Consider the following 57,049-nt stretch of genomic DNA (forward strand, 5'->3'; position numbering starts at 1 on the left):
GACCGAGAACGAGCCAGGGGCGGGCGGAACTACTCCGCGACCGTCCCACGCCATGATCCACAGGAATCGCCTAGCGCAGTTCCGCGTCCAGTGACCTGGCCCGAGCCAGCAGCGCCGGCCGCTGAGCCGCCGGCGCTGCCGCGGCCAGGGCCCGCCACGCGGGGAGGTCGTCCTCGCCCCATGGACTCGACGCCCAGTCCGCCAGCAGCCCCGGATCGCCGCGCGCGATCAGCGCGGCCCGCAGCGAATCGTCGAGCCGGCGTCGTAGCCGCACGACCGACGGGGCCTGCGAACCCGGCAGCAGCGGACCCGCGTAGGCGCTCATGGCCGAGGCGACCGCGCCCGAGGCCAGCCGACGTGCGACCGTGTCGAAGTCGGCGTCGACGCGGGAGGCGAGACGGTAGGGACGGGAGAGCAGCAGGTCGGGGCCGAGCAAGCGGCGCAACCGGGAGAGTTCGGCCCGCAGTGTCACCGGGGTGACCGACTCGTCCTCGTAGAGCTCGATGAGGAGTTCCTCGCCGCCGATGCCTTCGGGGCGCCTGGCCAGCGCCACCAGGATCTCGCTGTGCCGCGGGCTGAGGCGGAGCGCCCGGCCGGCCACGGTCAGCAACGCCTCGCTCCTGCCGAGCGCGCTGAGCCGTACGGTGCCGGCGGCCGGGGGCGGTGCGAGCAGGGCCAGTTGGGATTCTGCGGCGCGGGCGACCGCCTGCACGAACGCCAGGCTGTGCGGATGCGCGAGACCGTTCCCGCCGGTGATGTCGACCGCGCCCAGGACCCGTCCGGTGTGCGGGTCGTGCAGTGGCGCGGCCGCGCACGTCCACTGCTGCACCGGACGCAGGAAGTGCTCGGCCGCGAACACCTGGACCGGGCGGTCCACGGCGATGGCCGTCCCCGGCGCGTTGGTGCCGGCGACGGACTCCGCCCAGCGGGCGCCCTCCACGAAGTTCATCCGACCGGCCCGCCGTCGGGTCACCGGGTGACCCTCGACCCACAGCAGCCTGCCGTGCGCGTCGCACACCGCCAGCAGGTGCTCCCCGTCCGTCGCGTAGGCGCTCATCAGCTCCCGGATCACCGGCATGGCACGGGCGAGCGGATGGGACTCCCGGTACGGGCCGACGTCGTCGGCGTCCAGATCGACCAGCGCGGCGCCGTCCGGGCAGACGCGGGCCCGCGCCGAGCGGCGCCAGGATTCGCCCACCACCGGGCGGACCGGTCGCTCCAGGCGGCCGGCCGCGGTGAACACCTCGTGCGCGTGGCGCAGTTCGCCGAGCCGTTCACCGGGGTCCGCGTCGGCTGCCAGGGCCAACCAGGGGTCCGTCAACTCACCCTCCCGTCCAGGGGCGCCTTACACCTCCCATCGTCGTCGCAGCGGACGCCCGCGACAACCGTGGTGCGCAGAGCATTCGGGCAGGGCCTGACCCGGGACCGCTCGGCCGTCGGTCAGCCCGTTCCGAGGAGGTTGACGAGGCGGATGTACCGGACCCAGTCCCAGTTCGGACCCGGATCGGTGTGGTCGGTGCCCGGGACCTGCACATGGCCGAGAATGTGCGCACGGTCCTTGGGGATGCCGTAACGGTCGCAGACCGAGGCGGTCAGCAGCGCCGACTTCTCGTACATGGCGTCGGTGAAGTATTCGGGCTGGTCCACATAGCCCTCGTGCTCGATGCCGATGCTGCGGGTGTTGTAGTCCCAGTTGCCCGCGTGCCAGGCGATGTTCTGCTCCCTGACGCACTGGTCGATGTAGCCGTCCACCGAGCGGACCACATAGTGCGCGGACACCTGCTTCGCCGGGTTCTTGAAGATCGCGACCGCGTCCGAGAACGTCTCCTGGGTGACATGGATGATCACGTACTGCACGGGATACGCCGAAGGGCGCGTCGAGACCGTGTAGTTGGACGTCGAAGCGGGCACCCAGTGGGCCGACGGATAGTCCGTGTTGCCGGCCGCTGCCGCCGCGGTGGCCCGTGCGGAGGCGGGGAGCAGCGTGGCCGCGGCCGTGGCCGCCGCGCCCTGAAGGATCCTTCTCCGGTGCATGTGTACTCCAGCTGTGGGTGGGGGAGCGGGGGAGGCGAGAGGTGGGCCGGTCCGGCGGCGGGTCCAGAGAGAGGGTCCGGGGTGTCCGAGTGGCAGGAGACCCCGTGTTCGGCGCGGCGGACCACCGTGGGGGAGGCTGCCTTCGCCGGGCCCCCGGGCATCCGGTCGGGGACGGCATCTTCTGTCCGATGGCCGGAACGCGTTGTCCGATGTACGGCCGAGCGGCTCGCGGGCCCCAGAGTACGGGGGCCGCGCGAGCGGCGGAAGACGGCATGAGGGCGAACTCACGCTCGGTCAGGTGACGGGCCGGAGGATTGTCGCGGCGGCAGCGGCCGGGGGCGATACGCCCGCCCACGGTCGCCAGTGAGGTCCCGTCAGATCCCGCCCGGGCCCGCGTCGCCCCGGCCCGCTTCGTCCTGACCCGCGTCGCTCTGCCCCGCACCGGCCAGGGCCGCCGCCGGATCGTCGTCGGCGGGACCGGCCGGGGTCCACCGACCGCTCTCCTTGCGGTACGGATACCAGCGCCCGTCCCGTCCGTAGCGGAGCTGGAGCGCGCCGTCCACCGACGTCCAGCGGTTGTGCTCTGCCCGCAGCCGCGGCGCCTCGTCCCCGTCCCAGGCGGCGGCGAGCTGCGTCCTGGCGTGGGCCAGTGACGCCGCGTCCGGTGTCCACTGCTCGTCGAGGACGGAGAGCGCCGCGGCGCCGCCGTACCGCCAGGCATGGACCGCGATCCGCAGCCCGGCCGGTCCGCGCCCCGACCCGGTCGCCAGCCGGGTCGCGATCCACGGTTCGGGACGCGCGGTGGCGGCCAGCCGTACCGCGTCCTGTTCCGGGGTCAGCGCGGCCGCAACAGGCTGCAGCCCGTGGCCGGGTGCCAGCGCGTCCGCCAGCATCCGGTGAGCGCGTGCGGCGCTGTCCGTCGCCAGCATCTCCAGCGCCGTCGGGTCCACGCCGGGCTCCGGGTCGGTCTCCGTGTCCAGCGAGGGAGACACGCCGGCCTCGGCGGGAAGCGCCGGGGGAGGGGGCAGCGGCGGGAGGATGCCGCCCGCCGCGTGCGCCTCCGCCGCCGGGACCCCGCGCACCCCCCGGTTCGCGGGCCCGGCCGCCGGTGCGCCGACGGGCCCGGACGGCTCGTGTCCCGCGGCGCGGGCGGTGATCCGCACCTGGAGTTCGTCGAGCAGCCGGCGCTCGCCCCGTCCGCGCATCAGCAGCAGGACGAACGGGTCCTGGTCCAGCAGCCGCGCGACCTGGTAGCAGAGTGCGGCGGTGTGCGGGCAGTGGTCCCAGGCCTCGCAGGTGCACTCCGGATCGAGGTCACCGATGGCCGGAAGCAGTTCCACGCCCGCCGCGGACGCGTCCTCGACCAGATGCGGTGGCATCTCGCGGTCGAGCAACGCCGCGATGTGCCCGGCCCGGTCGACCGCCATGTCCAGGAACCTGTCCCACTCCTCCTCGCTCAGCTCCTGGAGCAGCACGTCACTGCGGTGGGCGCTCGTATCCCGGTCCTGCACCACAGCCGTGATCCGGCCGGGCCGCACCGACACCACACCGACCCCGCCCTCACGGGCGAGCCGGCGTCCCTTCTTGAGCTGCTGGCCGTCCAGCGCGGTGTCCTCCAGCGCCTTCAGCCAGGCCCGGCCCCACCAGGACTCCGCGAAAGCGCGCCCGCTCGCAGGCGGCAGTGCGGCGAAGGTGCGCTCCTGCGAAGGGGGCGGGGGAGCCGTTCCGTCCTGCCCGCCGCCCTCGTAGGTGTCGCTGTCGTCGTAGGGGCCCGAGTATCCGTCGGAGTCGTATCCGTCGGATTCGTAGCCGTCCGGTTCATATCTGTCCGGCTCGTATGCGCCGGGCTCGTATCCGTCGCTCATCGTGCGCCCCCTCGCAGCTCGACCAGGTCGGCCAGTTCCGCGTCGCTGAGTTCGGTCAGGGCGCTCTCGCCGGAACCGAGGACCGAGTCCGCGAGCCCCTGCTTACGGGCCAGCATCCCGGCGATCCGGTCCTCGATGGTGCCCTCGGCGATCAGCCGGTGGACCTGCACCGGCTGGGTCTGCCCGATGCGGTACGCACGGTCGGTGGCCTGGGCCTCCACCGCGGGGTTCCACCAGCGGTCGAAGTGCACCACGTGGCCCGCCCGGGTGAGGTTGAGCCCCGTCCCGGCCGCCTTGAGCGACAGCAGGAAGACCGGGGCCTCGCCCGCCTGGAAACGGTTGACCATCGCTTCCCGCGCGGCGACCGGAGTGCCGCCGTGCAGGAACTGGGTACGGACCCCGCGCGCCGCCAGGTGCTGTTCGAGGAGCCGGGCCATCTGCACGTACTGGGTGAACACCAGGACGGCCGCACCCTCCGCGAGGATGGTGTCCAGGAGCTCGTCGAGCAGCTCCAGCTTTCCCGAACGCCCGGCGATCTGCGGCTCCTCCTCCTTGAGGTACTGCGCGGGATGGTTGCAGATCTGTTTGAGCGCGGTCAGCAGCTTCACCACTAGGCCCCGCCGGGCGATGCCGTCGGCGGCGGAGATCGCCGCCAGCGTCTCGCGTACCACCGCCTCGTACAGGCCCGCCTGCTCGGCCGTCAGGGAGACCGCACGGTCCGTCTCGGTCTTCGGCGGCAGCTCCGGTGCGATGCCCGGGTCGGACTTGCGCCGGCGCAGCAGGAACGGACGCACCAGCGCGCCGAGCCGCTCGGCCGCCGCGGGGTCGCTGCCGTCCTCCACCGCTCGCGCGTACCTGGTACGGAACGTGCCGAGCCGGCCGAGCAGACCTGGGGTCGTCCAGTCGAGGATCGCCCACAGTTCGGAGAGGTTGTTCTCCACCGGAGTGCCGGTCAGGGCGACCCGGGCCCGCGCGCCGATCGTGCGCAGCTGCTTGGCCGTCGCCGAGTACGGGTTCTTCACGTGCTGCGCCTCGTCGGCGACGACCATGCCCCACCGGGTGGCCGCGAGCCTAGGAGTGTCCAGCCGCATCGTCCCGTACGTGGTGAGGACGAACTCGCCGTCGGTGAGGTCCTCCAGGCTCCGTGCGCCGCCGTGGAAGCGGCGCACCGGGGTGCCAGGGGCGAACTTCTCGATCTCCCGCTGCCAGTTGCCCATCAGGGAGGTCGGGCAGACGACCAGGGTGGGGCCCGCGGCCGATTCGATGGTCTGCCGGTGCAGGTGCAGCGCGATCAGAGTGATGGTCTTGCCGAGCCCCATGTCATCCGCGAGGCAGCCGCCGAGCCCGAGCGAGGTCATCGTGTGCAGCCAGTTCAGGCCACGGAGCTGGTAGTCGCGCAAGGTCGCGGTGAGCGCCGCGGGCTGACCGAGCGCGGGCTCGCCGTCCTGTCCCCGGGACTCCGGATCGGCGACCCGCTGTCGCAGTGTCTCCAGCCAGCCGGTGGCCCGGACCTCGACCCGGCGGCCGCCGACCTCGGCGGAGCCGGTCAGTACTGCCCCGAGCGCGTCGATGGGGGTGACCTTGCGGTCCTGGGTCTCCCGGGCGCGGCGCGCCTCCTCGGGATCGATCAGCACCCACTGGTCGCGCAGCCGGACCAGCGGCCGGCCCGCCTCGGCCAGCCGGTCCAGCTCGGCGCGGCTGAGGCTCCGGTCCCCGAGCGCGAACCGCCAGTCGAACGCGAGCAGGGAGTCCGCCGACAGGAGTGGCGCGGTGTCAGAGCCGGTACGGGCAGCTGGCCGGAAACCGTCCGGTCCGGTGCCGTCGTCCTCGTCTTCGGGCGGGCCGATCACGGCACGCGCCGTGAGCTTTCGGGCCAGCTCCCTGGGCCAGTGCACCTGCACGCCCGTCGCGGCGAGCGCCCGTGAGGCGGGGCCGAGCAGTTCCCCGATCTCCTCGTCGGCCGGTTCCACGGCGTCCGGCACGGCGGCCGACAGCAGCGGGGTCAGGGGCGGCCAGGCGCGGGCGGCCCGGCGCAGCATCAGCAGGGCGTCCATCCGGGCCTTCGGCCCGAGGGCGGCGGCGGCCGGTCCGTTGCCCGTCCAGATCATGGCGGCATCGGTGACCAGCGTGGGGTCGCTGACACTGTGGATCTGCGGGACCACCCGGAAGGACGGGCCGGACAGCAGGCCGCCGTGCCCCTCGTCGGTCCGGTCGAGCCCGGAAACCTCCACGCGAAGGGAGAGCCGGACACCCGCGTCGTGACCGGCCGCGACATCCGCGGCCCAGGCGCGGTGGTCCGGGAGCCGCTGCGGAGTGTCCGCGGTGAAGGCCGGGCCACCGTTGGCCAGGGCCGCGGCGGGCGTGCGCGGCAGGCCGTCGGCCACCGCGTCGAGGAACGCCCGTACCAGCCACTCCGGTTCGGGCAGCAGTAGTGGCTCGGCAGCCTCATCCAGCGGAACCGCGTGGGCACTTGGCGGCATGGAGGCGGCCAGGGCGCGGATCCGGTCCTGATCGTCCGCGGTGAGCGGTCCGGCCCGCCACGCGTCCTGGTCCGTGCCGCTCAGCCCCGGCAACAGCAGCCCACGCGCGGTGAACTGAAGGGCCACCAGCCCGACCGCGCCCCAGAAGGAAGCCGACACCGAGGCGTGCTCGGAGACCCGTGCGCGGGTCAGTACCGGCAGTGCGTCCCGCACGGGGAGCAGTCGCGCCGGTACTTCGTACGGCTCGGCGTCGGCATCGGTCACGGTCAGGGCCTCGACGGTCCCCGGGGCATCGGGCGGACTGCTACCGTCTGGGCACCAGAAGGCGACGCGTCCGGTCCGGGAGGGATCCGCGGGCAGGAACACCACGGAACAGCCGATGAGTGCGGAGATCTCGGAGAGCGTTGCTGCGGGGAGGCTGTGCACAGCGATGTCAGATTCCTCAAATTTGACTAGTTGGCTGAGGTCGCCGAGGGTACTCCATCGCATCCGGCGACGGGGCTAGTCGCCGCATGTTTTAGATCACACGCCTGTGTCCGGTATGTCGGTCAGGTGTAGCCAGCCCCCTCCGGAATGAGGGGGCTGGCACCAGGAAACCTCGGGTGGTGGCTCCATGGCTGCCGTATATCTGCGACCCGTACGTTTCATCAGGTCAGCGCATCCCTTAAGACCGGAGACATCATGCCTCAGGCCGCAACCACCGTCGCGGAACGAACCCGTGACGGTGCCGGAAGTGCCGGAAGTGTCGGAAGTACAGGAAGCGACTTCGCGCCACTGCTGCGGGCCGTCAAGGGGCAAGGGCTCCTCGAACGCCGCACAGGTTGGTACGCGGCCGGCATCGCCGCCAATCTGCTCGCGCTGGGCGCCGTGCTCACGGGCATGGTCCTCCTCGGCGACACCTGGTGGACCCTGCTGCTGGCGCTGCCCCTCGCCATCTTCTGGTCCCGCACCGCGTTCGTCGGGCACGACGCCGGCCACGCCCAGATATCCGGTGACCGCAGGGCGAGCCGGGCCATCGGCCTGGTGCACGCCAACCTGCTCCTCGGCATGAACGAAGCCTGGTGGAACGACAAGCACGTACGCCACCACGCCAACCCCAACCACGTGGACAAGGACCCCGACGTCGGCGTCGGCGCCCTCGTCTGGACCCAGAAGCAGGCCGCGCAGCGCGAGGGCTTCGCCCGCTGGCTCACCCGCAACCAGGCCCGGCTGTTCTTCCCGATGCTGCTCCTGGAGGGCATCGCGCTGAAGATCTCCGGCTTCCAGTACCTGCGACACCAGCCCGCCCGTGAGCGCGCCCTTTCCGCCCTGCTGCTCGTCGCCCACCTCGGCCTCTACGCCGCGCTGCTGCTCACCGTCATGTCACCGGGCAAGGCCGTCGTCTTCGCTCTCGTGCACCACGCGCTCTTCGGCCTCCACCTGGGCATGGCCTTCGCCCCGAACCACAAGGGCATGGAGATGCCCGACCCGGACGGAGACCGCTGGGGACACCTGCAGCGCCAGGTCCTCACCTCGCGCAACGTACGGGGTGCCGTCCTCACCGACTGGTTCCTCGGCGGGCTCAACTACCAGATCGAGCACCACCTCTTCCCGAGCATGCCCCGCCCGCATCTGCGACTGGCGCAGCCCCTGGTCAGGGCCCACTGCGAGGCGCTCGGCATGCCGTACGCGGAAACCGGACTCATCGAGTCCTACCGCCAGGCTCTCGAGCACATGCATGAGGTCGGCGCACCGCTCAGGTGACCGTTTCCGACGGGTTCGGGGCAGGCTGGAACCGATGGGCACGCACAGGCGTTCTCACAGCAGGAGCGGCCACTGGCCGCGAAGGAGGCGTGGACGATGTCGAACAGAGCAAAGATCGCCATCGGGGGAGTCGTCGTCGCAGTCGTCCTGATGCCGTTCATCGGGTTCTGGCTGTCACTGCTGGTGCTCATCGGAGTTCCCGCGATCGCCTACCTGGCACTGGATCCCAGTCAGCGGCGCAGGCTCCGCAGGATCAGCCGTAAGGAGATCGGCCGCTGAGCGGCGCCGGGCCCCTGAGCGCAGGGGCCGCACGGCAGGAGGTTCCGCGTCCGGGGCGTCTCAGGAGGGCCGTGCGGCCAGTGAGTCCAGAGCCTTGAGCAGACCGGGCAATCGCTCACCGCGCCGGACCGGCAGTATCTCGCCCGGCATCTCGTCCAGCAGCAGAAACGCCATGTCGTCGGTCCTGCCCACCATGGACCAGCCGGGGCCGTCGGCCCGGATCGTCCGGGCGTCCCCCGGGGCGAACGAGGACCGGATCCGGCCGGGCGGCGGCGGGGCGTCGAGGTAGGCACGGGCTTCGGCCAGAGCCCGCCGGACACCGGGATGCGTGCCGGAGGGAGCGCTGTGCGCGCTGTGCGGCACGGTGCCCTCACGGCCTGTGGAATCGGTGTCCGGGGCCACGCTCCTACCGTCTGTGGTCTCGGCCTCCAGGTCCCTACCGTCAGTGCTGTCGGCGCCCGCGTCCGCGCCGTCAGGGAAGCTCGCGTTCTCACCGTCTGCACCGTCCGGACCGGGCGCTTCGTCGCCCTCGGTGGTCTCCTCCGCGCTCCCGTCGTCCGCCGCCGCCGGCGCGGTCTCGTCGCTGATCTGTTCGCGCCAGTCCGCCCACTGCGATGCGACCGCGTCCGCGCCGAGCCGGCGCTGGGCCGGGCCCCACGCATCTGGGTCCGGCGGAGCCAGCGGCGGGAGCTCTTCGTCATCCGCCTCGGGATCAGGGGCGGGGTCGTGCGGAGCGGCCACGCCCGGCGCGGCGACCGCCACGGCGAGCGGCCAGCCGGGGAGAGCGCGGACCACCGAGCGTTCGTCGGGAGACAGGTCGTACTCCATGCCGCAGTCCCAGGACGCTATCGCCACGGCCACCAGGGACACGTCATCGATGGCGACGGTCCACCTGGCCCCCTCACCGTCCTGGCCCATGACCAGCCCGTACCCCGTGGCGCAGGGGTCGAGACCGAGTGCCGCGCAGGCCGCCGGATAGTCGTCGCCGAGCACGCTCGGGAACTGTGCTGGGGTCAGCAGGACCGCAGTCAGTACGTACAGTGCGTCATCGGCGACTGCGTTGTCCGTCCCGGTCACCGCACCCTCCCCATCCGTTGTGGTTGTCCGTCGGCGCACCTTAACCAGTGGGTAACCCACTCGTCGAGGCCCTGACAAGGCGGAGCGACCGGTAGCCCGGTGCCGGTGTGCCGAGGACGGAACCCCTATTGGCGGGCCAGTCCGAGGAGATCGCGGGCCACCGCTTCGGGGGATTCACCGCGCTCGCGGGCGAGGGCGATGACCGCCCGGCAGGCCAGTTCTCCGACGCCGAAGGAGAGCGCTTCCGGCGAGACCCAGCCGCTCGCCTCGTCCATCCGTTCCTGGTCGTCCTCCGCCGAAGCCGCGACGAACGTGGCTGCCGCGTCGAACAGATTGTGCTGCCGGCGCTCCGGCGCCTTGGTGGCACCGCCGGGCCGGCCGTCCTTGCGGCCCGGGTTCACAGCTCTGCGGAGTATGCCGAACATGTCGGTCATGGGGACCGCCCTTCCTGGATATGTATGTGCCTGACAGGGATCGTGCGCACGCGGGAGGAGGTGCCGCGCGTGCACGGCGTTCGCTGTCCTGTGCGTACTCACGGTCCTGCCCGCGCACGTAGGGTTGGACACGTGGTCCGGACGAAGAGGGGGATGCTGCGGTGAAGCGCTACGACCGGCTGAAGGATATTCAACGTCTTGATCCGGAGCGGGACTTCCTGGAGATCTACCGGATCACGGCCACGTACGAGTTCCCCTGGGACATCACCCGAGCCCTCGAACTCGCCCTGTACCGGACGTATGCCGTCCCCGGCATCGGCCGACTGCTCGCCGAGACAGCTGAGCTGACGAGGCGTTCGCAGAAGCGCTACGACGACACCGCGCTCCTTCTGGACGCCGTGGTCGAGCACGGATTCGACAGCGTCCCCGGGCGTACGGCCATCCGCCGGATCAACCAGATGCACCGCAGCTACGACATCAGCAACGACGACATGCGCTATGTGCTGTGCACCTTCGTCGTCACCCCGAAGCGGTGGCTCGACACCTACGGCTGGCGGCGGCTGTCCGGGCACGAGAAGGCGGCGTGCGCCGCCTACTACCGGACCCTGGGCGCGCACATGGGCATCCAGGACCTGCCGCACACGTACGAGGACTTCGAGCGCACCCTCGACGCCTACGAGAAGGAGCACTTCGGCTGGGACGAGGGGGCGCGCGAGGTGTCGGACGCCACGCTGGCGCTGATGGCCTCCTGGTACCCGCGCCCCCTTGCGCGGGTGGTGCGCGGCGCGAGCCTCGCGCTCCTCGACGACTCGCTGCTACGGGCCTTCCGCTACGAGCGCCCGGGACCGGTGGCACGCGGGCTCACCCGGGGCGCCCTGCGGCTGAGGGCCCGCGCGGTGCGGCTGCTGCCGCCTCGCACCACCCCGCACCACGCCCGCCAGAATCCCGAGATCAAGGGATATCGGGGCGGCTACGAGGTGTCCGGACTCGGGACGTACCCCACGCCCGGCACGGGCGGGTGCCCGGTCCGGCACCTGAGCCGCCCGGAGACTCCGGCCGAGTGAGCCGCCCGGAAGCCCCGGCCGAGTGAGCCGGTCGTCGCGGTGTGCGGGGATCAGCTCTCCCGTTCGGCCAGGACGAGGAAGCGGGCCTCTTCGTCGAGGTACGTGGTCATCCGCCAGCCCGAACGGGCCAGCATGGGGTCGAGGTTGGGCTCCGCCCGCAGATCGTCGTCGGTGAGCGTGCGGTGGTGCCGTGCGGCCAGCGCCGCACGGCCGATGGGATGGAACAGCGCCAGCAGCCCGCCGGGCCGCACCACCCGGGCGAGTTCCGCCAGGTTCCGTTCCGGCTGCGGCAGATGCGCGATCAGCCCGGCGGCGAACACCGCGTCGAGCGCCTGGGTCCGCACCGGCAGCCGGGCGGCGTCGGCCTGGATCAGCAGCCCACTGCGGTCTCGGCCCGCGCGTGCCGCGGCCCCCAGCATGGCCGCGGTGAGGTCGGCGCCCAGCACGGTGCCCCGGGGGCCGACCGCGGCCCGCAGGGCGGGCAGCGCCCGTCCCGTACCGCAGCCCGCGTCGAGCACGGCGTCGCCCGCGCGCAGGCCCAGGGCGGAGACCGCCGCGGCGTAGGCCGGTCCGTCGTCGGGAAAGCGGGCGTCCCAGTCCGCGGCGCGGGCGCTGAAGAAGTCCTGGACGTGCGTGTGGTCATCGGCCATACGGACATGATCGCGTAACGGCTGCGCAGCAGTGCCCCGGATCGCCCGTAGCCAACGGGAACGGGCCCCGGCCCGCACTCCGCAGGCGGGAGCGCGGGCCAGGACCCGTACGTATTCGGTCACCGCGCCGGCGAGGCCGGTCGCCGTGCGGAGGTCAGACGTTGACGCCGTAGTCGGAGGCGATGCCCGCCAGGCCGGAGGCGTACCCCTGGCCGACCGCGCGGAACTTCCACTCCGCCCCGTGCCGGTACAGCTCACCGAAGACCATGGCCGTCTCCGTCGACGCGTCCTCGCTGAGGTCGTATCGGGCGAGCTCCACCCCGTTGGCCTGGTTCACCACGCGGATGAACGCGTTGCGCACCTGGCCGAAACTCTGCCCCCGGCTCTGCGCGTCATGGATGGAGACGGGGAAGACGATCTTCGCGACATCCGCCGGGACACCCGCCAGATCCACGTTGATGGACTCGTCGTCGCCCTCACCCTCACCCGTCAGGTTGTCACCGGTGTGCTGGACCGAACCGTCGGGGCTGTTGAGGTTGTTGTAGAAGACGAAGTGAAGGTCGGAGAGGACCTTGCCGGTCTCCGAGCACAGCAGCGCGCTGGCGTCGAGGTCGTGATCGGCGCCCGTCGTCGTCCGTACGTCCCAGCCCAGGCCGACCGTCACCGCGGTCAGGCCGGGTGCCTCCTTCGACAAGGAGACATTGCCGCCCTTGGCCAGGGTCACACCCATGAACTTCCTCCAATGATCCAGTGATCCGTTGATCAGTACTGCTTCGGCCGTCACCGAGTTGAACGACGGCCCGTCCTCTGCGGTTCCCTGATTGCGCAAGCCGTGAAGTGGGGAGGCGACGCAGAGTCTGTGGCCACACCGCTCACTGAGGCGATTCCTCCTTCATGGCCTTCGCCTCACTCTTCAGGATCCGCATGGATTTGCCCAGGGCGCGCGCGGTGTCCGGCAGCTTCTTCGCGCCGAACAGCATGACCACGACCAGCGCGATGATCAGCAGGTGCCAGGGTTCGAGGCCGTTGCGCAGCATGCGCTTCACGCCCTTTCTTCGGGTGTCTTCCGGTCAATGATTTCGGCAGGTGTTCGCGGACACCGGATGGAGCCGACCATGGACAGGTCCGGTGATCCATTCGGACGCAAACACTTGCTACATTGCGCAACTGTACAACCATGAGTGGGCGGTGCGAGTCCGACTTCATGGAAGGCCGGACGAACTGGGGTGGGACATGGCGGGCAGTCACAAAGGGGCGGGGACAGGGGGGCGCAGGCGCCTGCGGCGGACGGGCCTGTTCGGGCTCTCGTTCCTCGTACTGCTGGTGGCCGGGGTCGGCTGGGGGTACCTGAAGCTGAACGGAAGCATCGACACGTTCAGTGCCGACGGCGTCTCCGGTGACCGCCCGCCCGACACGTCCGAGGGGCAGAACGTCCTGGTGATCGGATCGGACTCACGATCGGGCGCCAACAGCGGGCTCGGCGGTGGGACGGGCGACGTCGGGCGCTCCGACACCGCGTTCCTGCTCCATGTCTACGCCGACCACAAACACGCCGTCGCGGTGTCCATCCCCCGCGACACCCTCGTCGACATCCCGGCCTGCAAGAAGCCCGACGGCAGCTGGACGGCTCCGCAGCGGAACACCATGTTCAACGCGGCGTTCTCGGTGGGGGAGACGGCCGAGGGCAACCCCGCCTGCACCCAGAACACCGTCGAACACCTCACCGGACTGCGCGTCGACCACACCATCGTGGTCGACTTCGCCGGATTCTCCTCGCTGACCTCGGCCGTCGGGGGGATACCCGTCTGCCTGCCGCAGGACATCTACCAGCGCGACCTGAATCCCAAGCGGGCCACCCAGGGGTCCCTGATCTTCGCCAAGGGCCCGCAGTCGGTCTCCGGACAGCGGGCTCTCGACTACGTACGGATCCGGCACGGCATCGGCGACGGATCCGACATAGGGCGCATCAAACGGCAGCAGGCCTTCGTCGGCTCCCTCGTGAAGAAGGTCAAGTCCCGCGGACTGAATCCGACCACCCTGCTGCCGCTCGCCAACGCGGCCACCGACGCGATGACCGTGGACCCTGGGCTCGGTTCGGCCGACCGGCTACTGTCGTTCGCCATGTCGATGAAGAACGTCGACCTGCACAACACGAAGTTCGTCACCATCCCCTGGCGCTACCAGGGCGCCCGCGTCGCGATCGTGGAACCGGACGCCGACGCACTGTGGGCGTCACTCAAGGCCGACCGCACACTCGACGGGCAGAACGCCGCCGGCAAGAAGGGAAGCGGCGACTCGGCGGCGTCCGGCGGGGAGTCGCCCTCTCCCACCGCTCCGGTCTCCGGCGAGGGCACCGACGTGGCCGTCTACAACGGCACCACGGTGACCGGGCTCGCGGCCAAGGCGGCGGAGCTGCTGCGCTCGCACGGCTTCACCGTCACCGGCACGGCTACAGCCGACTCCCAGGACCGGACCCGGACCCTGGTCACCTACGGCCCAGGCCTCCGGGACAAGGCCGAGAACACGGCCCGGCTCTTCAGTGGAGCGCGCACCACGGAGTCGGCGGACGCCGGAATCCAGGTCATCGTCGGCGGCGACTACGCCCAGAACCCCACCGCCGCCCCGGCGGCACCGAAGCCCGACGCCGTACCGTCCGCCGTCGCCGGCGAAGCCCGCTCGGCCGACGACGACCTGTGCAGCGACCTCTCGTACGGCTGACCCGCCCGATGACGGCTCAGGCCGAAGGCCCGGCGGTCCGCAGCTGCAACGAGGGGTTCGGAGGCGGCGCGAATCCGAACGACTCGTAGAGTCCGGCGCCGTCCCCGGTGGCATTGAGGCTGACCACGGCCACGCGCGTCTCCTGCTCGAACCAGGTGAGCAGTGCGTCGAGGCAGGCGCGGGCATGGCCGAGCCTGCGCCGCCGAGGATCGGTACTGACGTTGGACACGTGTCCGTGCAGCCCGCTCGGGTTGGCCGGACTCGGCGCGTGCGAGTCGCACGCGCCGACCGCGCACGCCACCACGCCGAGCTCGGGATCCTCGACCAGGAACGCGGCGAACTCGTCCGACAGCGGCATCCGGCCGGCGAACCACCGCGCCGAGGCGGCGCGCCACGAAGCGCGCTCGTCGCCGGTGTCGAGCCCCATGTCGGACAGCATCAGCGCGCGCATCCGGACCAGCGCCGGAATGTCGTCGGCCGTGGCGCGCCGTACCCGCGCCGTGCGGGAGTGAGCGCTTCCCGCGGCGGTCTCCGGCAGTTCCGCGCCGGGTCCCGCCACAGCTCGCGCACCGGAACCCGTGCGGTCGGTGCCCGACGCGGTCATGAGAGCCCCCGTTTCCGTTCGTAGCGGTTGCGCGCCGCCGCGAGGCCGTACGCGTACAGCGCGAGGACGCTGGCGAGCAGCAGGTAGTAGAGCGGCGGCAGCGCGCTCATCCCCAGTGGCGGGCCGAGCGGCGTGAGCGGCAGCAGGACGCCGACGACCGCCAGACCGGCCGCGGCCGCCCGCAGCGGCCCGCCGGTGCGCCCCTCCGCGGCCCGTCGGCCGGTGCGCAGCAGCAGCATCACCAGGGCCTGGGTGAGGAGGTTCTCGGTGAACCATCCGGAGTGGAACGCCGCCTGGTCGTCCGCCCGGAAATCATGCAGGGCAAGGGCCAGCACGGCGAAGGTCGCGAGGTCGGCGGCGGCGTTCAGCAGCCCGAACCGGGTGATGAACCGGAGGAAGTCCCGCGGGCGCAGTACCGTCGGCCTCCGCAGTACGGAGGACGCGGGACGGTCGAAGGCGAAAGCGAGCTGCGCCGCGTCGAAACACAGGTTCTGCACCAGGACCTGCGCCGGAAGCATCGGCAGGAAGGGCAGCAGCAGACCCGCGGCCAGCATCGCGATCACGTTTCCGAGGTTCGAGGAGAGCGTGATGCGCAGATAGGTGGCGATGTTGCCGCTGCTGCGCCGGCCCGCAGTGATCGCGTGGTCGATGGCGCCGAGATCCTTCTCCGCGAGGACCACATCGGCGGTCTCCCGGGCCACGTCGACCGCGTTGCGCGGGCAGATGCCCACGTCGGCGGCGTGCAGGGCGGGCAGGTCGTTGACGCCGTCACCGAGGAACCCCGTGGTGTGCCCGGAGGTACGCAGCGCGGCGACGATCCGGGCCTTGTGCCCGGGTGTGCAGCGAGCGAACACGGTCGCGCGGTCGGCCGTGCGGGCGAGCTCGGCCTCGGTCAGCGCGTCGATCTCCTCCGCGGCGACGACCTGTCCCGGATCGAGCCCCAGGTCCCGGCAGGCGCGGGCCGCGGTGCCCGGGTGGTCCCCGGTGAGCACCTTCACGGTGACGCCCCGGCGTGCCAGTACGTCCAGCGCGTCGGCGGCGCTCGGCGTGAGCGCGTCCCGCAGCGCCACGAAGCCGAGAAAGGCGAGCCCGTGCTCGTCCGCCGGGGTGTACGTTCCGAGCCGTGCGGGCCGCTCGGTACGGGCGACGGCGAGCAGCCGTAGTCCTTCGGCGGCCTCCCGCGCCGCCACGCCGGCCAGCCGCTCCCGTTCCGCCGGTTCCAGTTCGCACCGCTCCAGGACGGCCTCCACGGCGCCCTTGGTGACCAGCACATGGGTGCCGAGTCCGCCGGGGAGCCGGACGACCGCGGTGGACAGGCGCCGCACCGGATCGAAGGGCAGGGCGGCCACCGCGTCGTACGAGCCGACAGCGGTACGCGGGCTCCCGCCGCCGGAACCGGACTCCTCCTGCTGCTCCGAGGCGTCCAGCACCGCCTCGTCGAGGGCGTCGGGCGCCGGCAGGTCGGCGAGCTGGAGCGTCCACAGCGCGTTGACCGCCGCCCAGTGCAGCACCTGAGGATCCGGGCTCCCCGTCCGGTCCAGCGAGCGGTCGACGACGGGCCGGTCCTGGGTGAGGGTTCCCGTCTTGTCCAGGCAGAGCACATCGATCGCGCCCAGGTCGTGCAGCGCGGGCAGCCGCTTGACGATCACCCCGCTGTTCCGGGCGAGCTGCGAAGCTCCCCGCGCCAGTGCGGTGGTGACGATGACCGGCAGCATCTCCGGCGTCAGCCCCACCGCCACCGCCACGGCGAAGGGCAGCGTCTCCAGCCCCCGGCCGCGCAGCGCGGCATTGGCCATCAGGACCAACGGCGGGGTGAGCAGCATGAAGCGGATCAAGGTCCAGGAGATCCCCTGCACCGACCGGTCGAACGCGCTGGCGCCGCGGAGGTGTGCCGAGCGGTCGTACGCGGCAGCGAACCGGGTGTCCCCACCGGTCGCGACCACCACCGCCGTGCCACTCCCGGACGCCACACTGCTGCCCTGGAAACACAGCTGGCGCTGGGCGAACACACCCCCCGCTCCCTCGGGCACGCTGTGCAGCGTGGGCGGGGCCTGCTGCCGTTGTACGTCGTCCGCGGGGCGCTTCCCGACGGGCGCGGACTCCCCGGTGAGGGCGGACTGGTGCACGGTGAGGCCGCTCGCGCGCAACAGCTGCACGTCGGCCGGTACGAGGTCGCCGGGGCCGAGCCTGATCACATCGCCCGGAACGAGCTCACCGACCGGCACGTCGCGGGCCTGCGGAGCCGCCTGCGGCCCGCTGCGGCGCAGCACTGTCGCTGTCGTCGCGACCAGCTCGCGCAGCGCGGCGGTCGCCCGGTCGGCCCGGTGCTCCTCCGCCGAGCGCAGCAGGCAGCTGACCAGCACCAGCACGAGCGTCACGGACGCCGTACCCCAGGCGTTCACCGCTGCCGAGACCAGCCCGAGGCAGAACAGGACGGAAGTGAAGGGATCCCGCAAGGTGCGCAGGAAGCGCAGTGGCCAGGGGACCGGGCGCCATGCGGGGAGGATGTTCTCGCCGAACCGGGCCAGCCGTTCCTCCGCCTCGGCCTCGACCAGCCCCCGAGGCCCGCTGTCCAGCGCACGCAGGACCTGGAGCGAGGTGGGCGCCGTAGTCGGTCGCGGGGTGGCCGAGGCGCCGGTGGTGGTGCCGGGCATCGGCACGACGACCCCGGGCCCGTCGCCCGTCCCCGCCGCGGCAGCGTTCTCAGGCACCGAGCTCATGGAGCCGTACCGGTTGCGACGCCGGGTACCCGGCCCGCTCCGCGAGCTGGCCGACCATGAGCCGTACGACCGTCACCACTTCGGGATCATCGACCAGGTACACCTGCCGGCGGCCCTCGCGCCGGGAGCGGACGAGACCGGCCAGCTTCAGCTTCGTCAGATGCTGGCTCACGGACGGCAGCGTGCCGCCCACCCGCTCCGCCAGGCCCGTCACATCACTCTCGCCCTGGGCCAGCGCCCACACGATGTGCAGTCGGGCGGGTGTCGCCAGCAGACCGAACGCGGCAGCCGCCTGGGCCAGCACCTCTGCGGGCGGATCCTGGAAACCGCCGCCGGCACCTGTCGACACTCTTTTGCTCCCGTCCGCGTGGGCCGACTCCTCGCACCCGAGGGGACCCAGTGTAGGCGCCGGACGACGACCGCCCGGGCATGTGGCCGAGTACGGGGGCCGGATGCGCGGGGGCCCGGCTCCTCGGTTCAGCGGGCTCAGCAGACTTGGCCCGATTTCGCCCTGTCCGATCCGCGGAGGGGTGCTTGCCCGGACGTGACCCGTGCGCAAGGCTTACACGTAAGTGGGGCACGGGGAACGTATGAACGGGGAGGAACGGAATGGCACTGGACAGGGGACTCGACTGGCTCCTTGACGATCTCACCAGCCGGGTGGAACACATACGGCACGCCCTGGTGCTGTCGAACGACGGTCTGGTGACCGGAGCGAGTACCGGTCTGGCACGCGAGGACGCGGAACATCTGGCGGCGGTCTCGTCCGGCCTGCACAGCCTCGCCCGCGGGTCGGGACGGCACTTCCGCGCCGGAAGGGCCCGGCAGACCATGGTGGAGTTCGACGAGGCGTTGCTCTTCGTGACGGCCGCAGGGGACGGCAGCTGCCTGTGTGTGCTGAGCGAGGCCGAGGCCGATGTGGGGCAGGTCGCGTACGAGATGACGCTGCTGGTCAACAAGGTCGGGGAGCACCTCGGCGTGGCGGCGCGGCAGGACGGGATCGGCGGGTTCGATCAGCTCTGAGGCCCCGTCCTCGACGTTGTTGCCCGGCCCGGTAGTTATCCACAGGCCGGGCGGCCGTCACTCCCTCTGAGCTACCTTTGGTCACAGAGAGTATTCGAATCTCACGGGGGAGAATCGTGATGCCGGTGACGGATGCGGTAGGTACGAATGGCGTCCACATGGTCGCCGCGAGCCGGGCTGCTGCGGACCTTGTCCTGAAGCGATCGGAGTTCGAGCTTGCGGTGCACCTGGGCATCGTCCGGGTGGAGGCGCGGCGGAGCGGTGGGCGGCCCAGGGTCCGCCAGGAGGAGATCGACCGGCTCTGGTCGGAGAAGGGCTTCCCGGGGGCCCTGCGGGAGCGGGTGCGAACGGTGGGGACGGCGGAAGGGGCGCGGCTGCTCGGAATCAGCCCGGTCCGCTTCGCCCGGCTGGCCCGCGCGGGATGTGTCACCCCGGTCGCGTTCTACCTCAATCGCTACCGGGCGGTGGTGTGGCTCTATCTCGCCCAGGAACTGGGCGGACTCGCCGCCCGCTCGCCCGAACTGCTGGTGGGCAGGAGCCCGGCCTGGATGCGCGACCGGCTGGACTCCGGCAGTGACTGCCGCCCGCGCAACTGGCGCTCGCGGCGGATCGAACGGCTGCTGAGCCTCACCGAGGATCCTTGGGCGCGCGCGGCGGTCGTGGCCCAGACGCTCGACCCGGCTCAGCTGGCGGAAGTGGTGGACGATCCCTACGAGCGCGCCTACTTCGCCCGGGTCCGGCCCGAACCGGTCTTCGGGCAACGGGGATCATCGGCCACGCAGGACACGATGGGGCGCCTGATGCTGGCCGACGAGCCCGACGAGATCCTCTGGCGGCGGGTCAACCTCATCATGGAGCTGGACGGTGCCCGCGAGGTCCGTCAGGCGCCGCGGCCCGGCGACGAACGGCGTGCGGACGTGGAGGCGTTCGACCGGCCTCCGACGGCAGCCGTGCCGTTCGATCGGTCTGACTGGGCCGAACCGGTGGACCCGGCCGAGCGAGTGGAGCCGGCGCACCCGGCGGGCTCAGCGGAACCAGCCGAAGCGGTGGGGCCGGTGGGACCGGGCGGACCCACTGAGCCTCTGCAACATGCCGAACTGGACGGTGGCGATCCGGTCAGGCCCGCCCAACCAGCCGCGAGCGCAGGCCCCCTTGGCCTGCTGGCCCGGCTCCGGCTCCGCCGGGTTCGTGGAGGGCGGCGTCGTCAGGAGCGTGCTTCACGCCCGGCCGCCCACCCTGCCGGGCGCCGTCCGCGCGGCGGGCACGGTTCGCACGGCTGGAAGCGTCCGCCGGCCGGTCCGCAGATGGGCCCGCGAAGGGAGGGCGCCGCGGCCAGGGATCAGGAAGTCGCGCAAGGGGGCCGGGGCTGGCAGTCTTTGCCCAATGTTGATCAGGGAAGCAACCATCGATGATTGGCCCGCTATTTGGCCGTTCTTTCACGAAATCGTCTCCGCGGGCGAGACCTTCACCTACCCCCTCGACCTGGGGGAGGTGGACGCCAGTGAGTGGTGGCTCGTCAAGTCGCCCAGCCGTGCGGTCGTCGCCGTCGCCGACGACGGGACGGTTCTGGGTACGGCGAAGATGAACAGGAACCACATGGGTAACGGTTCGCACATCGCGAGCGCCAGCTACATGGTCGACCCCCGGCACGCCGGACGCGGCGTGGGGCGGGCCCTGTGCGAATACACGATCGACTGGGCCCGCACGGCGGGGTTCCGGGCCATGCAGTTCAACGCCGTGGTGGAGACGAACGCCGCCGCTGTCAGGCTCTACCGCTCGCTCGGCTTCGAAGTCCTGGGCACACTGCCTGAGGGATTCAACCACCCGAAGCACGGGTTCGTGGGCGTGCACATCATGCACCGGCCGCTCTGACGCCACCCCGAACGATACGTTCCGGTGTCATGCGCTCACTTCACGCCACCGCCGGACCGGCCGTTGCCCGGACCGGGGTGTCCGTCATGTCCCAACCAGCGACGAGTTGCTGTCAGTTGTGACGTCGAATGGTGTGTGGGGCGGGTGCACATACGGGAGACAGGGGCAGTACTGTGCGCCCCACCGCCATTCGGGCGATGAAACATATGCGGAGGAACAATCCATGACCATACCCAGGAGATCGCTGCGCGCTGCGGGAACCCTCGCCGCCGCTGCGGTTGTCGGTCTGACCGGCGTGGTTCTCACCGCCGGTCCGGCCGCAGCTCACACCCCCACCTGGGACGTGACCTGTACCGAGGTGAGCCTTCACCTCAGCGCGTACAACGACAAGGTCACCAACCAGGTGACCGTGACCGTTGACGGTAAGGAGCTGCTGCCGACGGAGAGCTTCGGCAAGGGGCTCGACAAGACGATCGACCTGCCTGAGCACGACAAGGCTCTGACGGTGCACCTGTCCGTCAAGGCCGGTGACGGCGACCAGTACTCGAAGGAAGACGAGAAGACGGCGCCGGTGTGCGAGGGTCAGACCTCGACGCCCACGCCCACGCCTTCCGAGACGAAGCCGTCCGAGCCGTCCACGCCGTCTCAGTCGCCCACGACCTCGGCGCCCACCCCGGCCGACACCCCCAGCGAGACCGCTTCGTCGTCTGCGCCCGCCGCAGCCGCGCCGAGCCCCTCCTCGCCGGACCTGGCCGAGACCGGTTCGTCGTCCGCCACTCCCATCATCGGTGGTGCGGCTGCCGCCGTGCTGCTGGCCGGTGGCGGCATCATGTGGTCCGTGCGCAAGCGTCGCACCGCTCAGCACTGACGTAGTCCGGCGGTCCGGGCGCTCGGCGCCCGGTAGTCCGGTCGAGGGGCGTGCCGCAACGCGTTCGGCGTGGCGGCACGCCCCTCAACGCTGTCCACCCACGGTGCCGACGGGACTGACACCGTGTCGACGGGACTGACACCGCGTTCAGGCAACTGACACCGCCTCCGGCGGCCACCACTGGGCGCGGCGGTAACTACCGGGTGTCCGTGTCCCGGTGGACCGGCGGGGACGTGGGCGGCGCCGCAGGGCCGATCTCGCACCAGACCGCCTTCCCCTCGCCGCGCGGCTCGATGCCCCACCGCGTGGCGACGGCGTCCAGGAGGAGCAGGCCCCGTCCCGAAGTGGCTGTCTCACCCGGCGTCCGGCGCCTGGGCCACGCGCTGGAGCGGTCCTGCACCGACAGCCGCACCCGCCGCACCGGTTCCGGCAGTACCTCCAGAGTGAGCACGGCTCCGCCCTCCGTGTGAAGCAGCACGTTCACCAGCAGCTCCCCGGTCACCAGCTCCGCGTCGTCCGCGAGTTCGGCCATGCCCCAGTCGGTCAGCGCCTGCCGCACGATCGTCCGTGCGTCGGAGAGCCCCTCCGGGTCGGCCTGATGGATGTACTGATGCAGCCGTGGCGCACGCGGCGAGCCCGGGTCCGGACTGCGGCGCAGCACCAGCAGCGCGACGTCGTCGCCCGAACCCCAGCGCTCCCACAGCCGGTCCGACAGATGATCGGCGAGCGCCTCCGCCCCCGCCGGGCCCGCGCTCACCTCGTTGACGAGTGTGCGCACCCCGTCGTCGATGTCGGCGCCGGGCTCCTCGACCAGCCCGTCGGTGTACAGGACCAGCGTCTCGCCGGGGACCAGATCGAGCCGCGTCTCGGGGTACTCCTCGTCCCCGAAATCGGTTGAGATGCCCAGGGGCAGGCCGCCGCGTACCTGCGGACTGCCGACCCGGCCGTCCGTGTGCCGGATCAGCGGACCGAAGTGCCCGGCCCGCACCACCCGCACCGTTCCGCTGCCGAGATCGACCTGGGCGTAGGTGCAGGTGGCGAACCGGTCCGTGTCCAGTTCGGCGAGGAACCGGGAGGCGCGGGCCAGCACCGTCGACGGCGGGTGCCCCTCCCCGGCGTACGCACGCAGCGCGATCCGCAGCTGGCCCATGATCGCGGCCGCATGCGTGTCATGGCCCTGCACGTCGCCCACCACGATGCCGAACCGGTCCTTCGGCAGTGCGATCACGTCGTACCAGTCACCGCCGACCTGACGTCCGCTCCACGCCGCGTGGTAGCGGACCGCGATCTCGCCGCCCTCGACGTCATGGATCCGCCGGGGCAGCATCGTGGACTGGAGACCGGTGGCGAATTCCCGCTCCTCGTCGAAGAGCTTGGCCCGCTGGAGGGACTGGGCGACGATCGCGGCGAGGCCCAGACACAGGTTGCGCTCGTCGGCGTTGAAGGCCGTGCGCTCACGGTAGAAGAGCGCCAGCCCGCCGAGCGAACGTGCCTGCGCGACGAGCGGCAGATAGGCCGCGGCCTGGAACTTCAGCCGGCCCACGTACGGCTCCAGCACCGGATAGCGCCGGGTGAGCGCGCCGAGTGAGCTCACGAAGCGCGGCCGGCCGCTGAGAACGGTGTCGGCCAGCGGGAAGCCCCGGTCGAGCCGGCCCTGCCCCAGCTCGTCCACGACCTCCAGGGAGTCGCCGCTCAGCGCGATGACATTAAGTGTTGCGTTGTCCAGCAGTCCGAGCGCCAGACCGTCGGCGCCCAGCCGGGCCAGACCGCCCGGTCCCGTCAGAACTGCCGTCACGTCGTCCACGGTCACCGCCCGCGACAACGCACTCGTTGTGCGTTCAACAATATCGGTCTGGCGCTGACGGCGTTTTTCCAGTTCCAGCACGAAGGCCGAATGGGTGACTTCCGCCGTCGCGTCCCGCACCACCCCGATCACCCGGTGTGCCCGGCCGTCGGCGCTGCGCAGGATGCGTGCCTGGATATGGGTCCACTGGTCGCCGTTCTCATCCGTCGGGACCCGGAAGTGAACGCTGTACGAGCTGCGCCCGCCCTTGACGGCCTCGTCGATCGCCGTATCGAGACGGACCCGCTCCTCGGGCTCCAGCCGTTCCACCAGGGACTCCGGCCGTGAGTCGAAAGTGGCCGGGTCCAGGCCGAACACCAGCAGGCCCGCCTCGTCGATGTCCAGCGTCCGGGCATCGAGATCCCACTCGAAACTGCCCGTGCGGTTCATGGCAAGGCGCTCCGCCGTCCCGGTGTCGCCGCCCGGTGTCTTCCCGGCCGGCGGACCGGGCCGGACGGGGATGATCGGTGGCCGGTCGTGATCGGTCATTCCTGCTCCGAAGATCGTCCGGCGGGGCTGCTGTACTGCCTGACCCAATTGTCTGGCGGGTCGGGCACTGCTGCCACAGCGGAAATCCGCCCGGGAAGTGTCCGGACCACTGCCCCCTGGCCGCTGCCACCCCTCGTACCCGCGCTCCGGGACCGCCGAGCACAATGGCAGCGTAAGGCCGTCCGTGACCGGCGGAACGGCACGTACTGGGGCTGACCGGAGCGCACGCATGAACCACGAGGATCCCGTCCTGCTGCACACCGAGGGGCGCATCCGCCACCTCACGCTCAACCGGCCCCGGGCCCTCAACGCGCTGAACCACACCATGGTGCTGCGCATGGCGGAAGCGCTGGACGCTGCGGAACGGGACGACTCGGTCACCGCCGTGCTGCTCACGGGGGCGGGGGAGCGGGGGCTGTGCGCCGGCGGTGACATCCGCGCCATCCGCGACGACGCCATCGCCGGCGGCGGGACCGCACTGGACTTCTGGCGTGACGAGTACCGGCTCAACGCCCGTATCGCCCGGTTCTCCAAGCCGTACGTAGCGATCATGGACGGCATCGTGATGGGCGGCGGCGTCGGCGTCTCGGCCCACGGCTCGATCCGGATCGTCACGGAGCGTTCGCGCATCGCGATGCCCGAGACCGGTATCGGGTTCGTCCCGGACGTCGGCGGCACCTACCTGCTGGGCAGGGCGCCCGGTGAGCTCGGCACCCACCTGGCGCTCACCGGGGCAGCCGTCGGCGCGGCGGACGCGCTGCTGTGCGGACTCGCCGACCACTTCGTGCCGTCGCGGGAGCTCCCCGGTCTGATCGCCGCCCTCGACCTGTGCGCCACACCCTCGGACGTCGCCGCGGCGGTGCGGCGCTACGCCGGCACGGCCACCGGAGGCGAACTGGCCGCACAGCGCGGCTGGATCGACCCCTGCTACGGCGCCGGAACGGTCGAGGAGATCGTCGAGCGCCTCGGTGACTGCGGCGAGCCCGCCGCCAAGGAGGCCGCCGCCACGATCCTGGCGAAGTCGCCCACCGCGCTCAAGGTGACCCTCGAAGCCGTCCGCAGGGCGCGCCGCCTCGACCGCCTGGAGGCCGTGCTGGACCAGGAGTTCCGGGTCTCGTCCACCGCCTTCACCCGGCCCGACCTGGTCGAGGGCGTACGCGCCCAGATCGTCGACAAGGACCGGAACCCGCGATGGAACCCCGCCACGCTCACCGAGGTCACCGACGCCGACGTGGAGCGGTTCTTCGCCTCCCTCGGCGACGGTGAACTCGGCCTGGACGCCCCGGCGGCCCCCTGAGGTGGCCGCCCGCGTCAGAGGTCGTTGGGCCCGGTCACCGTACGGAAGGGCAGGCCCAGCAGGTCGGCGGCGGCCCGGAAGTCCCGTGCACGGTGGCCGGTGCACAGCGCCCAGTGGTGACCGATGCCCGTGGCGGACCAGGCATCGGTCCACTCACCGGGATCGAAGCCGAAGTCCACCCGGGAGGTCGTGTTGCCGATCTCCAGCAGCGGACCGGGCACGACCTCCCCCTCGGACGCGATCAGGACGAACGACCCGTCGGCCTCCTGACCGATGCCGAACGTGGTGACCGGCCCGTGGGTGACGTCGAATTCGACGCTGACACCCCAGCCGCGCTTGCCGTGGTAGACACCCAGACCGCGCAGCAGCGGGTCCTTCGCGCTGATCGCCAGATGGGCGGGGCCGTCGTGCCCCATCTCCACGACCCGGTCGCGGAAGTTGAGCGCCTGCAGTTCGGTGAACGAACCGCCCGTCCCCATGGTGTCGGCGATCAGCATGGCGAGGCTGGTGCGCAGCTCGTACTCACCGGCCATCGGTACCCCGCGGGCGGTCAGCAGGGAGGCGCCCAGGATCATGCCGGCCCCCAGCCGCTCGTGGATCTCGCCCTCCAGCCCCCGGTGGTAGTAGGCGAGGCTGTCGAGCGCGAAATCGGCCACCAGCCGGTCCAGACCGACCGAGACCCGGGCCGCCCAGGCGAGATCGCCCTCATCGACGGAATCGTCCAGGGTGAAGACCTCCCGGGCCAGGGCGACCCGTTCGGCGGTCTCCCTGTCCGTGACAGTCGAGACCCTGACCCGCAGGTCGTCGAACTCCAGAACCTCCACATGGCCGCCCAGCTGCGAGGAGACCAGCGTCATGTCGGTGGAGACGTCGAGCATGCCCGGGTACAGATGCCCCATCAGCCCGTGGCGGCCGTGGCGCAGCGCACCGCGCACCCCGGCCGCCGAGATCCAGCGGCGGATCCGGCCCCAGGCGTTCTCGTCACGCAGATGGCCCGAGACCGAGCGGAACGGGATGCCGCTGCGCCGGAACACGTTGGCGACCTCAGGCAGCGGGCACTGACCGCAGTACGCCAGCCACTCGCCCGTGCCGGTGTTCGCGTGGTCCATGGCCTCGGTCGGTTGGAGGTCGATGACCAGCACCGGGGTGTGCGTGCGCTGGGCGACCGGCAGCACCATCGAAGCGGTGAGATATGTCGTCAGGAACGTCACCACCAGATCGCAGTCGGCCCGCCGCAACTGTTCGGCAGCCCTGGCCGACTCCTGCGGATCGGAGACGAAGCCCGCGTCGACCACCTCGCACCCCATCTCCTCGATCCGTCCGGTCACGAACCGGGCCGACTCCCGCAGCTGTTCGAGAAGGCCGGGGAACTGCGGCCAGTACGCGCCGAGCCCGCCGGAGACCAGGCCCACCCGGGTCCGGCGGCGGAACGTCCGGGCAAGGGCACCGCCGGGCTCGGCGGCGCGGTCGTCAGACATCAGGTATTTCCCTTCCTCGCAGGTGATTTCCGGTCAGCCGGGCCCCCGCGCGGTCCGCATCGGGGTGGGTGACCGAGCCCAGCCCGTAGTCGTCGTTCTGGAAGACGTTCGAGTTGATCGCACCGATCCGCAGCCCGAGGCTCTCGGCGTGCCGGGTCAGCGCGGCGCAGTCCGTCACCTTGTCCCGGGCGATGTGCAACGACACCTTCGGCGCGACCCCGGTGAACGCGTGCACCTGCGCCGCGTCCTCCATCTTCTCGAACGGGTCGCGTGGCACCCCCGGCTGTGCGAACACCTTGAAGCGAGTCCCGGGATTGCCGTAACCCCACGAAGGAGTCTCGACCACCTGAGACTTCAGGGCTGCCTTGACGGCCGACACATCAGACATGAGCACCTCGAAAGCAGAGTCATTCGGCGACCGCGACCGTCAGGGATGACATGAATCGATTCATCCGGAACGTACGCTAGGTTTGGCGCCGACGACTAGTCAAGCAACTGGCCAGTCTTCTCGGTTTGAACGTGGGTTTGAATCAATTCACCACGGATCGGGGCGACCCGGCCGAAGACGGACCCGGCCTGCCCGAGGCGTGCCGAACCGCCTCGGCGCCTGCCGCACGGCTCGGCTCAGTGCCCGCTGCCGGACATGCTCGGCTGGAGCGACCGGACGAGATCGAAGAACCGTGACTCGTTGCCCGAGAGACCGGCCCGCCGCAGCGCGCCGTCGGCCTCCTCGATCGGTGCTGCGAGCAGGGGCATGTACAGCGGGGCGTCATCCGGGTCGCAGAGAGCAGCCCGGGTGGCCTCCAGCAAACGGACGTACGCCTGCGCCGCGGCGAGTTCGTCATCGCGCATCTCAGCATCTCCCCGTCAGAGGTGTCGGACCCACAAGCATCCCCCATGGGTCTGACAACACCCCGGGTCCGGGCCGGGCGTGGTCCCTACGGACCATCAGGCCTGTGCGCACCGGCCGGTGGCTCGACCTCCAGGAATCTTCGGCGGCGCGGCCCGTGGTACAGCAGCGCGATCCAGCCCGACCCCCGCAGCGCCGCCGCGCACCGGTTCAGTTCACCGCCCTCCTCGTGCGCCGCCCCGCTGCCGGACGGGCCGAGCCATTCGACACGTACGGTGCCAGGGGCCGTTGCGGGCTCCACCCGGTATCCGGTCGCCGTACGCCGCCCGGACGCGTCGACCGCCGACGCGGACAGCCCCGACGCCTCCAGCGTGAGGGCGACGGCGCGTACCGGATTGTGCAGTTCCCACAGGGCCGGGACGGACTCGGGGTCCGGGTGTCCGGAGTTGGCCAGCCGCCGGATCTGCGTCATCCCGGCGAACGCCGTCCGTACCGCGGCGGCACGTTTCTCCGCCGGGCCCGGGGGTGACGGACCCTCACCGGTGGCCGGTTCGAAACCGGCTTCCTCCTCGGTGTCCATCCGCCTCCCCCTTCGCTCGTACGCGCTTGCCGCCAGTGTGCGCCGCCGCACTGACAACGGCGCCCTACCGGCAAGGTGCTGGGAGGCCCAGGGGTCAGGCGGCGCCTCCAAGCACCTTGCCCGGGTTCAGGATGCCGTGCGGATCGAGCGCCGCCTTCACCGCGTGATGCATGCCGAGCACCGCGGGACCCAACTCCTTGTCCATGCCCCGCATCTTCAGCAGGCCGACCCCGTGCTCGCCCGTGACCGTGCCGCCCAGCGCGATCGCGTCGTCCAGGATGTCCTCGAAGGCGGACTGCGCGCGGGCACGCGCCGCTTCGTCACCCGGCGGCGTGATGATCAGGGGGTGCAGATTGCCGTCCCCCGCATGGGCGATGTTGGCGATCAGGACGTCGTGCCTGGCCGCCGTCCGCTCGGTCCGGGCCAGCATCTCCGGAACCGCGGTCCGCGGTACGCAGACGTCCTCTGTCAGGACCGGGCCGAGCCGTTCGAGCGCCGGGTAGGCCAGCCGCCGGGCCTGGAACAGGGCATCGGCCTCCTGCTGGTCGGTGGAGACCGCGGCCCAGCTCGCACCGGCCCGTTCGAAGCAGTCCCGGATCAGTTCGGCCTCGGCGTCGCCCTCGGCCCCCGGAGTGTCCACCCGGCCGAGCAGCACCACGTCCGCGTCCGCGGACAGCCCCATCTTCTTCCAGGCGTCCACGGCGGCGAGGCAGTGACGGTCGACCAGTTCGAGTGCGGACGGAATGACGCCGGACGCGGTCACGGCGCTCACCGCCTCACCGGCGGCGACCACCGACGAGAAGTAGCCCGCGACCGTCCGCTCCTGGAGACGGGCCGGGCGCAGCCGCACGGTGATCTCCGTGATCACCCCGAGCGTGCCCTCGGAACCCACCATCAGCCCGGCCAGGTCGTACCCCGCCACGCCCTTCGCGGTACGGCGTCCGAGCGAGACGACCTCGCCGAGCCCGTTGACCACTTCGAGGCCCAGCACGTAGTCGCGGGTCACGCCGTACTTGACGCAGCACATCCCGCCGGCGTTGGTCGCGACGTTGCCGCCGATCGTGGACCATGGGGAGCTCGCCGGATCGGGCGGGTACCAGAGCCCGTGTTCCGCGCACGCCGCCCGGAGGTCGTCGTTGACCACGCCGGGCTGGACCACGGCCAGCCGCTCTGCCGCGTCGATGTCGACGATCCGGTTCATGTCCTCGAACGACAGGATGATCGCCCCGTCCACGGCGTTGGCGCCGCCGGACAGGCCGGTGCCCGCGCCGCGCGGCACCAGGGGAATGCGGTGGGCGAGACAGTGGCGCACCACATCCCGCACCTCGTCGGTGCTCGCCGGGCGGACCACGGCCAGCGGCATCCCGTACGGAGCCCACTCGGCCTCGTCGTGCTGGTACCGGGCCAGGCCCGCCGGATCGGTCAGTACCCGCCTGGCCGGAATGCTGTCGACCGGTGCGTTCGCCACGATGGGGGCCACCTCCCATAAAGATGTATTACCCACCATTGTCGCGCGCGGGGCTGCCGGCCGTGGGGGAGGCCCCCCGTTCTCCTGAATGGACACCGCGTGGGCAGGCCGAACGGACACCGACTGGACAGGCCGAATGGACACCGCGCGGACCGGGCCCGCCGGGAACCTCGGTAGGCTCGGCCGTTCATGAACCCCGCACACCGAAGGACGCAGGCACCGTGCCCGATACCGACCGAGCTCCCGGCACCGACGACCCGGACGGTACCGGCCGGGCAGGCCTGCGCTCCGACTGCGGGAACTGCTTCGGGCTGTGCTGTGTCGCGCTGACCCTCACCCGCTCCGCGGACTTCGCCATCAACAAGGACGCCGGCAAGCCCTGCCGCAACCTTCAGGACGACTTCCGCTGCGGCATCCACACCAGGCTGCGTTCCGAGGGCTTTGCCGGCTGCACCGTGTACGACTGCTTCGGCGCCGGACAGAAGGTGTCGGGGGAGACCTTCGGCGGACAGGACTGGCGCGCGGCCCCGGAGAGCGCCCAGCAGATGTTCGAGGTCTTCCCGGTCATGCGGCAGCTGCACGAGCTGCTCTGGTATCTGACGGAGGCGGCAGAGCTGGCCCCGGCCCGCCCCCTCCACGGCGAGATCGGCCGCACCCTCGAAGAGACGGAGCGCCTCACCCACCTCGACGCCGGCGCCCTCGTGGAACTGGACGTCGCGGCGCACCGGGACGACGTCGCCGCCCTGCTCGCGCGCACCAGCGAGCTCGTCCGTGCCACCGCCCCTCGTAAGAAGAAGCGCAACCACCGCGGCGCCGACCTCATCGGCGCCCGACTCAAGGGAGCCGACCTGCGCGGCGGCGACCTGCGCGGCGCCTGCCTGATCGCGGCGGACCTCACCGGCGCCGATCTAAGGCTCGCCGACCTCATCGGCGCGGACTTCCGGGACGCGCAACTGTCCGGTGCGGACCTGACCGGAGCACTCTTCCTGACCCAGGCACAGCTGAACGCGGCCCGGGGGAACGCCGCGACCCTGCTCCCAGTGTCGCTCAGCCGCCCCTCGCACTGGGAGCGTTGAAGGAGCCCGCGGGAGCCGATCACGCCCGGGGCGCGTCCCCGTCCAGCGGAGCCTCCAGCGCCGCCTTGAGTCGCTGGAGCGTCGTGCGGATGTTGCCGCGCTGGAAGTCCGCGAAGGTGTGCCCCCGGGTGGCCGCCCGGTCGAAGGCGTTGGCCAGGAAGTCCGGCCAGCCACGACGGTCGTCGGTCCAGGTCTCGGTGACCAGGGTGGCGCCGTCCACCTCCTCGAACCGGTACTCCCAGGTGGCGATCGCGCCGGGGAGCCGCGGCCGCCGGGCGCCGATCGCGTGGACCCGGAAGGCGAACCGTTCGCCCAGATCGGCGGCGGTCACCGTGCACCGCGTCGTCCAGCTCAACCTGCCGCGCTTGTTGCGGCCCTCGAAGACCATGCCGACGTACGCCTCCCGGCGCTCGCCGAGCACCTTCGCGCCCCGGTTCTCCGGACTCCAGCGCCCCATCGCGGTCGGGTCGCTGACCTGTGCGTACACCGCCGAGGGCGCGACGGCGACCATCGTGCTGTCCGACACGGACATGGTGCGGGGCATGGAGCACTTCCGATCCGCGGCCGACTGCGGCAACCCCCGGGCGTCGGGACGGCCGCACGGCCGACGGGCTCCCGGGCCCCACACCCTACTGGCCGGTCACATACGTTGCGGCGCCGGGCGTCGCGACCGTCCCCGTATCCGGTGCGCGGGATCGAGAACGCATCCGCCGCGCTGTTCGTTGCACAGGTGGCGTATCCGGAAAACCACCGACAACCGGACCGAGGAGCCCCGCACATGCCCAGCCGCACAGACACCGGCCGTACCGCCCCAGGCAGCACCGACGCAGGCCGCACCCGCCTGGTCGAAGGGCTCATGGAGCGGTTCCCACACGTGCCCAGGGAAGCCGTGATCAAGGAGGACCTGCTGCGCGGCGGCCTGGCCTTCGACGAGTCCGCGCTCAGCGACAACGAGGGCGGTGACATCAAGCCGAAGTCGTACTTCATCTTCTCCTTCGACCACGGCACCCTGCCCGAGCTGGGGGCCGCCGCCCTGCGCCGGCCGCCGGAGGAGATCGTCCTCACCGGCGGACCGTACGAACTGCGGCGCACCGTGGTCTCCGTGCGGGTGAACCCCGCATCGCCCTACCGGGTCGCGGCCGACGCCGACGGCGTGCTCGGGCTCTACCTCGACGGCAGGCGGATCTCCGACGTCGGGCTTCCCCCGATGCCCGACTACTACCGGCACACGCTGGAGAACGGCAAGTCCGTGATGGAGGTGGCGCCCACCATCCAGTGGGGCTACCTCGTCTATCTGACGGTCTTCCGCGTCTGCCAGTACTTCGGCGCCAAGGAGGAGTGCCAGTACTGCGACATCAACCACAACTGGCGCCAGCACAAGGCCGCGGGCCGTCCCTACACGGGGGTGAAGCCGGTGGAGGAGGTCCTTGAGGCACTGGCCATCATCGACCGTTACGACACCGCGAAGACGTCCACGGCCTACACGCTCACCGGCGGTGCCATCACCTCGCACATCGGAGGCCGGGACGAGGCCGACTTCTACGGCCAGTACGCGAAGGCCATCGAGGAGCGATTCCCCGGCCGCTGGATCGGCAAGGTCGTCGCCCAGGCCCTGCCCAAGGCCGACGTGCAGCGCTTCCACGACTACGGCGTGCAGATCTACCACCCCAACTACGAGGTGTGGGACCCCCGGCTGTTCGAGCTGTACTGCCCCGGCAAGGAGCGCTACGTCGGCCGCGACGAATGGCACCGTCGCATCCTGGACTCAGCCGAGGTCTTCGGCGCCCGCAACGTCATTCCCAACTTCGTCGCAGGCGTGGAGATGGCCGAGCCGTTCGGTTTCACCACGGTGAAGGAGGCCATCGACTCCACCACGGAGGGCCTGCGGTTCTTCATGTCGCACGGCATCACACCCCGCTTCACCACCTGGTGCCCGGAGCCGACGACGCCGCTGGGGAAGACGAACCCGGACGGTGCTCCGCTGGAGTACCACATCCGGCTGCTGGACGCCTACCGCTCGACGATGGAGGAGTACGGGCTGACGTCGCCTCCCGGCTACGGTCCGCCGGGTCCCGGACGCGCGGTGTTCTCCGTGAGCTCCTTCATGGACAGCCTGCCAGCCCGCGCCGACGACGAGAAGCCCCGATGATGTGAGGTCCTGACGATGTGGGGCCCTGGCCGGCGGTCAGCCGGCCGGTGCTTCCGCCGCGGCGACGAGCTCCCGTACGACCTGGACGAAGCCGCGTGTCAGCGCGGTGTCCTTGCCGTCCGCCCAGGCGAGCACCACCCGCAGCGGTTCCACATCGGTCAGCGGGACCCAGGCGAGGTCCGGCCGCGCGTAGTACCGGGCCATGCTCAGGGGGGCGAAGCAGACGGCGGAACCCTCCGCCACCTGCTCAAGCATCTCCTCGACGTTGTCATTGGTCGGCCCCCACTTCGGACTCGAACCGTCCGGCCGGGGGTTGACCGCCCACCAGTCCACCCACTCACGCGGTGCGCGCCGGGTCCACAGCAGTGGTTCGTCGGCCACTTCGAGCACCGAGATGCCCGAACGGTCTGCCAGCGCGTGTCCGCTGGGCAGCCCCACGACGCGCGGTTCGGTGTGCACCAGCTCGCCGCGCAGACCGTTCAGGTCGTTGGGCAGCCAGACGAAGGCGACATCGGTCCGGCCGTCACGCAGTGCGTCGGCCTCCTGTCCCCAGTCGTAGCGCTTGGGCGCCACCCGCACGCCGGGGTGGCGCCGGGCGAACTCCGCGCGGGCACGCGTGGTGAGCTCGCCTGCGCCGCTCGCCTCGAAACCCACCCGCAGTACACCGGTCTCGCCGCGTGTGTGCCGCTCGGCCGCCACCGACACCCGCTCCGCCTGACGGACGGTCAGCAACGCCTCGGCGATCACGTCCTGCCCCGCCGCGGTCGCGGAGACACCCCCGGCGTGCCGGTCGAACAGCCGCACCCCGAGCTCCGACTCCAGGCTCTTGAGGGCGTACGAGAGGGCGGGCTGGCTGACGAACAGCCGCCGGGCGGCCCGCCCCAAATTCTCCTCCTCGGCGATCACGGTGAGGTAGTGCAGTTGGCGCAGCTCCATCCAGGCATCATAAGTCGTCTTTATCGGTCCGACGGGTCTCTGTCTTGGACCGTCAGGGGAGCCGGATGACATAACTGAATCACCGCAACAAACCCGAGAACACATGGAGTTGGTTATGAACGCCGAGCACCGCACGAACGCCGGACGCGCCGCGGCCACCGGGGACGGGACGCCGGGCCGGGTCTGGCTGATCACCGGCGCCTCCTCCGGATTCGGCCGTGCCATCGCCTCGGCCGCACTCGCCGCCGGGGACACCGTCGTCGCCACGGCCCGCAGGCCGGAGGCGCTCGAGGACCTTGTCGCCGCGCACCCCGACCGTGCCGTCGCGGTCCAGCTGGACGTCACGGACACGGCGCGCATCGCTGACGTCGTCGCGGACACCGTGCTCTGGTACGGGCGGATAGACGTGGTGGTCAACAACGCGGGGATGGGGATGATCGGGGCCGTGGAGGAGACCAGCGACCGCGAGCTGCGTGATCTGATGGACCTGCACTTCTTCGGGCCGGCCGCGCTGGTGCGCGCCGTGCTCCCGCACATGCGCCGCAACGGCTCCGGCGCCGTGATCCAGATGAGCAGCATGGGCGGCCGCTTCACCTTCCCCGGTGTCGGCGCCTATTCGGCCACGAAGTTCGCGCTGGAGGGCCTGTCCGAGGCGCTCGCCGCCGAAGTGGCCCCGCACGGGATCAAGGTGCTGATCGTCGAGCCCGGATCGTTCCGGACCGGGTTCGCCGGGGGCGGCGCCCTGCACCAGTCCGCGCCGCTGCCCGCGTACGAGGCGACCGTGGGCCCGGTCCGTGCCGACCTCCCGGGCTCGGACGGCAAGCAGGAGGGGGACCCGGACAGGGCGGCGACGGCGATTCTCACCGCCCTGGACGCGCAGGACACCCCGCTCCGGCTGCCGCTCGGGAACGACGCCACGGACGCGGTGCTCGCCGCCCTCGACGCTTCCCGCGCCGAGGCCCTGACCTGGGAGAAGCTCAGCCGCAGCACCGCCTTCGAGGACTGACGGACCGAGCCGCCGGGCCGGGCTCCGAACCCTGTGCCAGGCCCGGGCCCCCGAACCCCGGCGTCAGGCCCGGACCTACGAACCCGGCGTCAGGCCCGGACCCTCGGACCCGGCGTCAGGCCCGCCACTCGGCGGTGCGCTCGGGGGACGCCGCGGCCAGGGCCTTCTCGATGGCCGCCACGTCACCCTGGTTGCCGTATACCGGCGTCCCCGGCTGCTGGCGCCACGACGTGTCGAGCCCTCCGGCGTCCACGGTGTCGAAGCCCAGCTCGTCGATCAGCTCACGGACCGCCGCCTTGGCCGCCGCGTCGTCACCGGCCACCGGCAGAGCCAGCCGTCCGTCGGTCCCGGTCGGCAGGCCCCGGGTGATGATGTCCTGCGCGTACGTTCCGTTGAAGGCCTTGATGACGGGGTGACCGATCTGGGTCTCCGTCCAGCGGCTCTCCGGCAGGCCGTCCTCGATGGCGGCGATGCGGCCGTCGCGCTGCTGCGGATAGTAGTTGCCGGTGTCGATGACCGCGGCCCCCTCCGCGGCGGCTTCCAGGAATCCGGCGGGCAGCGCCGGAACGGCCTTGAGCGGAATGGTGACGACCACGACCTGGGCGTCCCGGGCGGCCTCCGCCGCGGTGACCGCCGTGGCCCCGGTCTCCTCGGCCAGGTCTGCGAGTGTCTCCGGACCGCGTGAGTTGGCGACGGACACCTCATGGCCCAATGCCGTCAGGCGCCTGGTGAGATTGCCGCCGATGTTCCCTGCGCCAATGATGCCGATCTTCATGGGTCCGACCTCCGATGGTGCCTACGCTGCCTGAATTGGTGCCTGTGTGAGGTGAAGTGGCTCTTGCCGGTTCACCAACCCGGTCCGGCCCGGACCTATTCCGGGTGACGGCGAAACGATTCCTCTACCCGACCGGCGGATGGGACGCGTAAGTCGCGGGCAGTTAACGGAGGAGAAAGCGGAATCACCCGGACCACTTTGAAGGCGGTGCCCATGCTCCACGGTGTCGACGTCAGTTCGCATCAGTCGTCCGTCGATACGGACGGTCTGGACTTTGTCTTCATCAAGGCCACTGAGGGACGCTCGTACGTCAACCCGCATCTGGCCGAGCAGACCAAACGTGCACGGGACGCGGAATGCGTGGTCGGCTTCTACCACTTCCTGTGGCCCGGGAACATCGCGGCGCAGGCGGCCTACTTCCTGAGCAAGGCGCCGGAGAAGGCGGGAGAACTGCTGGCCGTCGACTGGGAGGAGAACGGCGAGGGCACCCGGGCCAGTAACGCCGAGAAGGACCAGTTCATCCGCGAGGTCAAACGGCTGCGGCCGCACCACCGGGTCCTGCTGTACTGCAATCGCTACTTCTGGCTGAACCACGACACCACCTCGTACGCCGGGGACGGTCTGTGGATCGCCGACTACGTCACCGCCGGCAAGCCCCGTATTAAGGCCTCCTGGCGCATTCATCAGTACACCGACCATCCCCTCGACAAGGATGTCGCCGACTTCTCCTCGCGGGCCGCGATGCACACCTGGGCGAAGGGGTAGCGGCCGGCCGGTCCCGAGAAGGGGCGAGAACCGGCCATCCGAAATACTCTGTTCCGAGGCTTGTGTGCCTGCCCGGCGCGTCTCCGTGCGGTGGGTCCGGCGCACCGCACCGAAGCGGAGGAGTACGCATGAGGGCCGCCGTCGTCCGCAGTTTCACCGAGCCCCTCGTCGTCGAGGACCGGCCGGTTCCCACCCCGGCCGGGCACCAGGTCCTGGTCCGGATGGAGGCCTCGGGGCTCTGTCACACCGACATCCACGCGGCTCGGGGGGACTGGCCGGTCAGACCGAGCCCGCCCTTCGTTCCCGGCCATGAGGGGATCGGCATCGTCGAGGCGGCCGGCGGCCAGGTCACCCATCTCACGGTGGGCGACCGGGTGGCCATCCCCTGGCTCGGGGAGGCGTGCGGACACTGCGACCACTGCGTCTCCGGGTGGGAGACGCTCTGCCTGGCGCAGGAGAACAGCGGCTACTCGGTCGACGGCAGCCACGCCGAGTACGCCCTCGCCCACGGCAACTACGTCGTGCCCGTGCCCGACGGCATCGACCCGCTGGACGCGGCGCCCCTGACCTGCGCAGGCGTCACCACGTACAAGGCGGTAAAGCTCTCCGGCGCGCGCCCCGGCACCCGCGCCCTCGTCTCCGGCATCGGCGGGTTGGGGCACCTCGCCCTGCAGTACGCGCGGATCTTCGGCGCCGAGACCATCGCCGTCGATGTCACCGACGAGAAACTGGCTCTGGCCCGGGAGTTGGGCGCCGATCACGTCATCGACGCCCGCGTCCAGGACGTCGCGGAGGAGACCCGCAGGCTCGGCGGCGCCGACGCGGCGATCTCGCTCGCGGTGAGCAACGAGTCGTTCGGCGCGGCCTACGGTGCGCTGCGCCGGGGCGGCACCCTCGTCCTCGTTGCCCTCCCCGCGGAGGGCAAGCTCGAACTCCCGGTCTTCGACACGGTGCTGAACGGCACGAAGGTCATCGGCTCGATCGTCGGAACCCGCCAGGACCTGGCCGAGGTCTTTCAGCTGCACCGGCTCGGCCGCACCCGTGTCGTCCGCGAGAGCCGGGATCTGGCGGACATCAACTCCGCGATCGGTGAGGTCCTCAAGGGCCAGGTGTCCGGACGCCTCGTCTTCGATCTCGGCGGCACCCCGGCCTGATCGGCGCACCCGCTCGGGAGAGACGGCCGGGTCCGGGACGGTACCGGGTACGGCGGCCAGGTCGCTGCCCCATTCCGTCCACCCGGTGCGGCAGACTTCTGCGGTGACCACAGCCGCGGCTCAGCCGCCTCGTGACCGTGCGCTCGGGCGCGGTATCTCCACCCTCATCCCGCAGGCCGCGACCGCGACCCCGGCCGAACAGGCCGCGGCGGTCCTGACGGCGATGCAGAGCGTTCCGGTGCGTGTCGGTGTGCTCCAGGCGGCGGTGGTGCTGCTGGAGGAGCGCGTCCGTGCGACGAGCGACGACGCGGAACGGGCGGCGGCCGCGACGACCGTGGCGATGCTCCGTACGGCGATCAGCCAGGCCCGCTGATCCGGCGCTCCGGCATCGCGGGGTACCGGCTCATTCCGGCCACGGCGAGTCGAGGATCGTACGGACGAAGCCGCCACGTCGGTGTGCCCCTCGCATCGACGGCGAATTCGGTCGTGCCGCGACCGAGTGCTCCGCCATCCTGATCCCCGCGCCCGACGGGGGCGGGGAGCGAAGGACGGCTGGGCAACGTTGACGAGTGTTTTCGAAACCACCTGCGGCCCGGTACGGGGAAGGAACCCGGACCGGGGCGTCGTCGCCGTTCTCGGCATCCCGTACGCCGAGCCGCCCTTCGGACCCGACCGGTTCCGGGCGCCACGCCCCCGCAGCCCCTGGGCGGGCATCCGCGACTGTGTGGACTTCGGCCCCGTCGCGCCGCAGTCCGCGCAGCTGCCGGGCGCACCGGGCTGGTCGCCCGGGGACGAGGACGTCCTCAGCCTCAACATCTGGACCCCGGCGGCCGGGAACGCGGTCGCCGGGGTCCGGCTGCCGGTGCTCGTCTGGATCCACGGGGGCGCCTACACCTTCGGCTCCGGTGCCCAGCCGGACTTCGACGGCGCCGCGCTCGCCCGCGCCGGCCTGGTCGTGGTCACCCTCAACTACCGCCTCGGGTTCGAGGGCTTCGGCCATGTCCCGGCCGACGGCGCCGACCCCTGCCCGCCCAACCGGGGGCTGCTCGACCAGATCGCAGCCCTGACCTGGGTGCGCCACGACATCGCCGCCTTCGGCGGGGATCCGGACAACGTCACCGTGGCCGGGCAGTCCTCCGGAGCGGCGTCGGTGGCCTGCCTGATGGCGATGGACAGCGCACGCGGGCTTTTCCGGCGCGCGATAGCGCACAGCGTGGTCGGCCCCTGCTACGCACCCGAGCTCGCCGGGCACCTCATGGAGAAGGTGGCCGCAGAGGCAGGGGTCCCCGCGACAGCCGCCGGGCTGACGGCCGCCTCGCCGCAGGCGCTGGTCAAGGCGTCCGACGCCGTCGTGGACGGATACCGGCAGGACCCGCACTCCGGACGGCACCACTGGGACCCGGTCATCTACGGCCCGGTCGCGGACGGCGTGCGGCTGCGCGGCGACCCGCTCGCCCTTCTGGCCGGCGGGGCGGGCCGCGGCATCGAGCTGCTCGTCTGCCACACCACCCAGGAGTACTGGCTGCTGGACGCCGTCGGCAGCAGCGCGAAGGTCACCACGGAGGAACAGCTGAACCGTTTCGCCGCTGACTTCGGACTCCCGGACCCGTTGACACGCGGCTACCGAGCGCTCATGCCGGAAGCCCCCGTGGGCGACGTCCATCTCGCCCTGTACGGGGACCTGATGTTCGGCGAGTACAGCAGTCGGCTCGCCGACGCCCACACACGGGCGGGCGGACGCACCTTCCTCTCACGCTTCGCGCGGCAGCGCGGCGGACCGGAGCCGGTGGCGTACGCCTGGCACTGCGCGGACATCCCGTTCGCCTTCGGGAACCTCGACGAGGAGAGCGTCCGGTTCCTGATCGGCGGCGCGCCGACCGCCGCCGACCAGCACCTCTCGGACCGGATGGCCGCCGCCTGGGCCGGATTCGCCGCCACCGGAGAACCGGGCTGGGAGCCGCTCGCCGCCGCCGGTCCGGTCCGGACCTGGGAGACAACGGACACCACCAGGGCGCCGGCCCCCGGCCACTGGTCGGACAGCGGGACGGTCCGCGCGCTGTGGCGGAGCTTCGACTACCGGCCCCTGCGCCCTGACGCGATGCGACCCTGACGCGAAGGGCCCCTGACGCGACGCGCCTGGCCGTGGGCCCGGAATGTCACGGCAAGGCAGCCGGTACCGCCCCTCGGCAGGCAGGCAGGCCGGCCGGGCGGCCGTCCGTAGCCGACTGCTTTCAGAGGGGCGGAAGCCGCAAGGGCCCCCGCCCCTCCCGTACCCTGCCGGCCTCACGTACCCGGCCCACCGGCTCGCCCCGTACATCCGTCGTCACCACGACGGCCCGGTCACCCAGGCACCGTTTCTCGCCGTCCGGCCGCTCGCAGTAGAGCACGTACCCGGTGAGCCGGTCGACCGTCCCCGGTTCCAGCCTCCATACCCCCTGGAACTCGCTGACCTGCACATTCGGGTGCGATGCGCGGAGCTGTTCGCGAACCGCCGCCCGGACCGTCGCGGCGAACCGCTGCCGGGCCTCGAAGGGCTGGACGATCCGGGCGCTGCCCGCGGTGTCGATGCGCCCATGCGAAGCGGGGTAGCTCGCGACGAAGTACGGCCGCGACTGCAGGGCAGCCAGCAGCCGGGTCTCGCTCAGCCGCATCGCCGTGGGCCGCGACGTCCGTGCGGCCGGGCGGCGCTGGGCGACCGCGGGGGAGGCGACGTTCACCGACGCGCCCCGGGCGTGCGCGGTCCCACCGCTCCGCGCGTCCGCCTCCGCCCAGCGCCGGACGCAGGAGCCGATGTCACCGAGTACCCGGGTGACCGTGGCGTTGGTCGGCGAGGCCACGATCCACGGGGCCCCGGACGACGGGTCCACCCCGATCACCTCGTGGCCGCAGCTCCTGAAGGTACGGGTGAGGACGCGCAGCCGGGCCGCTTCGGACCGCCCGCGCTCCACCGCGTCGTCGAGGACCTGTCGGCAGGAGTGCGTGTTGCACGTTCCCGCTTCGGCGTCGACCCGGATCCGGACAACGGCGTCGGGGTCACCGGCCACCGAGAAGGCAACCTCCGAACCGGACGCCTGCGGGAACAGCTTGTGCGCCTCGATGACTTCGAGCGTCCCCGGGTAGTGCTCTTCGGCCAGTGCCTCGGCGAACCTGCGGTCCTCCTTCGTGCTCAGCACCCCGCAGCCGCCGAGCACGAGTGCGACCGCGCACATCAGCGCACCGGTCGGCCCGGCCCCGAACCTCCGTGTTCCCGACGATCCGTTCATGCCCGTTCTCCTTGCCCCGCCCGGCTTGCTCCGGCGCCGCCCGCTCTTCATCTGATGTGACCGTAGGGCGAGTTCCGGTGTGTGGGATGAGTACGCCTACTCAACGGGCAGACCCGTCCTGCCACTTATGCATTGGCATGGACCTGCAAACAACTCTGGGCTACAGTCCGGAACGGCACACTCTGAGAGCGCTCTCAGATGAGACGCCTCCCGGACGCCTGCTGTTCCTCCCCCACTTCGCCGGAACAACAGAAGGGCCAATGCCTTGAGACGCATCACAGCTCTGAGAACCGCACTGTCCGCCGTGCTCCTCGTCGGAGCCTGGGCGGGCGCCGGCTTCCCCTCCGCCTCCGCCGCCGACGCCCCCGCCACCGCTTCCCGCGCCGGTTCCGACGCACTTCCGGCGTCGGCCGGACTGCTGACCGCCATGCAGAAGGACTTCGGACTGACGGAAAGTCAGGCCAAGGCGAGGCTGTCCGCGGAGAAGAAGGCGACCGCCGTCCAGGGAAAGGCGAAGCGCGCCGCCGGAGACAGCTACGGAGGCTCCTGGTTCGATCCGTCGACGGGCGGCCTCACGGTGGCCGTCACCGGCGAGAAGCAGAAGTCGGCCGTGCGGGCGACCGGTGCCGACGTCCGCCTGGTCACCCACACCGCGCGCCGGCTCGACGCCGTCAAGGCGCGGATCGACACGTTCGACGCGCCAGCCGGGGTCAGCAGCTGGCACGTCGACCCGAAGGCCAACAAGGTCGTGGTGAACGTCGTCGCCTCCGCGCAGGATGACAACGATGTCCGCGCGTTCGTCGAGCACGCCCGCGAGGCCGGACCGGTCGTCGTCGAACAGACCGCCCAGGCACCGCAGACCTTCGCCGCCGGAACCGTGGGCGGCGACCCCTACTACACGGGCAACGTACGGTGCTCCATCGGCTTCTCCGTCATCGGCGGTTTCGTCACCGCCGGACACTGCGGACAGGCGGGTGCGGCCGTCAGCGGCTGGGACGGCTCCGCCATCGGCAACTTCCAGGGGTCGTCCTTCCCCGGCGACGACTACGCCTGGGTGAGCGTCGGCAACGGCTGGTGGACCGTTCCCGTGGTCATCGGCTGGGGCACCGTCTCCGACCAGCTCGTACGCGGCTCCGCCGAGGCCCCCGTCGGTGCCTCGATATGCCGCTCCGGTTCCACCTCGCACTGGCACTGCGGCAACGTACTGGCCACCAACGAGACGGTGAACTACAGCCAGGGCGCCGTCTACCAGATGACCAAGACCAGCGTGTGCGCGGAGCCGGGCGACTCGGGCGGCTCCTTCATCAGCGGCGACCAGGCACAGGGCGTCACCTCGGGCGGCTGGGGCGACTGCACCTCGGGTGGGGAGACCTGGCACCAGCCGATCAACGAGATCCTGAACCGGTACGGGCTGACGCTCCACACAGCCTGATGTCCGGCGCAGCCTGACGTTCTGCCCGGCCCGAGCATCACGCCGGGTCCCGGGGGCCTGTCGCGCGGAGCACACCGCTCCGCGCGACAGGCCCCTTCGCCTACTCCTTCGCGTGCCGCGAGGTCACCGCTGGGCCCCGCGGGCGCACTCTCCCGCACGAAGACCGGTCGGCGCCCCACTCGCGCCCCCACCGGGCGCCCCCTGCTCCCGGCCGTGACGACGACGTGGATCAGGCACCGCCCCCGGGACGTACACTCCACTCATGGGTCACATGGATGCGGTGAGGGAGTGCCTGCGACAGGCACCTCACCTGCTGTGCCCCGCCGCCACCCAGGCGCGCTGCCGCGCGCTGCACGGTCACGGCTGACCAGGACCCACCACCGGCGACCGCGCCGCGCCGTCATTCCGCTTCCGGCCGCGCTCGCCCACTCCGCCCACGGAGTTCTTCCACCGCTTTCGCTGCGTACGCAGCAGCACCCCACACCATGCGCAGCTCCCGAGGAGCTCCGTCGGCAACCCCCCGGCGGCGCCCGCCGGGGGCCCAGCCGCATCTTCGAGAGGACCCCGCATGAATCTGAGGGAGTTGCTGGCCGGGCACGATCACGAGGTACTCCTCGGTGATCCGGAGACCCCGATCACCGCCGGAGCCTGCTTCGACGCCCACCGCGTGACACCGGGTTCGCTGTACATCGCCGTTCCCGGGCACCGCGAGGGCGGCCCGGAGGCCGTCGGCCCGGCGCTCGCGCGGGGTGCCGTGGCCGTGCTGGTGGGCAGCGAGGGGCCGGACATCCTGGCTGCGGTGCGAGCCTCGCCCGGCGGCGCGTGCGTGGTGCGGGTGGCGGACACGCGCACGGCGGCCGCGGTGGTCACCTCCCGCTACCACGGAGAGCCCGGCCGGACCATGGACATGGTGGCCGTCACCGGTACCAACGGAAAGACCTCGGTCTCGTACATGGTCGAGTCCGTGCTCAGGATCGCCGAGGGTGCGCGGGTCGGCGTGATCGGCACGGCGGGCAGCCGGATCGGTGACGAGCTCATCCCGATGCCGCGCTCCGTCCTCACCACACCGGAGTCACCGGACTTCCAGTACCTCCTGGGGCACATGCGCGACCACGAGGTCGGCACGGTCGTGCTGGAGGCCACCTCGATGGGCCTCCTGCACCACCGGGTGGACCGCGCCTTCCTCGACGTGGGCATCTTCACCAACCTCACGCAGGACCACCTGGACGACCACGGCACCATGGAGAACTACCGCGACGCGAAGCTCCGCCTCTTCCAAGGGCTGTGCAAGAGCGCCGTGGTCAACGCGGACGACCCGGTGGGCGCGGCCATCGCCCCCACGATGCCGGGCAGGGTCACCACGTACGGCATCGACGCCGAGGCCGACTACCGGGCCACGGACCTGAGCATGAACGCCTTCGGTACCCGCTTCACCCTCCACCACGAGGGCAGCAAGTACCCCGCCGCCATTCCCGTCCCCGGACGGTTCTCCGTGTCCAACGCGCTGGCCTCCGTGGCCGCCTGCCACCTCCTGGGCCACGACCTCGCCGGGCTGGTTGCCGCACTCGACCGGATGCCTCCCGTCCCCGGCCGGCTGGAGCGCTTCGAGACGCCGCGCGGCACCGCGGTGATCGTGGACTACGCCCACTCGCCGGACTCCCTGGACAAGGTCCTCTGCGCGGTCCGGGACTTCTCCCGGGACGGCCGGGTCATCACGGTCTTCGGCTGCGGCGGAGACCGGGACGTCACCAAGCGGGCCCGGATGGGCGAGATCGCCGGCACCCGGTCCGACCTGTGCGTCCTGACCTCGGACAACCCCAGGAACGAGGACCCCGAAGCGATCATGGACCAGATCGTCCCGGGTCTGGAAGCCACCGGAACCAGGTTCGAACGCCGCTCGGACCGGCGCTCCGCCATCGCCTTCGCCCTGGAGAACGCCGGCCCGGACGACATCGTGCTGGTGGCGGGCAAGGGCAGCGAGCCGTACCAGATCGTCGGCGAACAGCTCATCCCGTTCAGCGACATGGCGACGGTGCGCGAACTCGCCGCCCTCCAGGGCTGACAGCGGGCGCGCCGAGGCAGCCCTGAGGGCCGTCAGGCCAGCCTGAGATCGATGAACGGGAGTACGTACCTCTCGGTCTCGACGAATCCGAGGCGCACGGCGAACCGCAGCCCCTCGGGGTTGGACTCCAGCACACAGGTCTCGATGACACGGGCGCCGAGCCTTCGGGCTTCGGCCGGCCCGTGCGCGTACAGCTGCCCGCCGCGCCCCTGGCCGCGGTGGGCGGGCAGCACCCGCGCGATCACGGTGGCGGTCGCGGAGTCCGTGGCGGGCGGCCGCACCGTGGAGCAGCCCACCACGACATCGCCCAGATTCGCGACGGCCAGCCGGTTGCGGCGGGACCGCTCCTCGACCTCCGCGAGCGACAGCGCGGCCGTGGGAATAATCGTGTTGTGTACGTGCGGCCACACCAGCAGCACGGCCTCGCCCGTGACCCACTCGACACGGGAGTCGGGCGGGGCGTTCGTTCCGGTCGTCGCAGCAGGGAACCCCGCGTACGGCGACGCGTCAACCCGCGCCCGCCGAAGGCCCCCTGCGCACCGGGCACCTTCCGCAGACCCGTAGTACTTGGGAGCTACGCGGCAGGTGCGGTCCGGGGAGGGACGCCGACTACAGGGCCCGGTTCATAACTTCGTACCGGATGCAACTCACGCATCCGGTACGGAAGGACCCCAGCCTCATGCCCGTCCACCTCCGCAGCAGCCGGCTGCGCCGCACCCTGCTGGCCGCGCTCATCGCAGCCTCGGTCGCAGCCCCCGTGTCCGGAGCCTCCAGCCCCGCAGCGGTCCCGGCACCCGTTCCGGCCCCGCTCGCCCCGCTGCGGGACGCCGATCGAGGCACCCTCGACGCACGGTACGCCGCCACGCGCGACGGCATCCTGGCCGCCGGGCGCATGGCCGCACGGCACGGTGACCGGAAGCGGGCCGCGGCGCTGCGCGGGATGGCGGACCCCCGTCGCCACTTCCTCCTGTTCGACGGCCGCGACGGCGGCCGCACAGCCGAGGTCTTCGGAGATCTGACGCGGGCCGAGCGGATCGCCGTACTGGTGCCCGGCGCCGATACCAACCTCGACCGGTACTGGCGCCTGAGGAACGACTCCGCCGCCCTGCGGAGGGAGTTGGGGCCCAAGGCCGCCGTCGTCGCGTGGCTCGGCTACGAAACGCCGGCCACGGTGAGCCCCGCGGCGCTCACCACCGGACGGGCCGACACGGCGGCACCCGGGCTGGCGAGGTTCACGGATCAGCTGCACACCGCCAGGCCGGCCGCCAGGATCTCCCTGCTCTGCCACTCCTACGGCTCGGTCGTATGCGCCCGAGCCGCGCCCGGCCTGCGGGCAGTGGCCGCCCTCGTCCTCTACGCCAGCCCCGGCACCGGCGCCCGCGACGTCAGCGCCCTGCACACCCGTGCCACCGTCTGGGCCGGCCGGGGAACGGCGGACTGGGTGGCGGATGTTCCGCACACCCGGCTCCGTCTCCCCTTCGTCTCGATCGGATTCGGACCGGACCCCGTGTCACCCGGGTTCGGCGCCCGCGCCTTCGACGCGGGGACCGGCGGGCACAGCGACTACCTCAAGCCCGGCTCCCGGTCCCTGAAGAACATCGCCCGCATCGTCTCGGGCACCGCACCCTCCGGGAGGGGCCGGCATGCGTGAGCTCATCGAGCGGATCGAGGCCGCGACCCCGCACCACCGTGACCGGGCTGTCGACGCGCTGCGTGCCCTCGCCATCCTCGGAGTCGTGCTCGGCCATTGGCTGGTGACCGCCATGGTCGTCGACAGCGGCAGCGTCCACGCCACGAGCCCGCTCCAGCGCACACCCGAACTCGCCCCGGTATCCTGGGTGTTCCAGACCCTCGCGGTGTTCTTCCTGGTGGGCGGGCAGGTGGCGGCCAAGAGCTATGAGTCGTCCCGCGCCCGGGGCGTCACCTACGGTCGCTGGCTCGGCGCCAGGATCGCCCGCCTGTTCCGGCCGGTCGCGGCGCTGCTGGTGGTCTGGACCGTGACGGCGGGCACGATGTTCGTCTCCGGAGTCGGCTACGACAATCTGCACGCCCTGCTCAAACTCGTACTCTCACCCCTGTGGTTCCTGCTGGTCTTCGCCGGGCTCACCGCGCTGACCCCGCTCGTCGCCCGACTCCACCCGCTGTGGCCCGTCGTCGTGGTCATCCACGTCGACATCATCAGGCTCGGACTCGACGGCCCCGCCCGGCTCGGCTGGATCAACGTGGCCGCGGGCTGGCTGGTGCCGTACTGCCTCGGAGCCGCCTGGGCCCGCGGGGAGCTGCGGTCGCGGACGACCGGCTGGACCCTGCTCATCGGCGGCGCGACCGCCACGGCGCTGCTGGTCCTCCTCGCCGGATACCCCGCGTCCATGGTCGGGGTCCCGGGCGCCGGCATCTCCAATCTCGACCCGCCCACCCTGGCCGCGGTCACCTTCGGACTCGCCCAGTGCGGGGCGGCACTGCTCCTGTCGGGGCCGCTGCGGCGGATCCTCGTGAAGCCTGCCGCCTGGGCGGCGGTGGCGCTGGTCAACCTCAGCGCCATGACCGTCTTCCTGTGGCACCAGACGGCGATGCTCGCGGTCACCGCGACCGGGCTTCTCACCGGCCGCACCCTGCCAGGACTGCACACCCGCCCGGACGGGACGCAGTGGATCATCGCCCGGCTCCTCTGGCTGCCGGTCTTCGCCGTCGCCCTGACGGCGTGCTGGGCGGCGTTCAGAACGTACGAACAGCGCCGGCAAGGACGCACCACGGTGGTGCGGGAAGGACGACCCAGTAGTGCTTGCGAGACACACCGTGCCTAGAGTGACAGCCATGCACAGGCTATGGACGGGAGCCGTGGCGCAGCTGACGGGCCGTCTGAGAGTTCTCCCGCGCAGCCTCGTCCACGACTTGTGGACCACTGCCGTCGATCCTCCGCCCCGCCCGGACCGGCCCTCACTGCACGACTGGCTCCCGGCCTTCCTACTGCCGCTCGTGGTGTGCACGGTGCCGCTCGCGGTCTACAGCATCAACACACTCGTGGCGCAGTACGGACTGGACAACCGAAGCGCCGTACTCCTCGGCGTGCTCCAGTCCGTGGCGTTCATCGCCGCCCTGTACCGACCGGTGCCCGCCTGGTGGGTGGTGACCACCGTCATGATCGTGGTCGCGCTGACCGCGCAGCCCGAGGCCGGCGACGCCTCGCTTCCCTGGACCGTGTCCGGAATCGTCGTACAGGCGGGGGTGCTGCTGATGATGGCGCTGCGACTGCGCCCCCGGGTCGGTGTCGAGGCGCTCGTCCTCTGCGTGCTGGCGGGACTGGTCTGCAACCCCGACGACTTCGTGCAGCCGACCGTCGATACCCGGGTCGCCGTGGCCGTCCTCGTCGCGGCCGTCGTGATCGGTGTGGCGCTGCGCGGCCGTCAGGTCGCCCGCACCGAACTCGTGGCGCAGGAAGAACGCACCGCGCAGGAGCGCGGCCGCCGCACCCTCCTGGAGGAGCGCAACCGCATCGCCCGCGAACTCCACGACGTGGTCGCCCACCACATGTCGGTGATCTCCATCCAGGCGCAGGTCGCCCCGCACCTCGTGGAGCACCCCTCCGACGAGCTCAAGGAGAACCTCGCGGGGATCCGCGCGAACGCCGTCGACGCACTCACCGAACTGCGACGGGTCCTCGGTGTACTCCGCTCGGAGGACGCGTTGTCCGCAGAGGCCCGGCACAGCCCCCAGCCCACCCTCGACCGACTGCCGGAGCTGCTCGACAACGTGCGAGGGGCAGGCCTCAGGGTCACCGACGAGCTCACAGGCACACCGCGGCCCATCCCGCCCGGCGTCGACCTCTCCGCGTTCCGCATCGTGCAGGAATCCCTCAGCAACGCCATGCGGCACGCGCCCGGAACCGCGGTGCACGTCGGGATCGCGTACCGGCCCGGCTGCCTCGCCGTCCGGATCACCAACACGGCTCCTGACGACCCGGCCCCGCCACCGCGGGACATCGGCCACGGTCTGCTCGGCATGCGGGAACGCACCGCCATGCTGGGCGGTGACTTCACCAACGGGGCTACTCCCGAAGGCGGTTACGAGGTAGTGGCGATACTTCCCCTGGAGGAACCCGTATGAGCATCCGTGTGGTCATCGCCGACGACCAGATGATGGTCCGCCAGGGTTTCACGGTCCTGCTCAACGCCGAGCCAGGCATTGAGGTCGTCGGCCAGGCGGTCGACGGCCTGGACGCGGTGGCCAAGGTCGCCGAACTCACCCCGGACGTCGTGCTGATGGACATCCGCATGCCCGGGGTCGGCGGCATCGAGGCCACGCGCCGCATCACCGAGCCCGCCGGGTCCACCGTCAAGGTCCTCGTCCTGACCACATTCGACCTCGACGAGTACGTGTACGAGGCCCTGCGCGCGGGTGCCTCCGGATTCCTGCTCAAGGACGCCTCCGCGGCCGAACTCGCCCAGGCCGTGCGGGTGGTGGCCGCCGGTGACGCTCTCCTCGCCCCGAGCATCACCAAGCGCGTGATCGCCGAGTTCTCCCGCGTCACCCGGACACTCCGCATCCCGGAACGGGGCCGGGCGGGTGACCTGACGGAACGCGAGACCGAGGTCCTGGCGCTCATCGCGCAGGGACTCTCCAACGCCGAGATAGCCGTGAATCTGGTGGTCGCGGAACAGACGGTCAAGACCCACGTCGGCCGGATCCTGGTCAAGCTGGGACTCCGCGACAGGACCCAGGCCGCGGTGTTCGCCTACGAGACCGGCCTGATACGCCCGTCCGGCCGGTGAAGCCCCGGATCGATTCCGCCGTCGTCGGCCTGACCTGGTAGTCAGACGCCGACACCCCGTGCGGTGAAGCCCGCGCCGGCCGCGAGCGCGGTCAGCTCCTCCACCCGCGCCGCCCGCAGGCACACCACCGGATAGCAGTCGGACTCGATGTCGAGGACGGCGAGCGCCGCACCGACGTCGCGGAAGCACCGGCCGCATGCCTCCAGGAACTCATGGGTCGGCAGAAGCATGTCATCCGCCTCGACCAGTACCCAGGGATCCACGGACGGCCGGGACGCGAGCCCCCGCAGCCGGTCCCGGACCTCGTCGGAGTCCTCCTTCCAGTCCAGCTCCGCCAGCAGCCGGTGCTCGGCCAGCGCGTCGACGAGCGCTATCCACGCGAGGTCGGGTACGGGCCCCTCGATGCCCCGGTCCGCCAACGTGCCGGCGTGGTCGCGTACGTAGCCCGTGGGGTCGTCGTGGGCGTGCAGTACCCGCGCGGCCACAGCCTCATGGGCCGGAGCGAGCAAGGCCGCCACGGCGGCCAGGGAGGTACGGGCTACGTCGGCACCGGACATGGTGTGCGCTCCTTCGGCGGCCGTCCGGCCGCGTCCGGCCGTGTGAATCCGGCTGCGTGATCCCGGCGGCGGGATTCGGGCAGCCGGATTCCGGCAGTGTGATGAGGACGCCTGGTCCGGCGCCCCGCAAAAACCCTGCCACAGGGGTACGACAACGAGCCCCGGACGGACCGGCTCAGACCCCCGCCGCCCGCGCGGCCTCGTACACCTCGGTCGCCACATCGATGAGCTCCGTGGCGTCACGCGTGGTGCCCTGGAGGTCCAGCATGATCTCCGTGACGCCGGTGGTGGCGTGTGCCACCAGGTCCTCGACGATCTGCGCCACACTTCCGTGGAACGGCTGACGGGCGTCGCCCTCCACCGGCTTGACGCTGTACCGCGCGTTGGCACGGGCGCAGACAGCGAGCGGCCGCTCACGCCCTCGTTCGGTGGCGGCCTCCTGCACCCGCTGCCACTGCTCGGCCAGGGCCGCCGCCCCCATGGCTACGGGCATCCAGCCGTCCGCCCGGTCCACCACCCGGCGAATGGCCCGGGGGCCGCTCGCCGCGAGGAGGACCGGGATGGGGCGAGCGGGCTTGGGCCCCACCACGGACGGGGCGATCGTGGTCAGGGTCCCCTCGTACGAGACGGGGTCGGGACCCCAGACGGCCGCGCACACGTCGAGCAGTTCGTCCAGGACCGCGCCGCGCCGCTCGAAGGGGGCGACGGACGCGGCGGCGTACTCGTCCAGTGACCAGCCCGTCCCCAGCCCCGCGACCACCCGGCCACCGCTGGCGGCGTCCAGCGAGGCGAGCGAGCGGGCCAGCTGGAAGGGGATGTGGAGCGGCGCGACGAGAACGCTGCTGCCGAGCCGGGCGCGCTCGGTGGCCGCGGCGGCCAGCGTCAGGGTGATCAACGGGTCCGCGACCCCACGGTAGTGATCGGGCCAGGCCAGGCCCGGGATTCCGTACAGCCCCTGGGTGGCCGGTTCGGGAAACAGAACCCGCTCGAACACCCACAGACTCTCGTAGCCGACCGCTTCCGCGGCCCGTGCCACATCGGGCACGTCGCGGCCGATGTCGTACTGCTTCATCTGCGGAAGGCCAAGTCCGAGCGGGATCGGCATAAGAGTGTCTCCCTCTATGAGATGTATGGGACAACTACCTTACGGCGGAGTCACGCTGACGGGGCGTCCCAGCTGGCAAAATGATGGCTCCCGGAGCCGACCCGGTATACCGCGCAGCCTTCCTCCTCGCGCAGGAACGTCGCGCGGGCGTGGGCGACGGAGTCCGGGGAGTCCGAGGGGACCCACACCTCGGCGGTCGTGTTGGGAGGTACGGTGCAGCGCAGATCGATGCCGCCCGAGCGCAGTTTCCACTGGGTGGAGACGGGGCCGTAGACCGAGGCGAACGTGGCGCGGGCCGAGGTGACGTCGCCGCCCGGCCGAGGACGGATGACGATCTCGCGGAAGCCGGGCCGGCCCGCCGCGATGCCTGCGATGTTCGTGTACATCCACTCACCGACCGAACCGTAGGCGTAGTGGTTGAAGGAGTTCATGTCCGGGGTCTGGAAGCCGCCGTCGGGCTGGATGGAGTCCCATCGCTCCCACATGGTGGTGGAGCCCTTGTCGATCTGGTAGCCCCAGCTGGGGAACGAGCGCTGCTGGAGCAGGCGGTAGGCGACATCGGTGTGCCCGGTGTCGGTGAGGACGGGCAGCAGCCTGGGCGTACCGAGGAAGCCCGTCGACAGGTGCCAGTCCTTGGCCTCGATCAGCGCGACGAGCCGGTCCGCCGCTGCCGTGCGCAGGGTGTCCGGCAGCAGGTCCATCGACAGGGACAGAACGTACGCCGTCTGGGTATCGCCCTTCACCCGGCCCTCTGCGGTGACGTACGCGGCCTGGAACGCCGTGCGTATCCGTGAGAAGAGGTCGTGGAACGGCGCCGGGTCCTCGCCCAGCTCCGTGGCCGTCCGGGCCGCGAGGTCGGCACTGTGCGCGAAGTACGCGGTGGCGATGACGTCCTTCGGCGTCTCGTCGGAAACGTTCAGCCAGTCGCCGTAGCCGTCGGCCGGCCGCAGCAGGCCGTCGCTGTTCTTCTCCAGGTACGTCAGCCAGGCCCGGATGGACGGCCAGGCGTCTTCAAGGACCTGCCGGTCCCCGTACGCCCGGTACAGCGACCAGGGGACGGTGACGCCCGCGTCGCCCCAGCCGGCCGCGCCGTTGCCGACGTTGCCGACGATGGGGGCCACGTCCGTGAAGGCGCCCTCGGCGGTCTGGGCGTCGCGCAGGTCCACGAGCCATTTCGTGAGGAAGCGGGCCGACTCCATCGTGTACGCGGCCGTCGGCGCGAAGACGTTGATGTCGCCCGTCCACCCCAGACGCTCGTCGCGTGCGGGCGTGTCCGTGGGGATGGAGAGGAAGTTGCCGCGCTGGCCCCAGGTGATGTTGCTGTGCAGTTTGTTGAGCATGGGGACGTCGGTCTCGAACTCGAAGGTGAACGGGGCGGACGTGTGCATGACGCGACCGGTCAGCGCACCGGCCGGGGGAGTGCTCGGCAGACCGGTGACCTCGACATAGCGGAACCCGTGGAAGGTGAAGCGCGGTTCGTACGTCTCGGAGCCGCCGCCCTTGAGGACGTAGGTGTCGGTTGCCGCGGCGCTGCGGAGATTCGCGGTGTAGACCGTGCCGTCGGGATTGAGGACCTCGGCATGCCGCAGACGCACCGTCGTGCCCGCGTCGCCCGACAGGCGCAGCCGCACCGAGCCGACCATGTTCTGGCCCAGGTCGAAGACGAAGACACCCGGCGAGGGCTCGGTCACCTTCCTGGCGGGAAGCTCCTTCGCCACCCGTACCGGGCCGTCCACCTGCGCGACGATCAGGCGGGGCGCGTCCTCGTCCGCGCCGCTGACCTCGGACCAGGCGCGGTCGTCGAAACCGGGCGAGGTCCAGCCAGGGGTCTCCTCGCGCGCGTCGTAGGTCTCTCCGCCGAGGAGGTCGGCGGAGAGGATCGGCCCGGCGGCGGCCCGCCAGTCCGTACCGGACGTGATGCGCCTGCTTGTTCCGTCCGTGAAATCGATCTCCAACTGGGCCAGCAGAGACGGGTGTTCACCATACTGATGGGGCCCGAACATGCCGACACTGCCCGCGTACCACCCCGGCGCCACATACGCGCCGATGGCGTTCGCACCGGGCCGCAGGAGCGCGGTGACGTCGTACGTCTGGTACTGGACGCGCTCGCGGTAGTCGGTCCAGCCGGGAGCGAGCTGATCGCGCCCCACCCGGCGGCCGTTGAGATGGGCCTCGTACAGGCCGAGAGCCGTCGCGTACAGCCGGGCCCGTGCGACCTTCTTGCGCGGCAGCTCGAACTCGTGGCGCAGCTGGTTGGCCGCGAACAGGGCCGGAACGACCTTGCCCCACGGTCCGGCTCCCCACGCGGCGGCCTCCTTCGCCGCCGGCCAGCCGCTGTCGTCGAAGCCGGGCCCGCGCCAGCCGTCGGCGGGCTCCTCGTCCGTCGACTTCCAGGAGGCATCGGTGACGATGCTCTGTTCGCCGGAGGCCGTGCGCAGGGCGAGTACGGCGATCAGCCCTGCGGCCCCCTCGCTCGCGTTGGCCGCCGAGACCGCGAGGACGTTCGTTCCGGTACGCAGCTGCGCGAGGACGTCGATCACCGCGGGTCGGCGCCAGCCGTCGTTGTCGGTCGCCAGGTCCGTATGCGCGACTTCGGTGCCGTTCACGGAGACCGCGTACACGTTGTCCGCGCTGATGGCGAGGGTCGCCGCGGTGATCCCGTCCGCGAGATCGACGGAGTGCCGGAACCAACGGGTGCCTTCCGGAACGCTGTTGGCCGGGTCCCCCTCGGGATACCAGATCCAGGAGCTGTTCTCCAGCGAGGGGGCGTCGGTGAGGGCCGGGGGAGCGGACACCCAGGCGGCGGACCACTCGGCGGGGTCCATGAGGCCGGTCTCCCACCATGAAGGCGCGCTCCAGCCGGACTCGCCACCGGCCGTGTCCCATACCCGCACGGACCAGAAGTAACGCGTGCGCGGCTTGAGTCCCGGCCCCGCGTAGGGGACGAGGACGGACTCGTCGGACATCACCTTTCCGCTGTCCCAGACGTCCGGGTGCGACAGGCCGGCCGCACTGGACGCGACCCGGACCTGATAGGCGCTCTGCCGGACGTCCGGTTCGTCCGAGGCGACCGGCCAGCTGAGCCGCGGGTGTTGCGCGTCCAGGCCCAGGGGGTGCGACACGTACTCGACGGTCGGCGCGGTGACGCGTGACGCACCGCGGCTCACGGGTGCCCGGGAAGGCGCCGGCGTCGGAGCCGCCGCGGCTGGTGCGACTCCGGCTGCTACGGCGCCCACCGTGGCAGCGGCGCTCGTCAGGATGTTCCGCCTGCTGATCAATGCGGCCCCTCACACAGAAGTGATGAATCGATTCACAGAGTGGACGTAGCTGAACGTAGGGGCGCGTAAGGTGTGGGTCAATGAGCGTGCAGGGAGTTTCTTGACGGAGCCTTGATTGGGCGCGCGTCGCTCATGTCCGCTGCTGTATACGTGAGTTCACCGATTGAACGGTTTCAATCGATCAGAGGTCTGTAGCAGCCAAGGCTGCGGCTCAGCGGCCGGGCTGACCGGGTGTGCGACGCAACCGCTCCGAGAGCTTCCGTCGCGGGGGCCGGGCGGTGAAGTCGCCGCCGCGGGACTGTCCGGCCACGAGCACCCGCAGGGCGGTGGGAACGTCGGCCTCCGACGCCGGGCGGATCTTGATATCGCCACTGCTGCGTTCGAGGCCGTCCGCGTCGACCACGATCCCGGGCCTGGTCACCAGGATCAGATTCCCCCCGATCCGCAGGTCGACATCGATATGCAAGGTGCTGTGGGTGATCAGCGCCTCGGTGAAGTCGAGCTTCGCGTCGCAGAACATCAGGCGGATCTCCATACGGCGCGGAACCAGCCAGCGTCCGGTGCGTGAGACATCACCGAACCGCTGGTCGATCCGGACCAGATCCTTGGCCTGCGGAGGCATCCCTTCCGAGGGCAGGTCGGCGGTCAGCCGGGCCAGCTCGCCGGCGGTGCGGGCGGACAGTGCCGCGTCCAGGCGCTCGTCGAGCTCGGCGGCGGTGAGCCGGCCGTCGCCCGCGGCGACCTGGAGGATTTCCACGACCTGGTCCCGGTCCCGGTCCGATGCCCGCATGTCGGGCCTCGCGCTGGATCCGGAAGAGTCGCCCGTCGGCCTGAGTTCACCCGTCATACCGGCATTCTGGTGCACCGCCCGGAGCGCCGCAACGCCGACGATCACACTCCTGCCAAGTCACGTCGACGTCTCGAACGCAGAGCCGCGGCCCGTCGGATCCGGCGGCCGGGCGGTCGCGGCCGTCGGTCCGGGCGGGCACGTCTGGATCGGGACGCCTCGCTAACCGGGGAGGGCCCAGACCTGGTTCTGCTGGTTGGGGCGGGAGTTGGCGCAGGTGTTGACGATCAGGGGATCGCCGTCGGTGGTCCGTGAGGCGTAGGCGTCGAGGCAGCGTCCGGGCGCTCCGGCGTTCTCCAGGTAGCCGTTGCGCTTGTACGTCCACTTCTGGGTGGCGCTGCCGTCGCAGGGGCTGAGCACGGCCCAGTAGCCGGTGTACGCGCTGTCGCTCCGGTGTTTCGCGTCGAGGCAGTTGCCCAGGGTGCGGACGGTGCCGTCGCCCGGCAGGGTCCAGCGCTGGTTGGCGCCGGCGTTGCAGCTGTACAGGACGACCGGGTTGCCCGATGCCGTACCCGCGCCGCTGTCGTCGACGCACTTCCCGCCGATGCCGGTGATCTGGCCGGTGGGCTGCTGGCCGGTGCAGCCCGCGCCGGGAGTCACGCGGAAGACGGCCGTGCCGTGCGGGGGCACGGTGGCGCCGATGGCGGACGTGGTCGAAGTGGCCCCGGTCCAGAGGTCCTTGACCGAGACGGAACAGCCGTCGCCGCCCAGGAAGCCGATATCGGCCGGTGTCGTGCTCGCCCGTACGGCCGTGGAGCCGCGGTTCAGGAGGGACACGGCGCGGTCACCGTTGGCCAGCGGCCGGGCCAGCACGTCGACGGTGCCGTCGCGGGAGACGATTCCGGCCTGTCGCCCGAGGGGGTCCTGGTCGATGGCGATGATGTCCGCGTTGCCCACCGTGGCGAGGGATTCGGGGCTGAGGGAGGTGACGTCCGTGCTGAGGATCAGCGGCGAGGCCATCATCGACCAGAGAGCGAACTGGGACCTGGACTCCTCGTCGGTGAGGGCCTCGCCGGGGATGAGGAAGTCCGGGTCGTTCCAGCTGCCGGGCGCGGCATAGCGTGAGAGCGGTGAGTTGTAGGCGTACTGCGCCATGACTCCGGCACCGTTGGTGTCCTTGTCCCAGGCGGATCCGCCCATGTTGTGCATCTTGACGTCGTAGCCCCCGCGCCAGAGCTGCCCGCTCTTCGAGGCCCCGTCGATCACGTCGTACCAGTCGGACAGATCGGACGCGCCGATGTAGAAGTACGCGGGGGACGACTCGGAGAACACCATGTCGCGCCCCGAGGCGTTGGCCTTCATCGCGGCGGCGAAGTCGTCGTAGGCCGAGATGTATCCCGCAGCGCTGCTCGCGGAGGACGGCATGTTGCAGCCGTCGAGCTTGATGAAGTCCACGCCCCAGGAGGCGAAGAGGTCAGCGTCCTGCTGGAAGTGGCCCCAGCTGCCCGGGAAGCCGCCGCAGGTCGTCGTGCCGATGTCGCCGTAGATGCCGAACTTGAGCCCCATCGAGTGCAGTTGGGTCCCGAGGTCCGCCATGCCGCCCGGGAACTTGCTCGTGTCGGCGGTGAGACCGCCGTCGGCGTCACGCGCCATGGTGCTCCAGCAGTCGTCGACGGTGACGGTGTCGTAGCCCTTCGCGGCGAGGCCGGTATCCACGAGCGCCTGGGCCTGATCGAGGATCAGCCGGCGGCTCGGACCCTGGTCCCCGCTGTTCGGCACGTTGGTTCCGCAGCCGTAGCGCGCCCAGTTGTTGAACCCCATGGGGGGTGTGAGTGCGAGCGGGGTGCCGTTCGGGCTGGTCGCCGTGGGGGACGCCTCTGCCGTCGGTGCGGTCACGGTGCCTGCCAGCGCGACGGTGGCGGCTACGGCGGTCAGGATCGTCTTCCACGCATGGAGTCGTTGGGTTCTCTTCATGACGGTGCCGGTACTCCTACCACTCGGCTTGAGCATGACAAAGATAGGAGCTGTTAGTGCAATGCATGAGCCGGTGCATGTCAAGAGATGCTCGAAATCATGATGAGTCAATCAAATTCGATCACAAGTGACCTGACACCTCGTGATGTCGGGTGACCGTGCGCAGATTCATCGCACTGAGATCCGATGTATGGCCCACCGGTGGGTCGGTGGTAGGCGCAGCCGGGTGCCTGCGGCGGTGAGTGACGATGCGAGAACCGTTGACAAAAGCGTGACCTGCTAGAAACCTGTCACCTCAACGCCGCAAAAAGTTGACCAGATCACTCAAAATACTAGGCAATGAGCGTGAGTTTTCCGGCAGGTGGCTCGCTCTCCCTTCTGCCGGCGTACCTGATCGTCCCTCCATCGGTGCACCGGCAGCCCACACCCCGGCCCTGACCGACCGCATGACGCACCGCGCGTCGTGCGGTCGGTGACGCGTCGTCGTGCCCTCCCGGTCCCGCAGCCCCACGGAACAGAGGACAG

49 protein-coding genes and 1 pseudogene are annotated in these 57,049 nt (G+C 71.2%); 22 read left to right on the top strand and 28 right to left on the bottom strand.

The window, feature by feature from the left end; translation table 11 throughout:
• Positions 1-70: 70 nt before the first annotated feature.
• The 4 genes from OG892_RS38200 to OG892_RS38215 all read right to left on the bottom strand — a co-directional run bounded on the left by OG892_RS38200 (position 71) and on the right by OG892_RS38215 (position 6,805).
• Positions 71-1,321 carry a GAF domain-containing protein gene (locus tag OG892_RS38200; protein WP_328864251.1) on the bottom strand — a complete coding sequence of 417 codons (1,251 nt, stop codon included), beginning with the start codon at positions 1,319-1,321 and terminating at the stop codon, positions 71-73.
• A 119-nt stretch (positions 1,322-1,440) separates the two neighbouring features.
• The gene (locus tag OG892_RS38205) at positions 1,441-2,034 is read right to left on the bottom strand and encodes a peptidoglycan recognition family protein (RefSeq protein WP_328864250.1); all 594 of its coding nucleotides are present in this window, start codon (positions 2,032-2,034) and stop codon (positions 1,441-1,443) included.
• A gap of 374 nt (positions 2,035-2,408) precedes the next feature.
• Positions 2,409-3,899, bottom strand: a complete 1,491-nt coding sequence (locus OG892_RS38210; protein ID WP_371631472.1) for an SWF or SNF family helicase — start codon at positions 3,897-3,899, stop codon at positions 2,409-2,411.
• The gene (locus OG892_RS38215) at positions 3,896-6,805 is read right to left on the bottom strand and encodes an SNF2-related protein (protein ID WP_371631473.1); all 2,910 of its coding nucleotides are present in this window, start codon (positions 6,803-6,805) and stop codon (positions 3,896-3,898) included. Before OG892_RS38215 ends, OG892_RS38210 begins: the two co-directional genes overlap by 4 nt.
• A 255-nt stretch (positions 6,806-7,060) precedes the next feature.
• Between OG892_RS38215 and OG892_RS38220 the strand changes: the two genes are divergently transcribed.
• Complete coding sequence (locus OG892_RS38220; protein ID WP_073733882.1) at positions 7,061-8,122, top strand: acyl-CoA desaturase; 1,062 nt, start codon at positions 7,061-7,063, stop codon at positions 8,120-8,122.
• A 96-nt stretch (positions 8,123-8,218) separates the two neighbouring features.
• Positions 8,219-8,401, top strand: a complete 183-nt coding sequence (locus tag OG892_RS38225; RefSeq protein WP_073733881.1) for a hypothetical protein — start codon at positions 8,219-8,221, stop codon at positions 8,399-8,401.
• Between the two features lie 60 nt (positions 8,402-8,461).
• Here the strand turns inward: OG892_RS38225 and OG892_RS38230 are convergent, their stop codons facing one another.
• On the bottom strand, positions 8,462-9,478 hold the full coding sequence (locus tag OG892_RS38230; protein ID WP_371631474.1) for a hypothetical protein: 1,017 nt from the start codon (positions 9,476-9,478) through the stop codon (positions 8,462-8,464).
• A 125-nt stretch (positions 9,479-9,603) separates the two neighbouring features.
• The gene (locus tag OG892_RS38235; protein WP_073734672.1) at positions 9,604-9,903 is read right to left on the bottom strand and encodes a hypothetical protein; all 300 of its coding nucleotides are present in this window, start codon (positions 9,901-9,903) and stop codon (positions 9,604-9,606) included.
• Between the two features lie 170 nt (positions 9,904-10,073).
• Here OG892_RS38235 and OG892_RS38240 point away from each other — a divergent pair, with 170 nt between their 5' ends.
• Positions 10,074-10,976: an oxygenase MpaB family protein gene (locus tag OG892_RS38240; protein ID WP_371631475.1), complete on the top strand. Its 903-nt coding sequence runs from the start codon at positions 10,074-10,076 to the stop codon at positions 10,974-10,976.
• 50 nt (positions 10,977-11,026) lie between these two features.
• Here OG892_RS38240 and OG892_RS38245 read toward each other — a convergent pair whose 3' ends face one another.
• From OG892_RS38245 to tatA, 3 genes are all read right to left on the bottom strand, one after another.
• Entirely contained in the window at positions 11,027-11,626 is a 600-nt protein-coding gene (locus OG892_RS38245; RefSeq protein WP_371631476.1) for a class I SAM-dependent methyltransferase, read from the bottom strand.
• 154 nt (positions 11,627-11,780) lie between these two features.
• Positions 11,781-12,356: a TerD family protein gene (locus OG892_RS38250; protein ID WP_073733877.1), complete on the bottom strand. Its 576-nt coding sequence runs from the start codon at positions 12,354-12,356 to the stop codon at positions 11,781-11,783.
• 142 nt (positions 12,357-12,498) lie between these two features.
• Entirely contained in the window at positions 12,499-12,663 is a 165-nt protein-coding gene (gene tatA, locus OG892_RS38255; RefSeq protein WP_073734671.1) for a Sec-independent protein translocase subunit TatA, read from the bottom strand.
• Positions 12,664-12,859: 196 nt separating this feature from the next.
• On the opposite strand from tatA, the gene OG892_RS38260 reads away from it, so the two are divergent.
• A complete protein-coding gene (locus OG892_RS38260) occupies positions 12,860-14,344 on the top strand; it encodes an LCP family protein (protein ID WP_371631477.1) in 1,485 nt (494 codons plus the stop codon).
• Positions 14,345-14,360: 16 nt separating this feature from the next.
• On the opposite strand, the gene OG892_RS38265 is transcribed toward OG892_RS38260, so the two are convergent.
• Genes OG892_RS38265 through OG892_RS38275 form a run of 3 tightly spaced genes read right to left on the bottom strand, consistent with a single transcriptional unit; the run spans position 14,361 to position 18,017 of the window.
• Positions 14,361-14,948, bottom strand: coding sequence for a GNAT family N-acetyltransferase (locus tag OG892_RS38265; RefSeq protein ID WP_328864244.1), 588 nt, complete (start codon positions 14,946-14,948; stop codon positions 14,361-14,363).
• Positions 14,945-17,668, bottom strand: coding sequence for a magnesium-translocating P-type ATPase (mgtA, locus tag OG892_RS38270; RefSeq protein WP_371631478.1), 2,724 nt, complete (start codon positions 17,666-17,668; stop codon positions 14,945-14,947). The genes OG892_RS38265 and mgtA overlap by 4 nt, the downstream gene beginning before the upstream one ends.
• On the bottom strand, positions 17,652-18,017 hold the full coding sequence (locus OG892_RS38275; protein WP_073733875.1) for a metalloregulator ArsR/SmtB family transcription factor: 366 nt from the start codon (positions 18,015-18,017) through the stop codon (positions 17,652-17,654). The genes mgtA and OG892_RS38275 overlap by 17 nt, the downstream gene beginning before the upstream one ends.
• 260 nt (positions 18,018-18,277) lie before the next feature.
• Between OG892_RS38275 and OG892_RS38280 the strand changes: the two genes are divergently transcribed.
• The 4 genes from OG892_RS38280 (at position 18,278) to OG892_RS38295 (ending at position 21,431) form a co-directional block, all read left to right on the top strand.
• Positions 18,278-18,691, top strand: a complete 414-nt coding sequence (locus OG892_RS38280; RefSeq protein ID WP_073733874.1) for a roadblock/LC7 domain-containing protein — start codon at positions 18,278-18,280, stop codon at positions 18,689-18,691.
• A gap of 119 nt (positions 18,692-18,810) precedes the next feature.
• Positions 18,811-20,103 (top strand): DUF6397 family protein, encoded by a 1,293-nt coding sequence (locus OG892_RS38285; RefSeq protein ID WP_371631479.1) that lies wholly within the window; start codon positions 18,811-18,813, stop codon positions 20,101-20,103.
• Positions 20,075-20,563: an N-acetyltransferase family protein gene (locus tag OG892_RS38290; RefSeq protein ID WP_371631480.1), complete on the top strand. Its 489-nt coding sequence runs from the start codon at positions 20,075-20,077 to the stop codon at positions 20,561-20,563. The genes OG892_RS38285 and OG892_RS38290 overlap by 29 nt, the downstream gene beginning before the upstream one ends.
• A 223-nt stretch (positions 20,564-20,786) precedes the next feature.
• Positions 20,787-21,431 carry an LAETG motif-containing sortase-dependent surface protein gene (locus tag OG892_RS38295; RefSeq protein WP_073733872.1) on the top strand — a complete coding sequence of 215 codons (645 nt, stop codon included), beginning with the start codon at positions 20,787-20,789 and terminating at the stop codon, positions 21,429-21,431.
• Between the two features lie 196 nt (positions 21,432-21,627).
• Here OG892_RS38295 and OG892_RS38300 read toward each other — a convergent pair whose 3' ends face one another.
• On the bottom strand, positions 21,628-23,763 hold the full coding sequence (locus OG892_RS38300; protein WP_073733871.1) for a SpoIIE family protein phosphatase: 2,136 nt from the start codon (positions 23,761-23,763) through the stop codon (positions 21,628-21,630).
• A gap of 229 nt (positions 23,764-23,992) precedes the next feature.
• Here OG892_RS38300 and OG892_RS38305 point away from each other — a divergent pair, with 229 nt between their 5' ends.
• Positions 23,993-25,060, top strand: coding sequence for an enoyl-CoA hydratase/isomerase family protein (locus tag OG892_RS38305; protein WP_371631481.1), 1,068 nt, complete (start codon positions 23,993-23,995; stop codon positions 25,058-25,060).
• Positions 25,061-25,074: 14 nt separating this feature from the next.
• On the opposite strand, the gene OG892_RS38310 is transcribed toward OG892_RS38305, so the two are convergent.
• The 5 genes and pseudogenes from OG892_RS38310 to OG892_RS38330 all read right to left on the bottom strand — a co-directional run bounded on the left by OG892_RS38310 (position 25,075) and on the right by OG892_RS38330 (position 29,436).
• A complete protein-coding gene (locus tag OG892_RS38310; RefSeq protein WP_371631482.1) occupies positions 25,075-26,538 on the bottom strand; it encodes an arabinose isomerase in 1,464 nt (487 codons plus the stop codon).
• Positions 26,539-26,593: 55 nt separating this feature from the next.
• Positions 26,594-26,926 (bottom strand): annotated as a pseudogene (locus OG892_RS38315) (rhamnose isomerase); the annotation flags it as partial.
• A gap of 236 nt (positions 26,927-27,162) precedes the next feature.
• Entirely contained in the window at positions 27,163-27,390 is a 228-nt protein-coding gene (locus OG892_RS38320; RefSeq protein ID WP_073733868.1) for a hypothetical protein, read from the bottom strand.
• Positions 27,391-27,476: 86 nt separating this feature from the next.
• Positions 27,477-27,968: a hypothetical protein gene (locus tag OG892_RS38325; RefSeq protein WP_073733867.1), complete on the bottom strand. Its 492-nt coding sequence runs from the start codon at positions 27,966-27,968 to the stop codon at positions 27,477-27,479.
• 94 nt (positions 27,969-28,062) lie between these two features.
• Positions 28,063-29,436 (bottom strand): FAD-binding oxidoreductase, encoded by a 1,374-nt coding sequence (locus OG892_RS38330; protein ID WP_371631483.1) that lies wholly within the window; start codon positions 29,434-29,436, stop codon positions 28,063-28,065.
• Positions 29,437-29,657: 221 nt separating this feature from the next.
• Between OG892_RS38330 and OG892_RS38335 the strand changes: the two genes are divergently transcribed.
• The gene (locus OG892_RS38335) at positions 29,658-30,512 is read left to right on the top strand and encodes a pentapeptide repeat-containing protein (protein ID WP_371631484.1); all 855 of its coding nucleotides are present in this window, start codon (positions 29,658-29,660) and stop codon (positions 30,510-30,512) included.
• A gap of 19 nt (positions 30,513-30,531) precedes the next feature.
• Here the strand turns inward: OG892_RS38335 and OG892_RS38340 are convergent, their stop codons facing one another.
• On the bottom strand, positions 30,532-31,056 hold the full coding sequence (locus tag OG892_RS38340) for an SRPBCC family protein (protein ID WP_371631485.1): 525 nt from the start codon (positions 31,054-31,056) through the stop codon (positions 30,532-30,534).
• A 234-nt stretch (positions 31,057-31,290) separates the two neighbouring features.
• On the opposite strand from OG892_RS38340, the gene OG892_RS38345 reads away from it, so the two are divergent.
• Positions 31,291-32,661 carry a radical SAM protein gene (locus OG892_RS38345; RefSeq protein WP_371631486.1) on the top strand — a complete coding sequence of 457 codons (1,371 nt, stop codon included), beginning with the start codon at positions 31,291-31,293 and terminating at the stop codon, positions 32,659-32,661.
• Between the two features lie 36 nt (positions 32,662-32,697).
• Here OG892_RS38345 and OG892_RS38350 read toward each other — a convergent pair whose 3' ends face one another.
• Positions 32,698-33,597: a LysR family transcriptional regulator gene (locus OG892_RS38350; protein ID WP_073733863.1), complete on the bottom strand. Its 900-nt coding sequence runs from the start codon at positions 33,595-33,597 to the stop codon at positions 32,698-32,700.
• Between the two features lie 115 nt (positions 33,598-33,712).
• Between OG892_RS38350 and OG892_RS38355 the strand changes: the two genes are divergently transcribed.
• The gene (locus OG892_RS38355) at positions 33,713-34,603 is read left to right on the top strand and encodes an oxidoreductase (RefSeq protein WP_371631487.1); all 891 of its coding nucleotides are present in this window, start codon (positions 33,713-33,715) and stop codon (positions 34,601-34,603) included.
• A gap of 115 nt (positions 34,604-34,718) precedes the next feature.
• Here OG892_RS38355 and OG892_RS38360 read toward each other — a convergent pair whose 3' ends face one another.
• Positions 34,719-35,378 carry an NADPH-dependent F420 reductase gene (locus OG892_RS38360; RefSeq protein WP_371631488.1) on the bottom strand — a complete coding sequence of 220 codons (660 nt, stop codon included), beginning with the start codon at positions 35,376-35,378 and terminating at the stop codon, positions 34,719-34,721.
• Between the two features lie 213 nt (positions 35,379-35,591).
• Here OG892_RS38360 and OG892_RS38365 point away from each other — a divergent pair, with 213 nt between their 5' ends.
• The 4 genes from OG892_RS38365 to OG892_RS38380 all read left to right on the top strand — a co-directional run bounded on the left by OG892_RS38365 (position 35,592) and on the right by OG892_RS38380 (position 39,407).
• A complete protein-coding gene (locus OG892_RS38365; RefSeq protein ID WP_073734667.1) occupies positions 35,592-36,143 on the top strand; it encodes a glycoside hydrolase family 25 protein in 552 nt (183 codons plus the stop codon).
• 128 nt (positions 36,144-36,271) lie between these two features.
• Positions 36,272-37,297, top strand: coding sequence for an alcohol dehydrogenase AdhP (gene adhP, locus OG892_RS38370; protein ID WP_328864231.1), 1,026 nt, complete (start codon positions 36,272-36,274; stop codon positions 37,295-37,297).
• Positions 37,298-37,400: 103 nt separating this feature from the next.
• A complete protein-coding gene (locus OG892_RS38375; RefSeq protein ID WP_073733859.1) occupies positions 37,401-37,670 on the top strand; it encodes a hypothetical protein in 270 nt (89 codons plus the stop codon).
• A gap of 189 nt (positions 37,671-37,859) precedes the next feature.
• Positions 37,860-39,407: a carboxylesterase/lipase family protein gene (locus OG892_RS38380; RefSeq protein ID WP_371631489.1), complete on the top strand. Its 1,548-nt coding sequence runs from the start codon at positions 37,860-37,862 to the stop codon at positions 39,405-39,407.
• A gap of 121 nt (positions 39,408-39,528) precedes the next feature.
• Here the strand turns inward: OG892_RS38380 and OG892_RS38385 are convergent, their stop codons facing one another.
• Complete coding sequence (locus tag OG892_RS38385; protein ID WP_328864229.1) at positions 39,529-40,560, bottom strand: SCO7460 family lipoprotein; 1,032 nt, start codon at positions 40,558-40,560, stop codon at positions 39,529-39,531.
• Positions 40,561-40,825: 265 nt separating this feature from the next.
• On the opposite strand from OG892_RS38385, the gene OG892_RS38390 reads away from it, so the two are divergent.
• Together OG892_RS38390 and OG892_RS38395 are read left to right on the top strand one after the other, a co-directional pair.
• Positions 40,826-41,992 (top strand): S1 family peptidase, encoded by a 1,167-nt coding sequence (locus OG892_RS38390; protein WP_371631490.1) that lies wholly within the window; start codon positions 40,826-40,828, stop codon positions 41,990-41,992.
• Positions 41,993-42,560: 568 nt separating this feature from the next.
• Positions 42,561-44,054 carry a UDP-N-acetylmuramoyl-L-alanyl-D-glutamate--2,6-diaminopimelate ligase gene (locus OG892_RS38395; protein ID WP_073733856.1) on the top strand — a complete coding sequence of 498 codons (1,494 nt, stop codon included), beginning with the start codon at positions 42,561-42,563 and terminating at the stop codon, positions 44,052-44,054.
• Positions 44,055-44,086: 32 nt separating this feature from the next.
• Here OG892_RS38395 and OG892_RS38400 read toward each other — a convergent pair whose 3' ends face one another.
• Positions 44,087-44,473 carry a GNAT family N-acetyltransferase gene (locus OG892_RS38400; protein WP_073733855.1) on the bottom strand — a complete coding sequence of 129 codons (387 nt, stop codon included), beginning with the start codon at positions 44,471-44,473 and terminating at the stop codon, positions 44,087-44,089.
• Between the two features lie 260 nt (positions 44,474-44,733).
• Between OG892_RS38400 and OG892_RS38405 the strand changes: the two genes are divergently transcribed.
• From OG892_RS38405 to OG892_RS38420, 4 genes are read left to right on the top strand one after another with little or no spacing between them, the layout of a single operon-like run.
• Complete coding sequence (locus tag OG892_RS38405; protein WP_371631491.1) at positions 44,734-45,705, top strand: alpha/beta hydrolase; 972 nt, start codon at positions 44,734-44,736, stop codon at positions 45,703-45,705.
• Positions 45,698-46,858, top strand: a complete 1,161-nt coding sequence (locus OG892_RS38410; RefSeq protein WP_371631492.1) for an acyltransferase — start codon at positions 45,698-45,700, stop codon at positions 46,856-46,858. Before OG892_RS38405 ends, OG892_RS38410 begins: the two co-directional genes overlap by 8 nt.
• Before the next feature lie 10 nt (positions 46,859-46,868).
• Positions 46,869-48,158: a histidine kinase gene (locus tag OG892_RS38415; RefSeq protein WP_328864225.1), complete on the top strand. Its 1,290-nt coding sequence runs from the start codon at positions 46,869-46,871 to the stop codon at positions 48,156-48,158.
• Positions 48,155-48,823 carry a response regulator transcription factor gene (locus OG892_RS38420; RefSeq protein WP_073733851.1) on the top strand — a complete coding sequence of 223 codons (669 nt, stop codon included), beginning with the start codon at positions 48,155-48,157 and terminating at the stop codon, positions 48,821-48,823. The genes OG892_RS38415 and OG892_RS38420 overlap by 4 nt, the downstream gene beginning before the upstream one ends.
• 41 nt (positions 48,824-48,864) lie before the next feature.
• On the opposite strand, the gene OG892_RS38425 is transcribed toward OG892_RS38420, so the two are convergent.
• From OG892_RS38425 to OG892_RS38445, 5 genes are all read right to left on the bottom strand, one after another.
• Positions 48,865-49,380, bottom strand: coding sequence for a DUF6630 family protein (locus OG892_RS38425; RefSeq protein ID WP_073733850.1), 516 nt, complete (start codon positions 49,378-49,380; stop codon positions 48,865-48,867).
• Between the two features lie 175 nt (positions 49,381-49,555).
• A complete protein-coding gene (locus tag OG892_RS38430) occupies positions 49,556-50,485 on the bottom strand; it encodes an LLM class F420-dependent oxidoreductase (protein WP_371631493.1) in 930 nt (309 codons plus the stop codon).
• A gap of 50 nt (positions 50,486-50,535) precedes the next feature.
• Positions 50,536-53,763: an alpha-L-rhamnosidase gene (locus OG892_RS38435; RefSeq protein WP_371631494.1), complete on the bottom strand. Its 3,228-nt coding sequence runs from the start codon at positions 53,761-53,763 to the stop codon at positions 50,536-50,538.
• Between the two features lie 211 nt (positions 53,764-53,974).
• Complete coding sequence (locus OG892_RS38440; RefSeq protein ID WP_371631495.1) at positions 53,975-54,610, bottom strand: DUF1707 domain-containing protein; 636 nt, start codon at positions 54,608-54,610, stop codon at positions 53,975-53,977.
• 162 nt (positions 54,611-54,772) lie between these two features.
• Positions 54,773-56,524, bottom strand: a complete 1,752-nt coding sequence (locus OG892_RS38445; protein WP_371631496.1) for a ricin-type beta-trefoil lectin domain protein — start codon at positions 56,522-56,524, stop codon at positions 54,773-54,775.
• Positions 56,525-57,049: the final 525 nt, after the last annotated feature.

It is taken from the genome of Streptomyces sp. NBC_00341 (assembly GCF_041435055.1).
Classification (GTDB): Bacteria; Actinomycetota; Actinomycetes; order Streptomycetales; family Streptomycetaceae; genus Streptomyces.

Excerpts from the sequence above, each read along its gene's own strand:
- OG892_RS38350 (WP_073733863.1), bottom strand. The coding sequence starts at position 33,597 with ATGGAGCTGCGCCAACTGCACTACCTCACCGTGATCGCCGAGGAGGAG.
- OG892_RS38280 (WP_073733874.1), top strand. The coding sequence starts at position 18,278 with ATGGCACTGGACAGGGGACTCGACTGGCTCCTTGACGATCTCACCAGC.
- OG892_RS38295 (WP_073733872.1), top strand. The coding sequence starts at position 20,787 with ATGACCATACCCAGGAGATCGCTGCGCGCTGCGGGAACCCTCGCCGCC.
- OG892_RS38340 (WP_371631485.1), bottom strand. The coding sequence starts at position 31,056 with ATGCCCCGCACCATGTCCGTGTCGGACAGCACGATGGTCGCCGTCGCG.
- OG892_RS38245 (WP_371631476.1), bottom strand. The coding sequence starts at position 11,626 with ATGGCCGATGACCACACGCACGTCCAGGACTTCTTCAGCGCCCGCGCC.
- OG892_RS38285 (WP_371631479.1), top strand. The coding sequence starts at position 18,811 with ATGCCGGTGACGGATGCGGTAGGTACGAATGGCGTCCACATGGTCGCC.
- tatA (WP_073734671.1), bottom strand. The coding sequence starts at position 12,663 with ATGCTGCGCAACGGCCTCGAACCCTGGCACCTGCTGATCATCGCGCTG.
- OG892_RS38220 (WP_073733882.1), top strand. The coding sequence starts at position 7,061 with ATGCCTCAGGCCGCAACCACCGTCGCGGAACGAACCCGTGACGGTGCC.
- OG892_RS38410 (WP_371631492.1), top strand. The coding sequence starts at position 45,698 with ATGCGTGAGCTCATCGAGCGGATCGAGGCCGCGACCCCGCACCACCGT.
- OG892_RS38290 (WP_371631480.1), top strand. The coding sequence starts at position 20,075 with ATGTTGATCAGGGAAGCAACCATCGATGATTGGCCCGCTATTTGGCCG.
- OG892_RS38415 (WP_328864225.1), top strand. The coding sequence starts at position 46,869 with ATGCACAGGCTATGGACGGGAGCCGTGGCGCAGCTGACGGGCCGTCTG.
- OG892_RS38225 (WP_073733881.1), top strand. The coding sequence starts at position 8,219 with ATGTCGAACAGAGCAAAGATCGCCATCGGGGGAGTCGTCGTCGCAGTC.
- adhP (WP_328864231.1), top strand. The coding sequence starts at position 36,272 with ATGAGGGCCGCCGTCGTCCGCAGTTTCACCGAGCCCCTCGTCGTCGAG.
- OG892_RS38325 (WP_073733867.1), bottom strand. The coding sequence starts at position 27,968 with ATGGACACCGAGGAGGAAGCCGGTTTCGAACCGGCCACCGGTGAGGGT.
- OG892_RS38310 (WP_371631482.1), bottom strand. The coding sequence starts at position 26,538 with ATGTCTGACGACCGCGCCGCCGAGCCCGGCGGTGCCCTTGCCCGGACG.
- OG892_RS38205 (WP_328864250.1), bottom strand. The coding sequence starts at position 2,034 with ATGCACCGGAGAAGGATCCTTCAGGGCGCGGCGGCCACGGCCGCGGCC.
- OG892_RS38305 (WP_371631481.1), top strand. The coding sequence starts at position 23,993 with ATGAACCACGAGGATCCCGTCCTGCTGCACACCGAGGGGCGCATCCGC.
- OG892_RS38300 (WP_073733871.1), bottom strand. The coding sequence starts at position 23,763 with ATGACCGATCACGACCGGCCACCGATCATCCCCGTCCGGCCCGGTCCG.
- OG892_RS38420 (WP_073733851.1), top strand. The coding sequence starts at position 48,155 with ATGAGCATCCGTGTGGTCATCGCCGACGACCAGATGATGGTCCGCCAG.
- OG892_RS38445 (WP_371631496.1), bottom strand. The coding sequence starts at position 56,524 with ATGAAGAGAACCCAACGACTCCATGCGTGGAAGACGATCCTGACCGCC.
- OG892_RS38360 (WP_371631488.1), bottom strand. The coding sequence starts at position 35,378 with ATGAAGATCGGCATCATTGGCGCAGGGAACATCGGCGGCAATCTCACC.
- OG892_RS38320 (WP_073733868.1), bottom strand. The coding sequence starts at position 27,390 with ATGCGCGATGACGAACTCGCCGCGGCGCAGGCGTACGTCCGTTTGCTG.
- OG892_RS38425 (WP_073733850.1), bottom strand. The coding sequence starts at position 49,380 with ATGTCCGGTGCCGACGTAGCCCGTACCTCCCTGGCCGCCGTGGCGGCC.
- OG892_RS38405 (WP_371631491.1), top strand. The coding sequence starts at position 44,734 with ATGCCCGTCCACCTCCGCAGCAGCCGGCTGCGCCGCACCCTGCTGGCC.
- mgtA (WP_371631478.1), bottom strand. The coding sequence starts at position 17,668 with ATGAGCTCGGTGCCTGAGAACGCTGCCGCGGCGGGGACGGGCGACGGG.
- OG892_RS38210 (WP_371631472.1), bottom strand. The coding sequence starts at position 3,899 with ATGAGCGACGGATACGAGCCCGGCGCATACGAGCCGGACAGATATGAA.
- OG892_RS38385 (WP_328864229.1), bottom strand. The coding sequence starts at position 40,560 with ATGAACGGATCGTCGGGAACACGGAGGTTCGGGGCCGGGCCGACCGGT.
- OG892_RS38355 (WP_371631487.1), top strand. The coding sequence starts at position 33,713 with ATGAACGCCGAGCACCGCACGAACGCCGGACGCGCCGCGGCCACCGGG.
- OG892_RS38395 (WP_073733856.1), top strand. The coding sequence starts at position 42,561 with ATGAATCTGAGGGAGTTGCTGGCCGGGCACGATCACGAGGTACTCCTC.
- OG892_RS38260 (WP_371631477.1), top strand. The coding sequence starts at position 12,860 with ATGGCGGGCAGTCACAAAGGGGCGGGGACAGGGGGGCGCAGGCGCCTG.
- OG892_RS38440 (WP_371631495.1), bottom strand. The coding sequence starts at position 54,610 with ATGACGGGTGAACTCAGGCCGACGGGCGACTCTTCCGGATCCAGCGCG.
- OG892_RS38365 (WP_073734667.1), top strand. The coding sequence starts at position 35,592 with ATGCTCCACGGTGTCGACGTCAGTTCGCATCAGTCGTCCGTCGATACG.
- OG892_RS38430 (WP_371631493.1), bottom strand. The coding sequence starts at position 50,485 with ATGCCGATCCCGCTCGGACTTGGCCTTCCGCAGATGAAGCAGTACGAC.
- OG892_RS38250 (WP_073733877.1), bottom strand. The coding sequence starts at position 12,356 with ATGGGTGTGACCCTGGCCAAGGGCGGCAATGTCTCCTTGTCGAAGGAG.
- OG892_RS38265 (WP_328864244.1), bottom strand. The coding sequence starts at position 14,948 with ATGACCGCGTCGGGCACCGACCGCACGGGTTCCGGTGCGCGAGCTGTG.
- OG892_RS38235 (WP_073734672.1), bottom strand. The coding sequence starts at position 9,903 with ATGTTCGGCATACTCCGCAGAGCTGTGAACCCGGGCCGCAAGGACGGC.
- OG892_RS38345 (WP_371631486.1), top strand. The coding sequence starts at position 31,291 with ATGCCCAGCCGCACAGACACCGGCCGTACCGCCCCAGGCAGCACCGAC.